Source organism: Dokdonella sp. GW821-FHT11D02 (genome assembly GCF_058808595.1).
The window spans coordinates 1,254,276-1,309,630 of record NZ_CM179520.1; the positions used below are offsets into that span (position 1 = coordinate 1,254,276).

Here is a 55,355-nt window from a genome sequence, read left to right on the forward strand (position 1 = left end):
GATGATCGAAGATCGCATCAGGCGATCTCGCGATCATCGATGCAAGAAAGGAAAACTCAGCCGACTTCGCCGAGCGCCTTGGTGAAGCGGTTCGCGTGCGAGCGCTCGGCCTTGGCCAGGGTTTCGAACCAGTCGGCGATTTCCTCGAAGCCTTCCTCGCGCGCGGCCTTGGCCATGCCCGGATACATGTCGGTGTATTCGTGCGTCTCGCCGGCGATGGCGGTCTTCAAGTTGTTGACCGTGTCGCCGAAGGGCAGGCCGGTGGCGGGATCGCCGACCGCTTCGAGGTATTCCAGATGGCCGTGCGCATGGCCGGTCTCGCCTTCGGCGGTGGAGCGGAACACGGCGGCGACGTCGTTGTGACCTTCGACGTCGGCCTTCTGGGCGAAATACAGATAACGTCGGTTCGCCTGCGACTCGCCGGCGAACGCGGCCTTGAGGTTCTCTTCAGTGCGGCTGCCTTTCAGGTTGCTCATGATGGCCTCGTGGATGACGTGGGTGTGCGGCGCCGCTGCAGCCGGCGCCTCGACCGACCCTAACACCGCGCACTCGCGCCGTGAAATCGACCTGGGCGATGACGCCGATAGGAAGCCCCTATCGCCACGCCGCCGTCAACGATGCAGATGCCCGGCCGCTTCCGGCTGATAGCGGATCGCCGCGATGCGCAGCGCGGCTTCGCGGCCGCCCGGCATCGGCCAGCGGATCGCAGCGCCCACGCGCAAGCCGAGGATCGCACTGCCGACCGGGGCGAGTACCGAAACCTTGCCGGCCTCGCCGTCCGCGTCGCGCGGATAGACCAAGGTCAACTCGCGCTTCTCGTGGCTTGCCTCGTCGATGACCTCGGCGGTGGAGTTCATCGTGACCACGTCGGCCGGCATCTCCTGCGGCTCGACGATGCGCGCGCGCGTGAGTTCGCCGCGCAGCGCCTCGGCACCTGCGGCTTGCCGATGCGCCGGCGTGTCGAGCAGGATTTCGAGGCGCTCGAGATCGAGGCTGGAGACGAGGATCGGCGGCGCGTCGGTGTTCATCGGAACTCCCTGTGATGGATCGCATGACTGCGTAGAAGTGGTGCGAAGACCGTAGCCGATCGCGCCGGCATTCTCAAACCGACCTTCTCGAAAGAGCCAGCGCTCTCAGGCGCGCTTGCGCGGCCGCGCCTTGGGCGCCGCTGGGGTCGTCGCGCCGGCGTCGAGCAGGCCTTGCGGCAATGTGCGAAAGACCTCGGCGAGTTGTTTGAGAACGCGCGCGATGGCCGAACTCTTGCGCCAGACCATGGCGATGCGGCGATGCGGTGCGCGGCCGCGGAATTCGACCAGCTGGATGTTGGCGGACGAGGCCACCGGGGGCTTCACCGCCAGCGTCGGCAGCAAGGTGATGCCGACCCCGGCGGCGACCATCTGGCGCAGCGTTTCCAGACTGGTGGCGCGAAAGCCGCTGCGTTCGCCGGCGCCGGCGAGATGACAGACTTCGAGCGCCTGTTCGCGCAGGCAATGACCTTCTTCGAGCAGGAGCAGGTTCTGCTCGGCCAGGTCGCCGAGCTTGAGCGCAGCATGCGTCGCCAGCGCATGACCTTCCGGCACCGCCAGCACGAAGTCTTCCTCGAACAGGAATTCCTGGTGCAGCTGCTCGTCGTGGATCGGCAGCGCGAGGATGCCGGCGTCGAGACGGCCTTCGCGCAAGAGGCGCAGCAGCGCTTCGGTCTTCTCTTCGGTCAGCAGCAGCTCCAAGCGCGGAAAGCGCGCACGGATCGCCGGCACCACGTGCGGCAATAGATACGGACCCAAGGTCGGAAAGATGCCCAGGCGCACCGCGCCCGATTCCGGATCGGCGGTGCGCCGCGCGACGCTGCGAATCTGATCGATCTCGTGCAGCACCTGGCGCGCGCGTTGCGCGATCTCGCGGCCGGTCTCGGTCAGCAGCACCTTGCGCGGCGTGCGTTCGACCAGGGCGACGCCGAGTTCGTCTTCGAGTTTCTTGATCTGCGTCGACAGCGTCGGCTGACTGACGAAGCTGGCTTCGGCGGCGCGGCCGAAGTGCTTGTGCTCGGCGAGAGCGACCAGGTAGTGGAGATCACGCAGGTTCACGGAGGCTGGCTCCAGGGGTCGTGGAGGCTGGCGTCAAACGATTGAAGCATTCAATCGAAACAATATCAACAATCGATTTGAAATATGGAGGCGAGGTCACTATCTTGTTCGGGTCGGCGCGCTTCAGCGCCACCTCGCAACACTCCCCAAGCCATCCCTCCCAACCCTCCGCAGGAGTTCATCATGCTGACCATTGGCGACAAGTTTCCCGAATTCAATCTGAAGGCCACGGTCTCGACCGAGAGCGTCGAGAAGGCGTTCGCGCAGATCGACAACAAGACCTACAAGGGCAAGTGGCTGCTGGTGTTCTTCTACCCGAAGGACTTCACCTTCGTCTGCCCGACCGAGATCAAGGGCTTCGGCGATCTCAACAAGCAGTTCGCCGATCGCGACTGCCAGGTTCTGGCCGCGAGCACCGACAGCGAGTTCGTGCACCTGGCCTGGCGCAAGGACCACAAGGATCTGAAGGATCTGCCGTTCCCGATGCTGGCCGACACCGCCAAGCGCCTGTCGACCTCGCTCGGCATCCTCGATGCGGAAGAAGGCGTGGCCAAGCGCGCGACCTTCCTGGTCGATCCGGAAGGCGTGATCCGCTTCGCTTACGTCACCGACGGCAGCGTCGGCCGCAACCCGCAGGAAGTACTGCGCGTGCTCGACGCGCTGCAGACGGACGAGCTGTGCCCGTGCAACTGGAAGCAGGGCGAAGAAACGCTGAAAGCGGCCTGATCGTCGCCGTGCGCCGTGCCGTCGCGTCGCAGTAGTTGAGCGACGCGACGCAACGGCCTCGCCGACCGTCCCTCCGTCCGGGGCGGCCTGACCCCGCCCCCAAACGGCCGGCACCGTTCACACTCTCCCGTCGACGATGCCGTCCCGGGCGACGATCTCCCCGTTGATCGTCGCCCACCTCTCACCGCAGCCCGGCCGGTCCGGCCGGGCTGCCTCTCTCCGGAGAAATCTTCATGAGCCTCGATGACATCAAGGGCCAGCTGCCCGACTACGCCAAGGATTTGCGTCTGAACCTCGATTCGGTCTTGAGCGAATCGGGCGCGCCCGGCCTCAACTCGAAGCAGGTCGCGATCATCGCGATCGCCAGCGCGATCGCTTCGCGCTACGCGCCGCTGACGCAGGCCGTCACGCAACGCTTCGCCGACGTGCTGAGCGATGCGGAAGCGAACGCCGCGCGCGCCGCCGCCGCGATCATGGCGATGAACAACGTCTACTACCGCTTCACCCATCTGGTCGGTGACGAGGAATACGCGACCCTGCGCGCCGGTCTGCGCATGAACGTGATGGCCAATCCCGGTGCCGAGAAGATCGACTTCGAACTCGCCTCGCTGGCGGTGTCGGCGATCAACGGCTGCGGCATGTGCATGGAATCGCACGAGAAGACGCTGAAGAAGCACGGCGTCGCGGCGCAGGCGATTCAGAGCGCGGCGCGCATCGCGGCGGTGCTGCACGCAGTGGCGGTCACCGCCGAGCAGGCGCAGCCGGCTCAGCCGGCGCTGGCCGCGGCAGCCTGATCCAAGCCGGCGTCGCGCCGCGTGCGCGGCGCCGGTGTCTTGCGGCTGCGCGCCAGCGCACGCTGCATGCGCTCTACCGCGCGCTCGAGTTCGCCCGCGTCGTGATAGCCGAACGCGAGCCGCAGATAGGGCAGTTCGCGCTGCTGCAGATCGTAAGCGTGCGCGCTGCGGAAACAGACACCCTCGCGCGCGCCCTCGCGCGACCACGCCGCCAGATCGATGCCGTCGTCCGCGCGTGCCCACAGCGCCAGGCCGCCGGCTGCTACTTCGAAATCCAAGGCGTTGCCGAGCCGCTGTCGCAAGGCTGAGACCAGCGCGTCGCGCCGCGCCAGATACGCCAATCGGGTGCGGCGCACGTGGCGCAGCATCTCGCCGTCGTCGAACAATTCCGCCAAGGCGCATTCGAGCGCGGCGTCCGCGTGCGGATCGCTGGCCGCGCGCAGCTGCGCCAGCCGCGCGAACAGCGGCGCCGGCGCGGACACGAAGCCGGTGCAGATACCCGGCGCCAACAGATTGGCGAGCGAACCGACGTAGACGACATTGGCGGCCGCCGCGCCGGCTGCCAGCGGCGTCACCGGTTTGCCGGCGTAGTGGTACTCGTGATCGTAGTCGTCTTCGATGATCGCGAAACGATGCCGCAAGGCCAGCTCACTCAATCGCGCTCGGCGTTCGGCCGAGAGCAGCACCGCGGTCGGGAACTGATGGTGCGGAGTGATGAATACGGCGCGGATCGCGCCGCGCGCGAGCAAGGCTTCGAGCGCGTCGATGCGGATGCCGTCGCGATCGAGCGGCAGCGGTTCGAGCCGCGCGCCGGCCAGCCGCAGCGCGTTCCACGCCGGCGGATAGCCCCAAGCCTCGACCGCGACCACGTCGCCCGGCGCGATGAGCGCGCGCGCGACCAGATCGATGCCTTGCTCGACGCTGCGCGTGACCATCACCGTGTCGGCGCGAGCCGGCACAGCGCGCGCATGCGCCAGCATCGTCGCCAGCGCCGCGCGCAGGCGCGGATGTCCGCAAGCAGCATCGCTGGCGAGCGCGGCGCCGCGGCGTTCCAACGCGCGCCGGAATGCGCGCGCCAGCGCGCGTGCCGGGAACAGCCGCGGATCGGGCGCGCCGTTCGCCAGTTGCAGGATTCCGGCAGCGCCCGCCGGAATCAGCGACGGCGCCAGCGACATCGGCGTCAGCGCATAGGTCGGCGTACGCACGATCGGCTGCACCGCTTTCGACGGAGGGGCCGGCGCTTTCGCGACGAAGGTTCCGCTGCCCTTGCGCGTCTCCACCCAGCCCTGCGCGGCGAGTTCCTCGTAGGCGGCGACGACCGTGTTGCGATTGAGCTCCAGATGCGCCGCCAGCGCGCGCGTGCCCGGCAGGGCATCGCCCGCGCGCAAGCGCCCGGCGCGGACCTCGCGCACGACGGCGTCGGCGAGCCGCACGAACAGCGGCTGTTCGTGCGCAGCATCGAGGTCGAGCCCGAAGGTCCAGTGGCGCATGGGGATCGGACGGCACTGGACTGGCGATCGTCGCAAAAGTGGAACTCCCCGCAAGCTCCGCGCGGCGCGACGCTGCGGCCGTCCAACCACCGGAGACTCGCATGTCGCATCGATCGCTCGTGAAGCTCGTTCCTCTCGCCGCACTGTTGTGCAGCCACGCCGTCGTCGCTGCTGTTCCGGCCCACGGCAGTGGCGTCCGCTATCTGGTCGGTAATCTGCCGGGCCTTGGCGGCAGTGCTGCCGCCGGCACCAGCATCGACGACCTCGGTCTGATCGCCGGCTTCGCCGCGCGCAGCGGCGATCTCGAATGGCATGCCACGGCCTGGTTGTATGGTCTGCGCTTCGATCTCGGCACCTTGGGCGGGCCCAACAGCAGCGTGGTCTGGCCGGTGAAGAACGAGATCGGTCTGATCACCGGCATTGCGCAAACGGCCACGCCCGAACCCAACAACGCACGCTGGAGCTGCCGTTCGTTCTTCCCGCCGCCCGACAACATCGGCTACACCTGCCTCGGCTTCGCCTGGCAAGGCGGCGCGATGCGGCCGCTGCCGACGCTCGGCGGCAACAACGGTTTCGCCGCCGGCGCCAACAACCGCGGCCAGATCGCCGGTTGGGCCGAGAACGCGCTGCGCGATCCGGCCTGCGTCGCGCCGTATCAGGTGTTGCGGTTCCGCCCGGTCGTGTGGGGACCGCGGCGCAGCGACCTGCGCGAACTGCCGCTGATCGCCGGCGACGGTAGCGGAGCAGCGACCGCGTTGAACGATCGCGGCCAGGTGGTCGGCATCTCCGGCATTTGCGACCGAGCGGTCGGCCGTTACACCGCCGCGCACGCGGTGCTGTGGGAAGAAGGCCGCGTCGTCGACCTCGGCAGTCTCGGCGGCGTCGCCTGGAATACGCCGACGGCGATCAACGAACGCGGCGAGGTGGTCGGCTTCGCCAACGTCTCCGCCGAAGCCGGCGCCGCGTTCGCGCCGCATGCGTTCTATTGGAGCCGCAGCGGTGGCATCCGCGATCTCGGCACGCTGCCCGGCGACGCTTACAGTCAGGCGCTAGGCATGAACGATCGCGGCCAGATCGTCGGCCAATCCTGCGATGCGGAATTCTCGGTCTGCCGCGCGGTGCTGTGGCAGGACGGCGTCGCGATCGATCTCAATGCGCGCGTGGCCGGCCGCTACGGCGATGCGCTGATCGCGGCGCAGGATATCGACAACTTCGGCCGCATCACCGGGCAGGCACTCGATCCCGACGACGGCTCGACCGCGGCCTTCCAGGCGCTGCCGGTGCCGTTCTTCGGCAGCGCGGCGGAGAAGACCGGCGCTGCCACGGGCGCGGTTGCGCTGCCGCAGGACGTGCGTCAGGCGTTGCTGCGCCGCTACGGTGTCGAAGAGCTCGATCTGGCGAACTAGCGCGCCGGCATCCGGCGGGAAAGCATGCACGCCGTGCCCGAAGGGGTGCGGCGTGCGTGTGTGCGTGCGTGGTCGCGATACTGTACGCGGGAGCTAAGATGCGCCGCGCCGCTGGGGAGAAGGTGCCGGCTTTGCGACGTTCAACCCCGCGCGCCACGTCGTTCCGTTGCAACCGCCACCGTCCGCACAAGGAGAGTCCATGCGTCCGTTCCTGTTTTGCCTGGCCTTGCTCACGATCGCGACCGTCGCACGCGCCGAAGCCGTGGTGCCGGCCCCGCTCGAAGCCTGGCGCGGCTGGGCGCTCAAGGGCGAAGAGTTCCGCGCCTGTCCGCTGATCGCCGGCAAGGCGGGTGAGGATGCTGAAGACTATCTGTGCGCGTGGCCCGGCGTGTTGAATCTCGGCGTCGACGACGCCGGCGCGAGCCTGACCCAGCACTGGCGCGTCGATGCCGACAGTTGGGTGCCGCTGCCGGGCGACGAGGAACACTGGCCGCAGCAAGTCAGCGTCGACGGCCAAGCCGCGGCGGTGGTCGATCGCGACGGACCGATGTTGCGCCTGACCGCCGGCAGCCACGACGTGCGCGCGCGCATTCCATGGCGCGAACGGCCGCAGAGTCTGCGCGTGCCGCAGCAGATCGGCCTGGTCGCGCTCAGTGTCGACGCCAAGCCGGTGCAGCCGGTGCAGCGCGACGGCGACGAACTCACGCTCGGCCGTGTCGGCGCGAAGGCGCCGGAAGCGGACAGCCTCGATCTGCGCGTGTATCGGCGGCTGGCCGACGGCGTGCCGGCGCAATTGCGCACGGTGATCCAGATCCAGGCCTCCGGTCAGGCACGCGAGGAGACGATAGGGCCGGCCTTGCCGGAGGGTTTCGTGCCGCTGGCGTTGGACGGCAAATGGCCGGCGCGCTTGGACGCTGACGGCCGCTTGCGCGTGCGTGTGCAGCCGGGCAGCGACACGCTGACCTTGGATGCACGCGCGACCGCACCATTGAGCGAGGCGACCGCGCGGATCGCGCCCGCGCCGTGGCCGCAACAAGAGATTTGGAGTTACGCCGCCGCGCCGCGCTTGCGCGTGAGCGTGGCGAGCGGTGCCGTGCAGGTCGATCCACGGCAGGCACAGGTGCCGGCCGAATGGCATCAGTTGCCGGCGTTCGCGCTCGGTGAAGATGGCAAGCTGACGATCGAAGAACGTTCGCGCGGCGTCGCGCCGGACGAGCGCAACCGCCTCGCGCTGTGGCGCGAGATGTGGCTGGATTTCGACGGCGGCGGCTGGTTCGCGCGCGATCTGGTCAAAGGCGAGATGCAACGCGGCTGGCGCCTCGACGCCGCCGCGCCGTTCCTGCTCGAGCGCGCGCAGGCGGGCGACGATAGCGAGGGCAGCGAGCCGCTGCTGGTCACGGTCGGTGCGAACGAGCGGCTCAGCGGCGTCGAGTGGCGCACGCCGAAAGTCGATCTCGCCGCCGGCCTGCGCATCGCGCCGGCGCAAGCCACGCTGCCGATCACCGGCTGGCAGGACAGCTTCGATCAGGTGCGCACGATCCTGCACCTGCCCAACGGCTATCGCCTGTTGGGTGCGCCCGGTGCCGATCGAGCGAGCGGCAGCTGGATTTCCGCCTGGAGTTTGCTCGACGTCTTCATCGCAGCGGTGCTGGCCTTGCTCGCCTGGCGCGTGTTCGGCGCGCTCGGCGGCGTCGCTGCGATCGCGTATCTGGTGCTCGGCTATCAGGAATACGGCGCGCCGCTGTGGAGCCTCTTGGCCGTGCTCGCGCTGGCCCTGATCGTGCGCGCGCTGCCGGCCGGCCGTCTGGTCAATGCGGCCGAATGGCTGCGCCGTGCGGCGCTGCTCTTGCTCGTATTGATGGCACTGCCGTTCGTCGCGACGCAGCTGAGCTATGCGGTGCATCCGCAATTGGAGAGTCGCGGCGGTGCGTGGTTCGGCGGTGTCTTCGAGCGCAACGCGCCGATGTTCCCGCATCGCCTGCCGCCGCAGGAGCCGCAGAGGGAGGTCGTCGAAATGGCGCCCATGCCGGCACCTGCGCCGCCACCGCCGCCGGCCGCGGCGATGCCGTCCGATTCGATGGCGAACCAGGCGCAGGATGCCGCCGCCGGCGGCGAACTCGAAACGATGGTCGTCAGCGGTTCGCGCGTGCGCAAGGCGGGTGTGGAGACGGCGCAGCCTGCGATTCAGCTCAAGCGCAACAGCATCGAACGCTACAGCAGCTCGACTGCGGTACAGACCGGCGGCGGCGAGCCGAACTGGCAACTCGGTCACCGCTACGAACTGGCTTGGAGCGGGCCGGTGCTGCCGAGTCAGGACGTGCGTCTGCTGATCGCGCCGCCGTGGGTAGTGCGTCCGCTGCGGGTGCTGCTGGCGGCGCTGCTGGCCTGGCTGGTCGTGCGCTTGCTCAAGCCCGCGCTGCGCCGGCCGCCGGCGGCCGCGGCGCCGCTCTTGCTCGGGGCACTCGCCATCGGCGCGTTCGCCGCGGGCGCTCCGGCGCGAGCGCAGAGTTTTCCGCCGGAGGCGACGCTGACCGAACTGCGCGCGCGCCTGACCGAAGCGCCGAAGTGCGCGCCGGCCTGCGCGACGCTGGCCAAGGCCGAGATCGGCGCGCGCGGCGAGGCGATCGAGATCGCGCTCGAAGCGCACGCGGCCGAACGCATCGCGCTGCCGCTGCCGTTCGACGAAAAGACCTTGAGCCTGCGTTCGCTGCGCGTCGACGGCGTTGCGCAAGATGCGATCGCGCGCGACGGCGCCGCGTTGTGGATCGCGCTGCCGCGCGGTGTGCATCGGGTCGAGCTTGCGTTCGTCGCGGTGGCGGACAAGATCGCGCTCGCGTTTCCGCTCAAGCCGATGCGCGCGCAGTTCGCCGGCGAGGGCTGGGAAACGAGCGGCCTCAGCGACGAGCGCCTGTTGACCGAAACCCTGACCTTGGCGCGCACGCGCGCCGGCGGCGAGACGCCGGTGAACGTCGGCGCGCAGCAGTTCGCGCCGTTCGTGCGCGTGCGCCGCATCGTCACGCTCGGCTTGGACTGGTCGGTGCAGACCCAGGTCGAACGCATGGCGCCGAAGGAGGGCGGCTTCACCGTCGGCGTGCCGGTGCTCGCGGGCGAACACGTCAGCAGCGCCGGCCTCAAGGTCGAAGGCGGCCGCGTCAATGCGGCGATCGCGAACGGCGAAGACGATACGAGCTGGGAATCGACCTTGGACAAGGGCGATGCGCTGAGCCTGACTGCGCCGCCGCTCGGCGATCGCGCCGAGGTCTGGCAGATCGTGGTCGGTCCGACCTTGCACGTCGAGTTCTCCGGCATCGCCGAGTCGGTCGCGGCGAACGGCGGTGCCGGCGCGGATCACAGTTTCGAGTTCCATCCGCTGCCGGGCGAAGTGCTGAACTTGAAGATCACCCGTCCCGCCGCGGCGCAGGGCTCGACGCGCGCGATAGACTCGGTGCAGCTCTCGCACCAGGTCGGTCAACGCGCGGCCAACTCGACCTTGGCGCTGACGATCCGCGCGAGCCAGGGTGGCGAGCATTCGATCGTGTTGCCGGCCGGCGCCGAACTGGTCGAAGTGAGCCGCAACAGCGAGCCGTTGAATCTGCGTATGCAGGACGGACGCTTGAGCCTGCCCTTGGTGCCGGGTGCGCAGACCTTCGTGATCCGCTTCCGCGACGACGCGCCGATCGCGCTGCGCGTCGCCACGCCGGCGGTCGCGCTGGGGCTGCCGGCGGCGAACATCGCGCTCGGCCTGCAGCTGCCGAGCGATCGCTGGCTGCTCGCCACCAGCGGTCCGGCGGCCGGCCCCGCAGTGTTGTATTGGAGCGAGCTGGTGGCGATGCTGCTGGTCGCGTTCGCGCTGTCGCGTCTGCCGCGTTCGCCGCTGAAGCTGTATCAGTGGATCTTGCTCGGGCTCGGCTTCTCGACCTTTTCCTGGATCGCTTTGCTGCTCGTCGTCGGTTGGCTGTTCGCTCTGGAGTGGCGCGCACGCAGCGAACTGTCGACGACGCCGCGTCGTTTCAATCTGATCCAAGTCGGCCTGGCTGCGCTGACGGTGGTGGCGCTGCTGTGCCTGCTCGGCTCGATCCAGCAGGGGCTGCTCGGTTCGCCCGATATGCACGTCGCCGGTCAGGGTTCGAGCGCGCAGGGGCTGAACTGGTTCGCCGACCGCAGCGCCGATGCGTTGCCGATCGCGCGTGCGATCAGCCTGCCGCTGTGGACTTATCAGCTGGCGATGCTGGCTTGGGCCTTGTGGCTGGCCAGCGCCTTGGTCGGCTGGCTGCGGCAGGGTTTCGCGGCGTGGACGCGCGGCGGCTACTGGCGCAGTTCGCCCAAGCGTGCCGCCGCTGTGGTCGAGACGGAGACACCGCCCGCGTGAACGCAGTGAAGCAACTGCTCGCCGAAGGCGCCGCGGCTTTGCCCGGCGCCGAGGCGCGTCGGGAAGCCGAGCTCTTGCTCGCGCAGGCGCTCGGCCGTTCGCGCGCATGGCTGTTCGCCTGGCCCGAGTTCGAGCCGGACGCGGCGCAGCGCGCGGCGTATGCACAGTCGCTGCAGGCGCGACTGCGCGGCGAGCCGATCGCGTACCTGACCGGGCGGCGCGAGTTCTGGTCACTCGATCTCGCGGTGACGCCGGCGGTGCTGATTCCGCGCGCCGAAACCGAATTGCTGGTCGAGTCGGCGCTGGCGCGAATGCCGCGCGAACGTGAAGTCGTAGTAGCCGATCTCGGCACCGGCTCGGGCGCGATCGCCCTCGCGCTCGCGCACGAACGGCCGCGTGCGCGCGTGCTGGCGACCGACGCAAGTGCTGATGCACTGCAGGTAGCACGCGGCAATGCGCAGCGTCTCGCGCTCGGCAACGTCGACTTCGCGCAAGGCGACTGGTGCGCGGCGCTGGGCGAGCGGCGCTTCGATCTGATCGTGTCCAATCCGCCCTACATCGAAGTGGCCGATCCGCATTTGGCGCAGGGCGATCTGCGTTTCGAACCGGCCGCTGCGCTCGCTTCCGGCCGCGACGGGCTCGACGCGATTCGTACGATCGCGAGCGACGCACGCGCTCATCTGCACGCCGGCGGCTGGCTGCTGCTCGAACACGGCTACGACCAGGGCGAACGCGTACGCGCGCTGCTGCTCGAGCGCGGTTACGTCGAGGTCGCCAGCCTGCGCGACCTCGAAGATCGCGAGCGCGTGACCGTGGCGGCCGTGCCGGCCTGACCTCGCCGGCCCTGGCGCCGGCACAGCGAAACGAACTCGGCTACGATCGCGCGGGGAGATTCGCGCATGTCCGATCCAAGTCGTCGGCAACGGGGATTCGTGGCGATCGTCGCGGCGCGCGCAGTGCCGCGCTTGGCGCTCGCACTCGTTTTCGGCCTCGTTTTCGCAGCGCTGAGTTTGGACTGGAGCTACGTCGCCGGCACCGGCGCGTATTGGCAGAGCCTGACCGGCGACGCCGCCAAGGGCGAGATCGGCTGGTACTACTACGCGCGCGACGTCTGGCGCTTTCCGCTGCTGGCGATCGGCAACTACCACGCGCCGGAAGGCGCCAGCATCGTGCTGTCGGACAGCCTGCCGCTGTTCGCCTTGCCGGCCAAGCTTTTGTATCGAAGCGTCTGGCCGCACGGCGCCGCGCCGCCGATCTACACCGGTTTTTGGGTGGCGTTGTGTCTAGTGCTGCAGGCGCTCGCGGCTTCGCGTCTGCTGCGCACGCTCGGCGTCGTCGGCACGCTGCCGCATCTGGCCGGTCTGGTCTTGTTCTGCTACTCGCCGATCCTGTTCCTGCGCTTCGGTCACGCCGCGTTGATGGCGCAGTTTCTGATCTTGCTGTCGCTGGAAGGCTATCTGCGCGCGAAGCGGGAATCGCTGAGCCGGGGCCAATGGTTTGCGCTGTGCGCGTTACCGCTGCTCGGCCTTTGGATCACGCCTTATCTCGCAGCGATGGTCGGCGCCGTGGTCGCGGCGACCGTACTCGACCAATGGCGCGAGCGGCGTCTGAGCCTGCACGGCGTGCTGCTGCGCTTCGGGGCGATCGCCGCATGCGCCGTCGCGCTGATGGCACTCGGCGGATTCTTCGGTGCAGCAAGCAAGAACTTTGGCGACTACGGTTTGTACTCGACCAATCTGCTCTCGCCATGGATTCCGTTCCCGACCACGGCGAGTGGTCAGTGGCTGGGTACGCAGATTCCGTCCACGCCCGACACCAATCAATGGGAAGGCGGCGCATATCTCGGCGCCGGCGTATTCCTGCTCGGCCTGTTCGCGCTGCCGGCGCTGCGCGACTGGCGCACGAACCTGCGCCGGCACGCGGTGCTGTTCGTGGTTCTTGTGGTCTTGCTCGCCTTCGCGATTTCGCATCGGATTGGTTTGGGCGCGCGCGAATTGCTGCACTTGCCGCTGCCGGACGCGTTGCTGCAAACGTTCTCGCAGTTGCGCGGCTCGGGTCGCTTCGTGTGGGTGCCGGTTTACGCCCTGCTCGCGGGACTGATCGCGGCGGTGCTGCATCGCTACGGCGCGCAGCGCGCCACACTACTGCTGATGTTCGCCGCGATCCTGCAGTTCGTCGACGTGCGGCCGATGCAGAGCGGCGTGCGCGCGGCCAGCGCGAGCACACCGTCGGCGTCGATCGATCGCGCCGCGTGGCAGCGCCTGATCTCCGCGCATCGCCGCGTGTTCCAGTTCCCTTCGTTCGAATGCGGTGGCCTGTACGGCAGCGAGGTGCCGGGCAGCAAGTTTCGCGAGATCGAGTTCGACTGGATCGCGGCGCAGCTGGACAAGCCGACCAACAGCGCCTACCTCGCCCGTTTCACCAAGGACTGCGAGCGCGAACGCCGCGACGCAGCCGCGCAGCACGGCGAGCCCGGCGTGCTGTATCTGTATCGCAGCACCGACGACGTCGGCGCCTACCTGGCCGCACACGGCGTCGATACCGCGCGCTGCGGCTATCTCGACGACGTCGTCGTCTGTTCCGGCGAGCGCGACTTGAGTTCTCTGCGCTGACTCAGATTGCGCTGCGTAGCGATGGCGTCAGCAGCAGGTGGCCGAAGCGGCCGCGCACGGCCGCTTCGATGCCGGCGGCATCGAGGCCGTCGCTGGCGAGCAGTTCTTCGCGGCTGGCGTGTTCGAGGAAACGGTCGGACAGACCCAGATGCAGGATCGGCGTGTGCACGCCGTTCGCGGCCAGCAGCTCGGCGACGCCGCTGCCGGCGCCGCCGGCGATCGCGTTGTCTTCGATCGTGACCAGCGCCGCATGCGACTGCGCCAGCTCGAGGATCAAGGCCTGATCGAGCGGTTTGACGAAGCGCATGTTGACCAGGGTCGCATCGAGCGTCTCGGCGACTTTCGCGGCGGGCGCGACCATCGCACCGAACGCGAGCAGGGCGACGCCGCGGCCGTGCCGGCGCAATTCGGCTTTGCCGATCGGCAAAGCCGTCAATTCGGCGGCGACCTGCGCGCCGTTACCGCCGCCGCGCGGATAGCGCACCGCGGCCGGGCCGTGGTGCTGGAAGCCGGTGGTCAGCATCTTGCGGCACTCGTCCTCGTCGGCCGGCGCCATCACCAGCATATTCGGGATGCAGCGCAGGTAGCTGAGATCGAAGCTGCCGGCATGGGTGGCGCCGTCGGGCCCGACCACGCCGGCGCGATCGATCGCGAACAGCACGTCGAGTTCTTGCAGGGCGACGTCGTGGACGAGCTGGTCGTAGGCGCGTTGCAGGAAGGTCGAGTAGATCGCGACCACCGGCTTGGCGCCTTCGCAGGCCATGCCGGCGGCGAGCGTGACGGCGTGCTGCTCGGCGATGCTGACGTCGAAATAGCGCTGCGGATATTCCTTGGAGAAGCGCACCAGGCCGGAGCCTTCGCGCATCGCCGGCGTGATGCCGTACAGGCGCGGATCGGCGGCGGCCATGTCGCACAGCCAGTCGCTGAAGATTTCGGTATAGGTCGGTTTCGCGGCGCCGGCTTTCTTGGCCACGCCGGCGGCCGGATCGAACGGACCGACCGCGTGGTATTCGATCTGCTCGCGTTCGGCCGGCGCGTAGCCCTTGCCCTTGGTCGTGATCACGTGCAGCAGCTGCGGACCTTTCAGCTCCTTCAGCATGCGCATGGTCGACAGCAGCAGCGGCAGGTCGTGGCCGTCGATCGGGCCGGTGTAGTGGAAGCCGAGTTCCTCGAACAGGGTCGAGGGTACGAACATGCCCTTGGCGTGTTCTTCCCAGCGCTTGACGAAGCGCCACCAGAAGCCGTCGCGCTTGAGCATCTTCTTGGTGCTTTCGCGGATGCGGTTGAGCGTGCGGCTGGCCATCAGGCGCGCCAGCATCTGGGTCAGAGCGCCGACGTTCTCGCTGATCGACATCTGGTTGTCGTTGAGAACCACCAGCATGTCCGGATCGACCGCGCCTCCGTGGTTGAGCGCTTCGAATGCCATGCCGGCGGTCATCGCGCCGTCGCCGATCACCGCGACGACCTTGCGCGTGTCGCCCTTGCGCTGCGCCGCCAGGGCCATGCCGAGCGCGGCCGAGATCGAGGTGGAGGAGTGGCCGACGCCGAAGGTGTCGTACTCGCTCTCGTCGCGCTTGGGGAACGGCGCGACGCCGTCCTTCTTCTTCACCGTGGTGATGCGGTCGCGCCGGCCGGTCAGGATCTTGTGCGGATAGCACTGGTGGCCGACGTCCCAGACCAGGCGGTCGACCGGCGTGTCGTACAGCCAGTGCAGGGCCACGGTCAGCTCGATCACGCCGAGATTGGCGCCGAAATGGCCGCCCGAGGTGGCGACCGATTCGATCAAATAGGCGCGCAGTTCGCGCGCGACCTCGGCCAGCTCGGATTCGGCGAAGCGGCGCAGGTCCGCCGGGGACTCGATGCGGGAGAGGCGAGGATAGCGTTGGCTGTCGATCATCCGGCTATTTTCGGACCGCCGGGCCGCCGGAGCAAGGAAACGACGGTAACCGGGCCGGTTTTGCCCGGGCCGGGGTGCCGCGGCGTTTCAGCGCGCCGCGGTTTCCGCCAGGTAGCGCTGCAGGTAGTCGTCGAAGCGCTTGTCGTTCAGATGCCCGCCGAGGCGATAGGGCGGGTCGTAGGAGAAATCGAAGCGGTACGTGCCGTCGCGTTCGATCGTGAGGTCGCAGACGGTCCAGTACTGGCCCTTCTGCGCGTGCATCACGTCGGCGATGCGCTTGAAGCCGTTCTTGGCCGCGCGCGAGATGCGGAAATCGACGATCTCCGGCTCGCCGCCGGGCTTGTTCGCAACCGCGAACGCGATCGTGCTCGCCTCCGGCTCCTTGGTGTGCAGGAGCGATTCGTGGTTGACGACGATGCGGCGCCAGTCGCGCTCGCCCCATTCGCCGTCCATCACGTCGGTCACGCTGCCGGCTACGGCCTGCACGGTTTCGGTGTAGGCCTGATTCAAGTCGTCCATCGAGGTCGCGCTACTTGTTGGGGAACTCGTGCTCGATCCAGCGACCGCCTTCGGTGCGGTACTCGGCCACGAAGCTATCCGGCCGGTTGCTGAGGTTGCCCGGATTGTACTCGGGGCTCACGCGTATCTCCACGTTGCCTTGTGCGCGCAGATTGGCGATCGCGTTCTCGAAGCGCTTGTAGGCGCCGTTGTTGAGGTTGGCGAGGCCGTCGCCGATCGGCTTGCCGTTGCCGGGAACGACGTTGAGGCGGTTGGTCTGGCCGCCGAAGCGATCGGCGATCAGATGGAAGCCGACGTCGGTGTCGCGGCCCTCGTTGCCGATCGCGGTCTGCAGTTTGGGATCGTTGCGGCCGGCCGGCGCGAGTTCGATCTTGCCTTCGGCGCGTACGACGCGGCCTTGGCCGTCGGTGGTCCAGCGGAAGTCGCCGAACTGGTAGACGCTGTTGGGCTGCGCCGCATTCGCGGCCAGATTGAAGTCGTCCGCCGAATTGAAGTTGAGCAGCTTCTTGCCGCCGATCGTGGTGCCGGTATCGGCACGGCGCACGATCTCGGCGAGTTCGTCGCCGCGCGCGGCGGTGCTGGCGGCAGCGGCTTCGTCGGTGCTGCGCGCGGCATTCGCCGCGTCGGCGGTGCGAGTAGCCCTGCCGGCATCGCCGGCGGCGTCCAGCGCGCGCGTCGCGTCGGCGGCCTTGTCCAGCGCGTTGGCGCCTTCGCCGATGCGGCTGACCGCGTTCGCGCCCTCACCCAAGTGCGCTACCGCATTCGCGCCCTCGGCGCCCTTCAGCGCGGCATTCGCCTCGCCCACACCGATGAACAGGCTGCCGACGTCGACCACGCCGCGGCCGATGAACTTCGACCAGTCGCCCTGCTTGGCCGCGTCCTGGTAACCCGCCGTCACGCCGTTCCACAGCGCCTTGGCCGTGTTCACGTTGCCGTCGGTATTGGTGATCCACGCGGTCGGGCTGGTCAGGTTGCCGATCGCCTCGGCCGCCTTGCCCACGTTCTCCAGCCGCTGCAGGTTCTCGCCGCCGTGGGTCGCCCACTCCAGCGGATTGACCAGCTTGCTGGCGCCGTCGGCCAATTGCACCACGCCCTTGCCCATGTCGTACACGGCAAGTCCCGCGCCTTCGACCACGCCGATCGTGCTGGAGACGTTCTCGGCCACCGTCTTGCCGACGATGCCGCCGTGTTCCTCGCCGAACTCGACCAGGTCCTTGCGGAAGCCGTCGACCGCGTGCTCGGCGCCCTTGACCGCGCCATCGATCTTCTCGCCCACCCATTCCTTGGCGTGGTCGATGTCGTCGAGACGGTCGCCGACGAAGTCCTGCGCGCCCTTGAGCGCGTCCGCACCGGCATCGGCCACATCTTCGGCCGTGTTCTTGACCCATGACGCCGCGCCGCCGATCACACTGCCGATGCCCATGTCGCTGTCCTCGCGCAGATCGCGTCGGCCCCGCGCCGACGATCGAATTAGCACGCAGTGTGCGCGCGCGGTCCAAGCCGGACCATTCGGGCAAACCCTAGATTCGGCGGCTAAGTCCGCAATGTTTCTGCAACATTTTCGCCGCTGAGGCGTCAGTCGCCGCGCCGCAGCACGGTCAGTCCGATCAAGCGCGACACCACCAAGGCGAGGTACATCACGCCGGTGAAGATCTCCAGGCTCGCCAGCGCGCGCGCCGGCCCGCTGAGCGGGATCACATCGCCGATGCCGGTGCTCGACAGCAGCACGAAGCTGAGGAACAAGAGCTCGGTCCAGCTGCGCGGCGCGCCGGGATCGACGGCGCCGCCGAACGCGCCCGGCTGCAGCAGCTGGCACATCACGAACAGGTAAGTGAAGGCCCATGCGATCAGGGTGAAGGTGGCGCCGGCCGCGAATAGCTCGTCGCTGGTGGCGCGGCGGTCGGCCAGCATGTAGCGGATCAGGCAGCCGGCCGCGTAAAAGTAGAACAGCGCTTCGAGCGCGGCCGACCATACGCGCAAGGCCGGTAGATCGAATGCGGTTTCGAGCAGGTCAATCACCAGCACCGGCGCGGCGATACCGGCACTGATCCAGGCGCGGCCGGAACTCTTGCGCACCATCCAGATCGCAAGCCCGAGCACGATCACGCCGAAGCCGCGCAGCAGGGCGCTGCCGCTCGGCGTCTGTTCGAGGAAGGGATAGATCATCAGCCCGGCCAGCTGCACCAGGAGCAGGATGGCTGAGGGATGCCGATTCAGCCGGACCAGCCAGCGCAGGCGCGTGAAGTTGGGCGGGGGCGGCGCGATGCCGTCGTTGGCGGGCGAGGTCATGGAGACGAGTGTGTGTCGACCCGCCGGGCGTGCGGTGTCGGTACCGCGTTCTGCAGCACCTGTCGGCGCGGGCAGCACAGGCCATCGGGGACGGCGAGACAGGCACGGTGCAACTGACGATCGGAATCCATCATGAGCGTTGGTGCTGTGGGCCGTGGTATTGTCCGGCCGCGGGGATACAGGGGCAACAACGGTTTACGGCAGGAACGCATCAGCCGACGCGCCAAGGCGCCGCGGAGCCGCAGCATTGCGCTCCCTGAACCGCTTCACATCGGCGTTACTCGCCGAGTGCGACGATTTTCAACGAGGATCGCGCCAGGGGGAGTGTCATGCTGAGATCGAATCCGTTCGTCCGTATTGCCGTGCTTTTCATTTTCGCGCTGGTGCCGTCGTTGGCTTCCGCTCAGGCCACGCGCACCTGGGTTTCGGGTGTCGGCGACGACGCCAATCCGTGCAGCCGCACCGCACCGTGTAAGACCTTCGCAGGAGCGATCTCGAAGACCGCTCCAGCCGGCGTCATCAATGCGCTCGATCCGGGCGGCTTCGGCGCCGTCACCATCACCAAATCGATCGAGATCGAAGCGGTCGGGGTCGTCGCCGGCGTTCTCGCGGCGGGCACCAATGGGATCATCGTCAACGCGGCACCGACCGATACCGTGATACTGCGCGGCATCTCGCTCGACGGTGCCGGCACCGGCATCAACGCGATCCGCCTCCTGAATGCCGGCAAGCTGATCGTGGAAAACACCAGCATCGACAATTTCACGCAGAACGGAGTGAGCATCGAGGCAGCTGCCGCCACGCAGGTTCTATTGCGCAACGTGACGGTGAGCAAGGCCGGCAATGCGGGCGTGTACGTGTCGCCGGCTTCGGGTATTGCCGCCACGGTCGCGATGGATACGGTGAATCTGTCCAATAGCACTCACGGTCTATACATCGTTTCCGGCAAAGCCTCGCTTCGAAATTCGGTGCTCAACGCGAACACCAACAGCGGCATCAACTCGGTCGGCAGCACCGCGGCAGTGCGCATCAACGTCGACAATTCGCTGGTCAGCAACAACACGTCCTTCGGTATCCGTTCGACCGGCGCCCAATCGTCCATCTACGTGTCCAATTCCAGCATCACCGGCAACGGCGTCGGGCTTTCGTTGTTCGCTTCCGGTTTGCTGATCTCTTATGGCAACAACCGGGTGTTCGAGAACAGCACCAACGGACTGTTCACCTCGACGATCAGCCAGCAGTAGGGCGGCTTAGGCGAGGTGACGCTTCTTCGGCAGGTGGCTGACCAGAAACTCCATCTGGTCAGCCAGGATGTTGCGGTTGGACAGGATCAGGTGTTCGACCCAGCTCGGCCGATACGGCACCGCGAGCAGCGGCATGCCGGCTTGCTGCGGCGTGCGATTGCCCTTCTTGACGTTGCACGACCAGCACGCGGTGACGACATTGGTCCAGATGTCACGGCCGCCCTTCGATACCGGCACGACGTGATCGCGGGTCAATTCGCCGCGATGGAAATGTTCGCCGCAGTACAGGCACAGCATGCGATCACGCGCGAACAGCGCGACATTGGTCAGTGCCGGCGCCGGATCGATCGCGGCCGGTCGCGCGTGGCCGGTGCTGGCGACGATCGGATGCAGCTCGAGGCAGCTTTGTTCGCCGGAGATCCGGTTGATGCCGCCGTGGATGGTCAGGCAGGCCTCGCCGAGGGTCCAGGCGACTGCGCCGCGCACGTACAGGCAAACCGCGTCCTGCCAGCTCATCCAGTCGAGGATGCGGCCGGTCGAGTCCAGCGACAGCACGCGGGTGCTGTGGATGTCGCCCAAGCTACGCACTTCAGCAAGCATCGCGCCTCCGTTGCGGGCGGCGGAGGGTCCGCCGCGCCGTCGAACACGTACTTGGCGCCGGAGCATAGAACAACTAGTTGACACTTGGTCAACATTTCGTTGAAAAGTGGGTTGGTGGAGAAAGTCGTCGGCACTTCAATGGAAGAAGACGAGACTTCGTAGTTACCTCCACTGCAAGCGCGAGAGGAATAGCAACCGGACTTCGCGACGAGCAGGCGCCCTTACTCACCGAAAGCCAACGAAGTCCGTTGTCGATCGGCGAAAACTAGATGCGCTTCGCCATGCGCAACAGATCGAGACCGTAGCCGTGGCGCTCGTACAGCGCGCGTGCGCGCTCGTTGCCCGGAAAAACCGCCAAGGTGAGATGCCGGCAGCGATGTCGGCGCGCCCAATCTTCGGCGAAGCGCAACAGCGCACCGCCGATGCCACGCCCTTCGCGATCGGGCGCGACGGCGAGATCGGCGATGTGGCAGTTCTGCGCTGCGGTGAAATAGTCGGTTGCCGTCTGCAGGTGCAGGAAGCCGGCGCGTTCGCCGTCCTCATCCTCGGCGACGAAGATGTGCGAGCCGGGCGGCTGCTCGCGCAGGTGGCGAGCGAGATCGGCGCGAATGCCGGCGGCGCATTCGCCGCGTCGGCGCCAGGCCGGCAGCTCGAATTCGACGAAGCGGCCGACTAGACCGAGGACGAATTCGTCGTCGTCGGCCTGGGCCAAGCGGATGCGTATCGCAGCGATGGAGTCCATGACGAGATTGCGAAGACCGGCACGTCCGTGTGCCGCGTTTGCGTAGTCCTGGTTCGGGTCGTTACTTGGCAGCGGCCTTGTTCTTGATCAGGCCGATGATCGCCGTGACGATCGCGCCAGCCGCACCGCCGCCGACGAGATTGCCGGCGATCGCGCCGACGTCGAGATTGCCGCCCGCCCCTTGCAGCAAAGGCAGGGCGATCTGCAGCAGCTGACCGAGCACGCCGCCGCCGATCGCTCCGACGATGGTGTTGCCGGCTCCGCCGAGGCTTACGTTCTTCGCAGCCGCACCGGCCGCATTGCCGCCGATCGCACCGGCGATGATCTGGATGATCAACGGAAGATACTGTTCCATGCCTGGCCCCTTGTAGTGGTCGGTTGGATGCGCGGACACCGAACCTGCGGCTCGCTCCCTCGAACAGATTTTCCTTCGACGCTGCGGCCGTGGCCGATCCCCGGCGGCATCCTAGCACCGTCAATTCTCGGCGGTGGTGTTCGCAGGATCTGACGATGATTTTGCGATCCTGCGACTTAGAAGGCCGCCGAATGTGCGCTCCGCTTCCAGCGATGCCGGACCACCGCACCCCCGGCACCGCCGAGGGCGCGCTCCGAATCGAGGTGTTACTTGATCGGGATCGGGATGGTCAGAGGCATTGAGTGCTGCCAGGCTGGCCGGACCACGGCACGCCGCGCAGCTCGAGTTCCCAGCTCCTCACGATTCCGGTGCCGATGTTCTGGCCGTCATCGTACAGACGGAATGACCACGATCCCGCCGCATTCTTGTTGCCGAACACGGAGAGGCTGCCCGCGCCGATTGGAGGCGTGTGCTGACCCTGGTCGAGGATCAGGGTTTGGGTGTAGACCCCTTCGACCGGATCGTAGGAAGAGGGGACATCCCAGCCGGGCGGCAGCGGATTGTGATTCCACAGCTGGCTCGATGTCTGATTCAAGTCCAGATAGATGCGAAGACTGGGCACCCACTGCGCGAGCGGGATGCCGACGGTAGTCCCCACGTTCCACGTATTGAAGCGGACTTTGGCGTCGGTGACGCAGAACGCGGAGGCGACCGCAAAGGTGTCGGTCACCGGAGCATTGGCGGGGGTCGGCGGGAACACGAGCGCATCGATCGTCTTCTTGAGGAGCAATCGGCCCTTGTGGAAGGTGCCCGCCTTCTGCACCGGCTCGTTGAGCGCGCAGCTCCCCAGTCCTTGAAAGGAGACGGTGAACGGATAATCGCCGGTCGCGAGCGCGAAAGCGGCAGCGTTGACCTTGACCGTGACGGTCTTGGTCGCGCCGGTCTGTCCGGCCGGTGCAAGGCTGACGAGGTTGGAGCTTCCCGTTTCAAAGGAGAGCCATGGCTGCCCCAAGGTCACGTTGACGTTCACGGCGCTGGGGCGCGTATTGGTCATCGTATAGGTGACGTTGGCAGGCGCGGATGGGGCGGTAATCCCGTAGATGTCGGAGGCGTCGTCGGGTGTGACCGAGAAGTCGGTCATGCCGATCTCGAAGCGATGCAGCATGCGATCCCGGAATCCCATGTGAGTCTGGTCGACGATCGCGACGTAGTGGTCGTACACGCCGCAGGGCGTGCCGGTCGGAACCGTCGCCGTGGCAGTGACCGTGGTGGATGCACCCGGCGCCAGCGAGGTCGCATAGCTGCTGAGCGTGAGGCTGGGCTGATTCGCGATCGGACCGGGCACCGATATGGCGGATACGGCCGTGTTGGCGGTTTCGCTCGGCGAGGCGGTCACGGTATAGGCCGTTTGCGCGGGCGAGGGCGTGCCGTTGATCGGCAGCACGTAGGTGACGTCGCTCAGCGGGTTGACGCGGAGGTAAGGGGTCGGCACCAACGCCGCCAGAGTCGAAATCGGACCTTGGTTGATGTCGTGAAACGGCGTGAACGCGAATTGCGCCGGCTCGGGAACGTCGTCGCACAAGTCGTACATGTAGTAGCTCAGGTTCGGCTGGATGCCGGTGTAGTAGTAACCGAGGCATCCCGAACCGGTCGGCGACCCCACCACCGTTTCGACGTAGTTGCGATCGAGGTTCAGAACGGGGCCGCCGGACATTCCCTTGAGCAGGTAGAAATCGTTGAACGTCGGGTAGACGAAGCTCGGGAACGAGCTGTTCGTCGTTTCTCCGGCGTAACCGATGCCGTACTGCAGCTTGGTGCGCATGCCGAACGGATGCCCCAACAACGCCAGCGTATCCGTGGTCGAGATACCGCCGGTCTTGCGGATGCGTAGGTACTGATGGTCGGTCGCGACTCGGTCGAGATAGAAGGCGGCGTAGTCGACCCCGGTCCAACTGCCGTACATGTTGAAGTAATAGAGAATGGTGTTCGCGATGAGCGGATTGGCTGCTCTCGGTCGATAGACGTCGCTTGCCGGAATGTGTTCTGGATCGAATGGCAGGCATGCTTGCGTGGTGGGATCCTTCTTCGCCGCCACATTGAAGACAACCACGAAATCGCTCGGGTTGAAGTCGTTGGTATGCGGCGCGGTGGCGATGATGTTCGGTGCGATCAGGAATCCCGAGCGAACATTCGGAGCGAGACGAGTCTCGCCCGGGAAAACCAGCTGCCCTTGAATTGGCGTCGTGGTTCCCGGCTCGTTGACGTTCGCTTCGGTTTGAGTGAAGCGCCAGAAGTTCGGATCGTCCGTCCTCGGCACGATCTGACCGACACGCACGAGCATCGCCTCGGCGCTGAGACCTCTCCAGAGAGAGCCGCCGGCGATCTCGTAGATGTTCGGGATGACCTCGCCGGCGTAGGCGCAGTAGTCCTTCCAGTACTCGTACGGTGTGGCGGGATGGATCTCGGGCGATGGTTCGTCGGCCGATACGTTCACGCATACGGCACACAGAGCCGCAGCGACTAGAGCGTTGAGCGTCGATCTCAAGGACATGGTGCTCCCCAAAGCGTTCGTCAGAGACGTGGTGCGGAGGAGCGTACGATGCTCCTCGTGGCGAAGAATGTGAGATCGCACACGCACCGAGCGAAAAACCCCCGGCCGCAACGTCAGCCGACGCGTCGCCTCCGGCGAAGACGAAACGTCGGCTCGCCCTGAACAGAATTCCATTTTTTTGTAACGACACGGACGAGCGTCGGCCGTATCCTAGCCTCGGGGTCGTGGTTAGTGCTGCGTTGCGGAGAAACAACCCAGTGCCTCGTCGCGCATCGGCCTCGACGGAGCGGCGATGGGACTGACGCGCCAGTTTTCAGGGGGAATGCATGCAAAAGAATGTTCTTGGTGTCTTGATGTCGACCTGCCTTGTGGCTGCTGTGGGCGATTTGGCGGCGCAAAGCTGCGCCTCTCCCGCCGCCCTATACAGCAACAGCATTCAGTACGGAGATACCTGCACATCGGCCAATTCCTTTCCTTCCTACCCCGGAGGGATTCCCAGTCCGCAAAACGACTTCGTCTACAGCTTCAAGTGGGCCCAGGAAAGAGGTGTGGTGACGATTGTCGTTTCCGGCAGGGGATCGTTGGCCGCTCCCGGTTGGGTGATTCTCGACGCCTGCGATCCGGTACAGGGACGCATCGTCGCCAGTGGTTCGAACCAGAGCGGCAGCGCGGCGGGAAAGGTTCCGAGTTTGATCGAAGGCGCGACCTACTACGTGGCGGTGACAACGGATCCCGGTGCAGGCCAGCCCAACAGCAATTGCGGCCCGTTCGAGATGACCATCGTCGGCTATTTGCCGGTCGAGCTCCAAAGTTTCACCGTTCAATAAAAAAGTTCATTTGTATTCACGGTGAGTGCCTTGGGATTGTTCTGCTCCCTACGGCGCGAGAGCAGAATGCTCTTTAATTTCTATATCGACGAGGAAATAAAAAATGAAAGCAGCCATTATTACTCTCGGCGCCTTGATGATCGCAGCGAATGCATTTGCGCAAACTTGCAGTTCGCCGCTACCGATTCCACGTTTCGGCAGCACTAGTGGCGATACCTGCACTTCCGGCAATCCGTTTCCCTCCTATCCGGGAGGAATTCCGAGTCCTCACAACGACGTTGTCTACAGCTTTCGCTTGCAACAAGATAACATCGGGGTGATTACCGTGCGAGGCTCGGCCTCTCTCCCTGCTCCGGGATGGGTGGTACTCGATGCCTGCGATCCCGTCCATGCGAACATTATTGCGTCGGGTTCCAACAACAACGGCACGGCGACAGCGGCACCGTTCAACCTGGACCCGGGAGTCATCTACTATTTGGTCATCACAACAGACCCGGGTGCGGGACAACCCAACAACACCTGCGGTCCATACACTGCAACCATAGATGTTCCGGTCGAGCTGCAGAGCTTTATCATTGAATAGGCTTCGGTGCGATCAATGAAAAGTATTCTACATTTTCTCTAGGTGGGGGAATTTCTGACTGCTTTTATGAGGTTTGAATATTTTTCTACTTTAATTTATAAAGAGATTTAAAATGAATGCTTTTCCTATAGCTCTTAGCGTGCTGTTGATCACAACGAACGCCGCTGCGCAAACTTGCGGTTCGCCGCTTCCGCTTAGGGCATTTACCGTCAATATGGGTGATACGTGCACGGCCGGCAATTCATTTCCATCCTTTCCCGGAGGAATTTCGAGCCCTCAGAACGACGTCGTATATCGTTTTACGATGACTGGAGACGACATGCTCGTCGAAGTTCGCGGAAAGGGTTCGCTTGCTGCACCCGGGTGGGTGGTAATGGATGCCTGCGATCCGGTTCACGCTAAGATTTTAGCGAGCGGGTCCAACTCGGGCGGAACGGCAACAAGTCCACATTTTACTTTGACAGCCGGAGAGGTCTACTACCTAGTCGTAACGACAGACCCGGGTGCGGGTCAGCCCAATACAAACTGCGGCCCATATTCTCTGACTGCGATTTGGGTGCCGGTCGAGCTGCAAAGTTTCACCGTTGAATGAAGAAGTTCATCTGATTCACGGTCAGCGCCTTAGTGGTTGTGCGGGTACCTGCAGCGCGGAGCAGGCAGCTCTATAAATTTCTTATCGACGAGACAACCGAAAGTGAAAGCCTTGCCTATCGTTCTTGGTATCCTGGTGGTCGCAACGAATGCGTCTGCACAAACTTGCGGCTCGCCGCTGCCGCTTAGCCCAAATTATGTTGATGTGCGTGATACCTGCGCGGCCGGCAATTCGTTTCCATCCTTTCCGGGGGGAATTCCTAGCCCTCAGAACGACGTCGTTTACAGCTTCGTGGCAGTAGAGTCCCCCATAGCCGTAGAGGTTAGGAGAACGGGGCCCCCCCCGCTTGATGCGCCCGGCTGGGTCGTGATGGATGCCTGCGATCCGGTGCACGCTACGATTGCGGCGAGTGGATCCAACTCAGGTGGAATGGCCACGAGTCCACCCTTTAGTTTGACGGCCGGGGCGACCTATTATCTGGTCGTGACGACGGACCCAGGGGCGGGTCAGCCCAACACGAGTTGTGGTTCTTATTCTTTGAGCGTGAGGGGTTTTCCGGTCGAGTTACAGAGCTTTATCGTGGAGTGAGGCGGCTCCGCTATCCGGCTCGCCGCGAGCATGGCTCACGGCATGATCTGGAAATCGTCTTTTTCATCGCCTACTTAGATGACCGCGCGTAGCCCAATTGGACGCGCGTGGAGCGAGCTCCGCGCCGAGCTCAACCGAACTGCGCGTCCGTCATCTCGAGCAGGTTCGCCGCGCCGCTGCGCATTGCCGCTGCATGCGTATGGATGCGCGGCAGGATGCGCGCGAAGTAGAAGCGCGCGGTGAGGCGCTTTGCCTCGCGGAACTCCGGCGATTGTTTGGAGGCGTCGGCCGCGACCACGCTGCGCGCCCACAGGTAGGCGAGCGCGATGTAGCCGGAGTAGAAGAGATAGTCGTAGGCGGCGCCGCCGATTTCTTCGGCGTTGGTGCTGGCGCGTTTGCCGAGTTCGAGCGTGAGTTCGCCCCATTCCTTCGCCGCGGCGGCGAGCGGACCGACGAATTCGGCCAGCTTCGTATCGCTCGCGTGCTTGGCGCAGAACGCACCGATCTCGGCCAGGAAATGTTTCAAGCCGGCGCCCTGCAGCTGCATGATCTTGCGGCCGAGCAAGTCGTTTGCCTGGATCTGGGTGGTGCCTTCGTACAGCGTGGTGATGCGCGCGTCGCGCGCGAACTGCTCCATGCCGTTCTCGACGATGAAGCCGTGGCCGCCGAAGATCTGCAGGCCGTGATAGGTGCATTCGATGCCGGCCTCGGTCAGAAGGCCCTTGACGATCGGCGTCAGGAACGAGACCAGGGCTTCGGCGCGTTCGCGTTCGGCGGCGTCCTCGCTGTGCTTGCGGATGTCTTCGTGCAGGTACGCGTACAGGCCGAGCAGGCGGCCGCCTTCGGCGAACGCCTTCTGCGTCAGCAGCATGCGGCGCACGTCCGGATGCACGATCAAAGGATCGGCCGGCTTGTCGGGAAACTTCGCGCCCGAAAGCGAGCGCATCTGCAGGCGCTCGCGCGCGTAGGCGAGCGAGTTCTGATAGGCGCGTTCGGTCAATCCCAAACCTTGCAGGCCGACCGCGAGGCGCGCGGTATTCATCATGGTGAACATTGCGGCCAGGCCCTTGTTCGGCTGGCCGACCAGCCAGCCTTCGGCACCGTCGAAGTTCATCACGCAGGTGACCGAGCCGTGGATGCCCATCTTGTGTTCGATCGAACCGCACACGGCCGCATTGCGCTCGCCGACTTTGCCGTCCTTGCCGACTTTGAATTTCGGAACCAGGAACAGCGAGATGCCCTTCACTCCGGCCGGCGCGTCCGGCAGGCGCGCGAGCACCAGATGCAGGATGTTGTCGACGAAATCGTGCTCGCCGGCGGTGATGAAGATCTTGGTGCCGCTGATGCGATAGCTGCCGTCCGCGTTCGGCTCGGCCTTGGTCTTGAGCAAGCCGAGGTCGGTGCCGCAATGCGGCTCGGTCAGGCACATGGTGCCGGTCCATTGGCCGCTCACGAGCGGCTTCAGGAACACCTCGCGCTGCCAGTCCTCGCCGTGATGCTCCAGCGCCGAGGCGGCGCCGTGCGAGAGCATCGGGTAGTTGCCCCAGGACATGTTCGCCGCGTCGATCATTTCCTTCAGCGACGCGCCGAGCGTTTCCGGCAGGCCCTGGCCGCCGAAGCGTTCGTCGGCGACGAGGCCGATCCAGCCGCCGTCGACGTACTGCAAGAACGCTTCCTTGAAGCCTTTCGGCGTGCGCACGCTGTGCGTTGCTTTGTCGAAGCTGCAGCCTTCCTGGTCGCCGCTGTGGTTCAACGGCGCCAACACTTGTTCGGTGAAGCGCGCTGCTTCGTCGAGTACGGCGTCGACGACGTCGCGCGTCGCGTTGGCGCAGCCGGGCAGGCGGGCGTAGGTCGATTCCACGTCGAGCACGTCGTACAGCGCGAAACGCAGATCGGCGAGCGGGGCGGCATAGCGGCTCATCAGAACACTCCGAGATCAGGGGACGCCGGCTCGCGCCGGACAGACGTGCGAATGCGCTCAGCGATAGGTGTCGGGCACGCCCGGCACCGGCGACAGCCGGCTCGAACGCTCGAACGGAAAACTTTCCTTCGGCTCGCTGGTGTCGATGCGGCCTTTGAGCGTGTAGGCGAAATCGCCGCTGGTCGGCAGCTTGCTCGATGCCTTCAGGGTCGCCACCACGACGTCGCCGGCGTTGCCGACGATGTCGATGTTCGGTGCGATCGTGACTTCGCCGACGTCGGTGCCGGCGATCGTCACCGTCGCGCTCAAGGCGCTGTAACGCATCGGCATGGTGCTGAAGTTCTGGATGCGCAGTTCGAGCTTCCAGCTGCCGTCGGGCTGCACGCTCAGCTGCTGGATGCTCGCCGTCGAGGGATGCACGCGCCGGGCCGGGCCGCTGCTGCATGCGGTCAGGACGCAGGTCAGGGCGAGTGCGGCGAACAGAAAGCGCAGCGACATGATGGCCTCAAACGGTCGTTCGAATCGGACCTCTAGCCTATCCAAGTTCGCGGCGCGCCGCAAAGCGCGAATCGGCCTCAATCGGCGCGCGCCGCATCCTTCACTGCGAACGCCGCGCGGCGCGCGGCGAACTCGGCGATCGGCACTTGGCGCAGCACGCGTCCGGCGCTGAGGCGCACCACTTCGTCGGCGAGTGCGCCGACCTCGTCGGCATGGTGGGTGACCAGCACGGTGAACACGCGCAGCTCACGTTTCAGCCGGCGCAGATGATCGAGTACCTGCACGCGTGCTTCGGCGTGCAGGCCGGTCAACGGTTCGTCCAGCAGCAGTGCGCGCGGCCCGCGCAACAGCGCGCGGCCGATCGCGACGCGCTGCCGCTCGCCGCCGGAAAGATTGTGCGGCCGGCGTTCGAGCAAGGGGGCGAGTTCGAGCAGCTCGACGGCGGCGGCGAAGTCGGCGCCGTGCTCGGCTTCGCGCGAGGGAGCGCCGTAGAGCAGGTTGTGGCGCACGCTCAGATGCGGGAACAGGCGGCCGTCCTGGAAAACGTAGCCGAGGCGCCGTCGCGCCGGCGGCACACAGATATCGGCGGCGCTGTCGAACAGCACTTCGCCGTCGAGCACGATGCGCCCCGATTGCGGCGAGAGCAGGCCGGCGATCGCGTTCAGCACGCTGGTCTTGCCGGCACCGGAATGACCGAACAAGGCCAGAGTGCGCGCCTCGGAGCGGAACGCGAGGTCGAGCTCGAGTTCGCCGAGCGGATGGCGCAGCTGCAGCTCAAGCATCCTCGCGCCTCCGCCACGGTGCGCCGCCGGCGACCAGGGTCGCGCTCGCGCTTGCGATCAGCGCGACCAGCAAGGAGACCACGGCGAGCCGCTGCACGCCCGGCATGCCGCCGGGCACGTTTAGCAGTTCATAGATCGCGATCGGCAAGGTGCGCGTCTCGCCGGGAATGTTGGAAACGAAGCTGATGGTCGCCCCGAATTCGCCGAACGCACGCGCGAACGCGAGCACGCAGCCGGCCGCGATGCCGCGCAATGACAAGGGCAGGGTGATCGTCGCGAAACGCCGCCAAGGTCCGGCACCGAGCGTTTCCGCAGCCGCTTCGAGACGACGGTCGACGCTGTCGAACGCGGCGCGGATCGACAGCACCAAGAGCGGAAAACCCATCACGGCGGCGGCGATCACCGCGCCCGTCCAGCGGAACGCGACGACGATGCCGAACGCGCCGAGCAGCTTGCCGAGCGGGCCATGCACGCCGAACAGCGCGAGCAGTGCGTAGCCGGTGACCACCGGCGGCAGAATCAAGGGCAGGAACAAGAAGGATTCGAGCAAGGTGCGCCCGGCGAAGCGCTTGCGCGACAGCAGCCAAGCCAGACCGAGCGCGAACGGCAGCGCACCGAGCACCGCGAGCAGACCGACGCGCAGGCTGAGCCAGAGCGCCTCCCACTCGTCCGGCGCGAGCGGGCTCATGCGCGGGCCGGCCGCGCCGAGCGCGGGCGCTCAGCGTTGCGGCGGCGCGTCGAATCCATAGCTGCGGAAGATCGCTTGTTGCGCCGGTGCGCGCAAGGCATCGAGCAGCTTGCGCGCGGCCGGCGTGTCGTGCGCGGCGATCAGCGCGGCCGGATAGACGATCGGCGCGTGGCTGTCGCCGGGGAAGGTAGCGACCACGCGCACGGCCGGCTCGGACGTCGCGTCGGAGCGATAGACGACGCCGAGCGGCGCCTCGCGCTTGGCGACGAAGTTCAATGCGGCACGCACGTTGTCGGCCGCGACGATGCGCGCGGAGACGCTGTCCCACACGCCGAGTTGAGTCAGCGCCGCCTTGGCGTACTTGCCGGCCGGCACGCTGTTCGGCTCGCCGAGGGCGAGCTTGCCGTCGGCGCCGAGCGCGCCGGCGAGGTCGAAGCCGCGTGCGATCGCCAGCTGGGTGCTGCTGTCCTTCGGTGCGACGAGCACCAACGCGTTGCCGAGCAGATCGCCGCGCGAGTCGGTCACGATCAGCTTGCGCTCGGCGACGTAGTTCATCCAATCCTGATCGGCTGAAATGAAGATCGCCGCCGGTGCGCCGGCCTCGATCTGTTTGGCCAGTTGCGAACTCGCCGCGTAGCTCGCCTTGACCTCGCCGAGCGCGGCGACTTCAGGCGTGGCGAGAATGCGATCGAGCGACGGTTTCAGGCTGGCGGCCGCGAACACCAGCACGCCTTCGGCGCGCGCGGCGAACGGCGTCGCGAACACGACCAGGCAGAGCAGACGAAAAGCGGCGAGCAGCGTGCGCGAAACGGAAAGACGCGTGCGATTCATCGGAAGACGCCCCTGGCAGCGATGGATACGGCGGAACATATCGCGTTCCCGGTCCGCTGCAAACGGCGCTCTGGTCGATGCGCCTGCGTCGCCGGCATCGAGTCGGTGGTGAGGCCATGCTATATAGTCATTTGACTATATCGATACCGCGACACGCGGACTGGGGTCGGTAAGCCTATGTCGAAGGGGAGGGCGGTCGCGCTGGCGATCGCGTGCGCGCTGGTGAGCGCTGCCGCGAACGCGGAGGAGGCGGCGAAAACAGTGGAAGCGGCGGTGCCGCTCGGTGTGGTCGAAGTGATCGGCAGCAGCGGCGATGTGTCGCCGTTGGGCGCCGACGTGCTCGACATCGAGGACATCCGCACGCAGGCGCGCCGCAACGTGGCCGAAGCGCTCGATCTTCTGCCCGGCGTCACGCGGCAGAACTTCGGCCAGCGGCGCGATTCGCTGGTGAACGTGCGCGGCTTCGACAGCCGCCAGGTCACCTTGTACGTCGACGGCGTGCCGGTGTACGTGCCCTACGACGGCAATCTCGATCTCGCGCGTCTCGGCGTGGACGGGCTGTCGCGCATCGTCGTGACCAAGGGGTTGACCTCGGTGCTGTACGGACCGAACGCGCTCGGCGGCAGCATCAACCTGGTCAGCCGGCGGCCGCAGGAACGCTTCGAAGGCCGCGCCTACGCCGGCTTCGATCTCGATCGTTCCGGCGACCTGCCGGCCTATCGCGCCGGCGGCCGCTTCGGCACCAACCAAGGCTCGTGGTACGCGCAGGCGAGCGCGTCATGGCAGGACGCCGATTACTACACGCTGCCGTCGGGCTATCCGCGTTCGGCCAATCAGCCGGGCAGCCGGCGCGCGAATTCCGGCGCGCGCGATCTCGATCTCTCCTTCAAGCTCGGCTGGACGCCGAACGCGACCGACGAGTACGCGTTGAATCTCTACCGCGTCGACGACGACAAAGAGACGCCGCCCTACGCCGGTCGCGCCGCCGGCGTCAGCGCGCGTTACTGGCGCTGGCCGAAGTGGGACAAGGACGGTGTCTATTTCCTCTCGCGCACACGCGTGCTCGATTCGGCCGATCTCAGCTTGCGGCTCTACTACGACAGCTTCCAGAACGAACTGCGTTCCTACGACGACGCCAGCTACACCACCCAGCGCCGTCCGTACGCATTCACCAGTCTGTACGACGATCACACCTACGGCTTCAGCGTCGCCTTCGAGCAGCGCTGGTCGGAAAGCCAGATCACGCGCATGGCGCTGCACGGCAAGCAGGATTTCCATCGCGAGAGCGACGCGGTTGGCGCGCCGTGGGAACGCTTCAAGGACCGCACCTGGTCGGCCGCGCTCGAACACGAATGGCGACCGAACGCCGCTTGGACGATCACGCCGGGCGTGTCGTGGAACCTGTTGCAGGCGCAGCGCGCCGACAACCTCGGCGCCGGCAACCGCATCGTGCCGTTCGCGGTCGGCAGCGACGTCGCCTTCAACGGCCAGCTGGTCGCGGCCTGGCAGGCCACCGACGAGCTGCAGCTGTACGCCGGCAAGAGCCGCAAGACGCGCTTTCCGACCTTGAAGGACCGCTATTCGTATCGGCTCGGCTCGGCCATTCCCAATCCCGGGCTGAAGCCGGAAGACAGCGACACGATCGAGGTCGGCGCACGCGGCTCGCGCGGTGCGTTCGGCTACAAGGTCGCCTTGTTCGACAGCCGCCTGCGCGATGCGATCCAGAGCGTCACGCTCGAACCCGCCGCGTGCACCTCGCCGCCGTGCTCGCAATTGCGCAACGTCGGTCGCGCGCGGCATCGCGGTGTCGAGCTGTCCGGCGATCTGGGGTTGTCTGATGCCTGGTCGCTGCGCGCGAACTACAGCTACGTGCAGCGGCGCAATCTGGCGCAGCCGTCGGTACTCCCAACCGATACGCCGCGACAGAAACTGTTCGCCGCGCTCGACTACCGTTTCGCGTCGCGCTGGCAGGCGACCTTGTCGGCCGATGCGGAAAGCAAGCGCTATTCCGCCAGCAACGGTGCGCGCGTCGCCGGCGGGTTCACGGTCATCGACGCCGGTGTGCGTGGACCGCTCGCTTCGTTCGAGCTCGGCTTCGGCGTGCGCAACGCACTCGATCGCCGCTACAGCTATCAAGAAGGCTTCCCGGAAGCCGGGCGGACCTTTTTCGCTGAACTCGGCAAGACGTTTTGATGCGCAAGGAGAACGGCATGACGATTTTTAAGCGGCACGGCCTGGCCTGGGCCTTCGCACTCGCGGCGTGGCTGACGGTCGGACCGGCGCAAGCCGAACGCGCGCCGGCGACCACGGCGGCCGCGGCGCCAGCGGTGGTCACGATCGGCGGCGAAGTGAGCAAGCCCTTGCGGCTCGACGCGGCCGCGTTGGCGAAGCTGCCGCGGCAGACGATCGCGGCGAACGATCACGGCACGCCCGGTCGCTGGGAAGGCGTGCGTCTTATCGATCTTTTGCGCGAGGCCGGCGTGCCGACCGGCGAGACCTTGCGTGGCAAGGCGCTCGCGCTGTACCTGCGCATCGACGCGGCCGACGGCTATCGCGCGGTGTATGCATTGGCCGAGCTCGATCCCGGTTTTCGCGATGCCGAAGTCATCCTGGCCGACCGCCGCGACGGCAAGCCGCTGGACGCGAAAGAGGGACCGTTCCGCATCGTCGCGGCCGGCGAAAAGCGCCCGGCGCGCTGGGTGCGCCAGGTCGTCGCGATCGACGTACTGCGTGCGCCGGAGAAATAGCTCTACCATCGATCCGCCGCCGAGTGCGATCGAGACCGCCGCCATGACCGCGAAGAACAAGCCCGCCGACGCGCTGCATCTGCGCGTCACGCTCGCACCGGGAATCGCGCTCGGTCCGGGCAAGGCCGATCTGCTCGCCGGCATCCGCCAGACCGGTTCGATCGCCGCTGCAGGCCGTGCGATGCGCATGAGCTACAAGCGTGCCTGGCAGCTGGTCGAGGAGCTCAACGGCAGTTTCCGCGAGCCCTTGGTCGAGGCGAGTAAGGGCGGCTCGGGCGGCGGCGGTGCGCGGCTGACGCGGATCGGCGAGGACGTGCTCGCGCGCTACTCGCGCCTGCGCGAGGCGGCGGCGAAGACGATCGCCGTGGACGTCGCCGCGCTGCGCCGGCATTTGAAGTAAGCCGCGCGCCGAGTCGCGCGGCAGGCATATGTTTACAACCATGTGTCAGTTCCGCGGCGCAGCAAGCGCAGCGGAAGATCGGCCGACCATTCGGGGAGCGAAACCGCACGCCATGAACCGCCATGCACTCTTGCTCGCGTCCGTCGCACTGTCCGCGTTCACCGCGCCGGCGCTCGCCTACGATCTGAACGACTGGCCGGTGCACTACACCTTCGGCGACGGCACCGACATCGGGCTGACCGGCGTCTATCGCTACGACATCAACGAATTCAGCGACGACACCCTGCCCAACGGCAGCTCGCGCTTCGAGGATTCCCATACCAACCGGCGCAAGGAACTCGGCCTGACCTTGAAGAAGAAGGGCGTCTACGAAGCCACCATCGCCTACGAATATCAAGCCAAGAGCTGGCAGGACGTCAACCTTCGTCTGCAGTCGAAAGCGTTTTTCGGCCAGGACTACGGCGCGTTTCGCTTCGGCTATTCGAAGACGCCGGTCGCGTTCGAAGGCGTCACTTCGTCGAAGGCGACTTCCTTCCTCGAACTCTCGCTGCCGGCACAGGCGATCTTCGAAGGCCGCCGCACCGGCATCGACTGGGCGTTCGAGCGGCCGCAGTACCTGGTCAATCTCGGCTACTACTGGGGCCAGGACCTGCAAGGCGACAACGACGGCACCACCATCGGCGGCCGCGTCGCGTGGACGCCGCGCAAGGGCGAGGGCGACGTCGTCCATCTCGGCGTATCGGCGTCGGAGGAAAGCCCGGACGCGACCACCAACGGTCGCGGCGTGCGCAGTTCACCGAGCGCGCGCATTCGCTCGGTGCCGGAAGCCGGCCTGACCACCGTGCGCCTGATCGACAGCGGCGCGCTCGGTGACGTCGACGACATCCGCCGCTACGGCCTGGAAGGCTTGTGGATCGCCGGCCCGTGGTCGGTGCAGGGCGAGTGGCTCAATGTCGACGTTGCGCGCAAGGCCGGCAAGCCCGACTACTCCGCCGACGGCTTCTACGTGTTCGGCAGCTGGGTCGTCACCGGCGAAGCGCGCCCTTACAGCGGCGGCAACACCAGCAACCTCAAGCCGAAGGGCCCGTGGGGAGCGTGGGAGCTGCTGCTGCGCTACAGCCAGCTCGACCTCAACGACACCCTCGTCAAAGGCGGCAAGCAGCACGATTGGACACTCGGCGCGAACTGGTATCTGACCCAGCACTTCAAGTTCCAGGCGAACTACATCTGGGCGAACAGCGACCGCGCCGGGCTTGCGCTCGATCCGCGGATTTTCGAGTTGCGCGCGCAGATCTATTTCTGATCGCTGCACACTCATCTCACAGCTGCGCGTCCGGTGTGAAACGGACGCGGAAACTCATCGCCGGCGCATCTTCGTCTTGGCCAACCGGGCTTCCAGATTCTTCAGCACGATTGCCGAGGAGACGTAGTCGCCAAGGCGTTTCGCGCTTTTGCGCGTGGACAGTCCACGCGCGATGAATTCTTCCTGCGCGGGGGGTTTGTCGATTTGTGCGCGCACCGACTTCCCGGCCACGTTTGATGGCGTCTCGCCTTCTTGCGAGACGGCTTCGGTGGCTTCGCGCAAAGCGCGATCGACGCTCGGCGAGGGAAAGCTCGAAGTCTTCATGGCAGAGGTTGCGTTGAAATTGCTACGCATGATCCCACGCGCGAGATCGGTGATGCGATCTGCGCCGCATCGGCGGGTTGTCTCACCAAACTTCTCCTGGTCGCCAATCGGTCGACAACCGACTGCGCAGATCCAGCGCGGCCGGCGTGCGCGGCAGCCGGTGAATCATGACCTGCTCGTCGGGTGTTTCGATTTCCGCGCCGGAAGGATCGCGGTACGACAACGAACCCAGCCACAGCTCCCAGCCGAGGCCGCGGTAATAGCCGTGCTCGGATGGCGACAGCGCGGCGAGCGCGAAATCGCCGAGCAGGGGCGGGATGCGAGCGAGCAGCGCGCTCGCATAGCCCTTGCCCTGATGCGTCGGCGCGGTCGCCACGGCTTCGAGGTAGGCGCAGCGCATGGGCGGCAATCCGTCAGCGCGCAGCTCGCGTTCGATCCAGGCGGCATGGCTGACCAACTCGCCGTCGAGCCGCGCCAGCACATGCGTCGCCGGCGACAGCAGCTCGAGGAATGGCGAAAAATCTTCTTCGTACGCACGCGAGCACAGCTCGAGCAGCTCTTCGCGCAAAGCGCCGTGCATCGCCTTGCTCGGCACAAGGCTGAAGTCGAGACGCGAGCCGCTGTTCGTCGTAGCGGAGGAAAGGTGAGAGTGCATCGGTAGGAGATCAGGGTGACAGCTGCTGTCGCAAGCCTACGAAGCTTGATGTCGAACTCCTACAGACATCGGCTTCGTAGCGGCGATGATTCCAGGGAACGACCGCTCACCGAGAGCATACGCAATGCAACTCTCGATGGTCGCTTTGCTAGCATCACACCATGTCATCCTCTTCTTCCCGCGCCGAACACATCCTGCATTCGGTCTTCGGCTATCCCTCGTTCCGTGGCGAGCAGCAGGCGATCGTCGAACACGTCGCCGGCGGCGGCGACGCTCTGGTCCTGATGCCGACCGGCGGCGGCAAATCGCTGTGCTATCAAATCCCGGCGCTGCTGCGCGAGGGTTGCGCCGTGGTGGTGTCGCCGCTGATCGCGTTGATGCAGGACCAGGTCGACGCGCTGCGCCAGCTCGGCGTCGAGGCGGCATTCCTCAATTCCAGCCTCGATGCGCAGGCGCAGTTCGAGGTCGAACGGCGCTTCGCGCGCGGCGAACTCAAACTTCTGTACGTTGCGCCGGAGCGGCTGCTCAGCGAGCGCTGCTTGGATCTGATCGCGCGCACGCCGGTTTCGCTGTTCGCCATCGATGAGGCGCATTGCGTCTCGCAATGGGGTCACGACTTCCGCCGCGAGTACCGCGAGCTGACTCTGCTGCACGAGCGCTTCCCGCAGATTCCGCGCATCGCGCTGACCGCCACCGCCGACGCGCCGACGCGTTACGAGATCGTCGAACGGCTCGCGCTCGAATCGGCGCACCAGTTCGTCGCCAGCTTCGACCGTCCCAACATCCGCTATCACGTGGTCGAAAAGGACGATGCGCGCAGCCAGCTGAAGGATTTCCTGACCGCGCACCGCGGCGAATCGGGCATCGTCTATTGCCTGTCGCGGCGCAAGGTCGAGGACACCGCCGAGTGGCTGGCCGGCGAGGGCGTCGCCGCGCTGCCGTATCACGCCGGCATGGAGGCCAGCTTGCGCGCACGCAATCAGCAGCGCTTCCTGCGCGAGGACGGTCTGGTGATGGTGGCGACGATCGCGTTCGGCATGGGCATCGACAAGCCGGACGTGCGCTACGTGGCACATCTGGATCTGCCCAAGAGCATGGAAGGCTACTACCAGGAAACCGGGCGCGCCGGACGCGACGGTCTGCCGGCCGACGTCTGGCTCTGTTACGGCCTCGGCGACGTCGTCACGCTGGCGCAGTTCATCGCGCAGTCGGAGGCCGGCGAAGAGCGCAAGCGCTTGGAGCGGCGCAAGCTCGACGAACTGCTCGGCTACGCCGAAACGACCGCATGCCGGCGCCAGCGCCTGCTCGCCTATTTCGGCGAAACCCTGGCCGAGCCTTGCGGCAATTGCGACAACTGCCTCGATCCGCCGCAGACCTGGGACGCGAGCGTGACCGCGCAGAAGGCCTTGTCGTGCGTCTATCGCACCGGCCAACGCTTCGGCGTCGCGCACTTGACCAGCGTGTTGCGCGGCGAGGAGGACGACCGCGTGCGCTCGCTCGGCCACGACCAGCTCAGCACCTTCGGTATCGGCGCTGAGCTGGACAAGCAGCAGTGGCGCGGGGTGTTCCGCCAGCTCGTCGCGATCGGCCTGTTGGCGCCGGACGAGGAAGGCTACGGCACGCTGCGGCTGACCGCGGCCAGCCGCGAGGTGCTGCGCGGCGAGCGTCCGGTGCGCCTGCGCCGCCAGGCCGATCGCGCCGGCCGCCGCGCGCGGCGCCAGTCTGCGCGCGGCGAGCGCGCGCGTGCGTTGCTGGAGATCGCTCCGCACGAAACCGATCGTTGGAATGCGTTACGGGAATTGCGCGCTCGCCTGGCCAAGGAACAGGGCGTGCCGGCCTACGTGATCTTCCACGACGCGACCCTGTTGGCGATGCTGCGCGAGCGGCCGCAGAGCCTGCCGGCGCTCGGCGCGATCAGCGGCGTCGGCGAACGCAAGCTGGAACGCTACGGCGAAGCCTTCCTGGCGCAGCTGGCGTCATGAAGAAAGAAGGGCCTATTCACGCGGCGGTAAGACGCAGCGGCCGGTGAACCGGCTAGACTTGGCGGGCGCCCGCTCCCGTGCGCTCCACGTTTCCCTCTTTCGATACAACGCATGGGTCGACGCCCCCTCCATCCGCATTCGCTGCAGGGCGACGCCCAGTCGAAGACGTTCGTAGCCAGCGGCGGCCGCACGGTCGGTCGCGGCGGCGCCGGTTTGCTGGTTGGTCTGTGCGTCATCGTCGCGGCGCTGGCCGGCTGCGCGACGCCGCGCCTGCCGCAGCTGCCCAACGAGACGCCGGAAAACTGGCGGCACGCGCCGGCGAACGACGCGGCGCTCGGCGCGGCGCCCGATCTGCGCGGCTGGTGGAAGGCGTTCGACGACGCCGAACTCGACCGCCTGATCGAACGCGCGCTGGCCGACAACCTGAGCATCCAGCAAGCGGCTTTGCGCATCGGCGCCGCGCGTTCGCTCGACGGTCACACCTACGCGGCCTATCTGCCGCAGGCCGGCGTACGCACCTTCGCGGAACCTGTGCCCGACAACAGCGCCAGCTACTTCCAGGCCGGTTTCGACGCGAAATGGGAGCTGGGCCTGTTCGGTCGCGCCAAGAGCCACGCGCGCGTCACCGCCGGCGACCTCGGCATCGCCGAGGCCGAGGCGCAGGCGGCGCGCGTCAGCGTGGTCGCCGAAGTCGCGCGTACCTACGTCGTCCTGCGCGGCGCCGAGCAGCGCCTGCGTCTGCTCGAACAGACCCTCGAACTCGCGCGCGGCAAGGTCGAGCTGACCGCGACGCGGCAGCGCCTGCGTCTCGCCGCGGCCAACGATCTCAGCCGCGCCAAGGCCGAGCAGGTCGCGGCGGAAGCCAGTTTGTACGAACCGCGTCTGACCATCGAGCGCTGCCGGCAGCAGCTCGCCGCTCTGCTCGGACGCAATCAGCTCGACGCCGCTCTGCTCGCCGACGGCGCTCCGCCGCGGCTCGGCGCGCTGCGCATCGCCAGCGCGCCGGCCGATTTGTTGCGCACGCGCCCGGAAATCCGCCGCGCCGAAAGCGAAGTGCTGAAAGCGGCCGGCGAACTCGGCCTCGCCCACGCCGATCTGTATCCGCGGCTCGGCATCGGCGGTTCGCTCACCTATGCGGCGCGCGTGATCGGCCACACGCGCCTGTCCGACGCCGACGGCATCGTCACGGTCGGTCCGGCGATCGACATACCGCTGCTCGATTGGGGCGCCCGCCAGGCGGCGGTCGACGCGCGCGACGCGGCCTTGTCGGCCAGCGTGCTGGCCTACCGCCAAGCCGTGCTCGACGGCGTCGCCGAGGCCGAGATCGCGCTGGCCACCCTGCAGCAGCAGAGCGAGCGCGTCGACACGCTGGCACGCGGCGTCGACGGCTTGGAAAGCGGCGCCGCGGCGACTGCCACGCTGGGCCGGCTCGGCCTCGCCGACAACTTCGATCGCAACGCTGCGGACGTCGCTTTGTTGCAGGCGCGGCTGGAGGCGGCGCAAGCGGAGCAGGAACGCAGCATCGCCTTTATTTCTTTGTATAAAAGCTTGGGCGGCGCGCCGCTGCCGCCGGCGGCAGCGAGCGCAGCGGGGAATGGTGCGTCGAGCAAGGGCACGTCGAGCAAAGGAATGCCCTGATGGTGCCTTTAGCACGCAAGACCCTCGTGTACGAGTGGCGGCGCTTCCTGCCGTCCGCGCTCGCCGTCGCGTTCTCCGGACTGCTGCTGCTGGTGCAGGCGGCGCTGGTGCTCGGCATCTTCAACAGCGCCGCGGTGTACATCAAGAAATCCGACGGTGATCTCTGGGTCGGTTATCCCGGGACGCAAAGCATCGAACTCGGCCGGCCGATTCCGCAGGACGCCGAGATCAAATTGCTGATGGATCCGGAAGTCGCACGGGTCGAGCCGTTCCGCTGGATCGACGGCGACTGGCGCGGTCCGCGCGACAAAGGCGGCGTGTCGGTGTTCGTCTCCGGCATCGACACGCGGCCCGACGCGATGATGTTCGCCGACGTGCTGCAACCGGCGCTGCGCGCCAAGCTCGACGAACCCGACAGCGTCATCATCGACCGCGCCGACCTGGCCAAGCTCGGCCTCGACGTCGGCGCGCAGGCGGTGATCAACGGCAAGCGCGTGCGCGTGGTCGGCGTCGGCAACGGTCTGCGCGCGCTCGGCGGGGTCAACATTCTGACCTCGCTGGCGACTGCGCGGCGGCTCGAAGCGGACAATCCGAGCGGCGACGTCGCCTACTACGTGGTCAAGCTGCGCGACCCGCAGCGCGCCGAGGAAGTGCGCAAGCGCCTGCAGCCGAGCGGCACGCGTCGCTACGAGATCTGGACCCAACGCGCATTCGCACATCGCGCGGTGACGTACTGGATGTTCGAGACCGGCGCCGGCCTGGGCGTGATCTTCCTCGCCGGTGTGGTGTTCTTGGTCGGCGCGGTGATCACCAGCCAGACCTTGATGGGCGCCGTCGCCGGCTCGATTCGCGAATACGCGACCCTGCATGCGCTCGGCATCGGCTTCTCCGCCCTACGCGGCGTGGTGGTGAAGCAGTCGGCCTGGGTCGGCGCGTTCGGTCTGGTCGTCGGCGGATTCGTCACCGCGCTGATCGTCTGGCTCGCCTACCGGCGCGACGTGCCGGTACAGCTCGATCCGCTCACCGTCGCAATCTGCGCGCTGGCGGTGATGGGCATCGCGCTGGTTTCCGGCTTGATGGCGGTGCGCGCGCTGCGCCACGCCGATCCCGCCCTGTTGCTGCGGTGAGCCGGTGAGCGCAGCGCTGATCGCCGACAACGTGAGCAAGGCCTTCGTCAGCGGCGCGGTACGCACCGAGGTGCTGCGCGGACTGTCGGTCGAAGTGCAGTCGGGCGAGCTGACCCTGGTGTCGGGACCGTCCGGTTGCGGCAAGAGCACCTTGCTCGCGATCCTGAGCGCGCTGCTGCGACCCGACGGCGGTCGCGCGTTCGCGCTCGGTCAGGAGCTGGCGCGGCTGTCGGCGCGTGAGCGCGAGCGTTTCCGTTTGCGCCATACCGGCTTCGTGTTCCAAGGCTTCAATCTGTTTCCGGCGCTCAACGCGATCGAGCAGGTCGCGTTGCCGCTCGGCTATCTCGGCTTCGACGACGGCAGCGCGCGCCGGCGCGCCGAGGCGGCCTTGGAAGAGGTCGGCCTCGCCAGCCGCATGTATCTGAAACCGGCCGAACTGTCCGGCGGCGAGAAGCAGCGCGTCGCCATCGCCCGCGCGCTGGCGAAGGAGCCGCAGCTGTTGTTCGCCGACGAGCCGACCAGCGCGCTCGATGCGGCCAACGGTCAGATCGTGATCGACACCTTGCACCGCATCGCGCGCACGCACGGCGCGACCGTGCTCTGCGTCAGCCACGATCCGCGCCTGATTTCACACGCCGACCGCGTGCTCGCGATGGAAGACGGGCGCATCTTGTCCGACCGCCGCGTCACGGCCGAGGAGCGCGCGTGAACCGCGTTCGACCGCGCATCGACGCGGAGCAGCGCTTGATACGTGGCGTGCCGGCCGGTTTGCTACGCTGCCCCATCTGAGGAGGGAACCTGTGTCGGCAGTCTCCATAAAAGCGTTTTCGATTCGCCCGCTCGGCAGCGGTCGCCGTTTCGTCGCGGGCGTGATCGCCTTGCTGCTGGCCGGGTGTTCAGAAGGCGCGCACGAAAAAACCGCGGCGCCGATCGCGGCGGGCCCGTATCTGGCGATGGCGCGCGGCCAGGTCGACGTCGAGGGCGGCCTGATCCGCATCGTCGCTGCGCGCGACGGGCGTTTGGATGAAGTGCGCGTCGAGGACGGCGATGCGGTCAAGGCGGGGCAGGTGCTGGCACTGATCGATCCGCGCCAGGCCAAGATCGCGGTCGGCGCGGCTGATGCGCGCCTGGCACAGGCCGAAGCACAAGTGGGCGTGTTGAAAGCGAAGCTGCCGCAGGCGCAACAGCAGGCGCAGCGCATCGGCGAAGCCGCCGGGGCGGGCGCGGCGACCGGCCAATCGGCCGACGACGCGGCGACGGCGCTGGCGGTGCTGAAGGCCGAAGTCACGGCCGCGGAAGCGGCGATCAAGCTGGCGCGCCAGCAAGTGGAAGAGGCGCATGCCGAACTCGATGCGCGCACGCTGAAGGCGCCGGTCGCCGGACGTATCGTGCGCCGCACCGCGCACGTCGGCGATGCGGTGTCGGCCCAGCTCGGGACCGAATTGTTCCAGTTGCTGCCCGACCGCCCGCGTATCGTGCGCGCGGAACTCAACGAGGCCTACGTCGACCTGGTCAAACCGGGCATGCAGGCCGAGGTCGTGCGCGATTCCGATCAAGGTCAAGCGGTGCCCGCGCGCGTGCTGCGCGTCGGCGAGGTGTTTGGCACCAGCCGGCTCGCCGACGATCCGGTCGAACGCGCCGGCGCACACGACGTCGAGTGCGTGCTGCAACTCGACGGCGGCGAGTTCCGTATCGGTCAGCGCGTGCTGGTGCGCTTCAAACGCTGACGCGCCTGTCCGGCTCGCGCTGACATCGCGAGTCGAGCGCTTCTCGCGCGCGCCGGTTCGCGCGCTTTTTATCTCACGCTTTCCGTTATGGAAAAACGGCCGCCACGTTTTCGTGGCGAGCATCGGCTGGCCGCAACGGCCACGCCGACGGCCTTTGCGCCCCCCCAGATTCCTTGAATCCCATCCCAGAGGCGCGGCGCCGTCTCCGTCACAATACGATAGTTTCAAACGGTAAATTAAATTTAAGAAAGCCGTCGCTCGTACGTCCATCGTCCATCTTGGGAGGAGTCGCCATGATGAAAGACAGGTGCAAGCGTTTCTGTGCGGTGATGTTGTTCGGTCTGGCCGCGCCGCTCGCGGTCCACGCGGAAGAAGGGGATTACAGCGCGTGGCAGACCGGGCTCAATCTGCTGTTTCCGCCGCGTGCGGACAATCCGGTCACGGCAGCGCAGCGCAACGCGCCGCAGTATCCGCTGATCGACAACCCCGCCGGTTTCAACGACGGCTTCGTGCCGGGCAAGTTCGGCGTGTGGCAGACGGTGCAGGTCGATCCGAGCACCGGCGCCGCCTGCGCCGACGGTTCGCCCTACAAGTTCTTCATCAATCGCGCTCCCAACACCAGCAACATGCTGCTGTACATGGAGCCGGGTGGCGCTTGCTGGGATTACGCCTCGTGCGTGATCGGCGGCGACGGCGTGCGCAGCGCGATCAACATGCACGGCATCCCGGACTACTACATGAGTCTGGCTTACGCCGACGTCGACCTCTCCAGCCTCGGCAACGCGCTCGTCACCGCCCTTACGCACAACCTGATCACGCCGCTGGTCGAGCGCGTGCCGCCGTTCCTCGACTTCGTCAAAACGCAGTCGTGGACCTTGGTCTATGTGCCGTACTGCACCGGCGACGTCAGCGGCGGCGACAAGGTCGCGGTCTACACCGATGCCGACGGCGCCAATCCGACCGTGATCCACCACAACGGCGTACGCAACACGCGCGCGCTGGTCGCGTGGTTGAAGAACCATCTGCAACGCCCTGCGCAGCTGGTGCTGTCGGGCAGCAGCGCCGGCGGCGTCGGCAGCCTGATCAGCTACTACCCGCTGCGGCGTGACATCGCGCCCAACCGCGGTTTCCTCCTGTCCGACTCGGGGCCGTTGATGGGCGCACCCGTCGGCGCCGATCCGGCGCAGTATCCGTCGGTGCTGCTGCACGAAGAAATCCGTGAAACCTGGAATACGACCGCGTTCTTCAGCTATCTCTCCGCGGAAGTCGCCGGTCTCGACGCGAACGACTACGGCTCGGCCTACGCAGCGTTGTCGAACAAGCTGCCCAACGATCGTATGGGCGCCTCGCATTTCTGGCACGACCGGGATTTCTCCGACTACTCTTACGGCCGCTTCTACGCAGACAGCGCCGGCTCCAGCGGTGCCGCACGCGACGCATTGAATCTCGCGCGCTGGCGCATCGACACGGCGCGCCTGCGCGATACCTTGAGCGGGCTGCCGAATTTCGGCGGCTATTTCCCGCAGTACCGCGCGCTCAACGAGAGCCACTGCAACCTGATCGTGGATCTGAAGAACTCCGACATCCAGGATCAGAACCTCGAGCTGAAGAACTTCATCGACAGCGTGCTCGACGGCCAAGGGCCGGTGCTGCATGCGGCCGAGAGCAGCGACGCGGCCGATCTCGCCAAGCCGTCCAACCTGCTGTACCAGCTGGTCAACTTGGTTCTCGGTACCAGCGGCTGAGAACCCGTTCCGAGCCGGCGGCGAGGTGAGAATTCGCCTCGCCGCCGGTGACGAACGTGCGAATCGATGCGATGACTCCGAACCGTCCACCTTCTCCGCGCCGCGCGTGGGTCTATCTAGGCCTCGCCGCGCTGGCGCTTGCGATCGGCTACTACGCGACTCTGCCGCAGCCTTTGCCTCCGTCTGCGACGCCGTCGGCCGCAGCGAGCGGCGTCGCGGCCGCGCCGGCGCCCGCCGTCAAACTCGCGAAGCCTGCTGCGACCACCGCAGTGGCAGCGGCGCCGCCCGACGATCCGACCGCCGATTGGCAGGCCTTCACGCGTTTCAAGGAGCGCACGCAGAGCTTTCTGCGCGACGGCAGCCGCCTCGCGCCGGAGCAGCGGCGCGATGAAGCCGCTGCCTTGAGCGAACAGGTCCGGCGCTACGGCGAAGACCGCCATTTGGCCGGCGGCGAGGCGATGATGCTCGAGGTCGCGCTGGCGCGAATAGCGGTCGACGACCCGGCCGAGCTGAAGAGCGCGGTCGACGCCATCGCCGCGCGCTACAAGCTCGCCGCCGAGCAGGCGGCGCAGGCCGCGGCGGAACCCGATCCGCGCTTTCTCGACTACAAAGCGCGTGAAAAGGAAATCGTCGCGCGCGTGATGGCGATGAACGAGATTCCCGGCGGCCTCGATCGCAACGAGTATCTGCGCCAGGAGCTGCAGACCGCGCGCGAGGAAGCCTACCGGCGTTAACGCCGCCCGACTGCGCCGCAGAGGGCGAAAGCCGGCTGAAAGACACCCGCCGCTACCCTGTCGCCAGCGAAGAATCCCGCCGGGATTCGCGGATGGAAGATTCATGTCCCACTGGACGATCCTGTGCGACTTCGACGGTACCGTCTCGGTCGAGGACATCACCGATTCCCTGCTCGAACGCTTCGGCCGCCCCGGCTGGCAGGCGATCGAGCAAGCCTGGAAGCGCGGCGAGATCGGCTCGCGCGAATGCATGGAGCGGCAGATCGCCCTGGTCGACGCGAGCCGCGAAGAGCTCGACGCGCATCTGGACGAGATGGCGATCGATCGCGCCTTCCCCGCGTTCGCCGCGGCCGCGCGCGAGGCCGGCATGCCGCTGGCGGTGGTCAGCGACGGCCTCGATTACGCCATCCGGCGCATCCTCGGCGCTTACGGCCTGTCCGATCTGCCGGTGATCGCCAATCGCCTCGAAACGGTCGGTGCGCGCGGCTGGCGCCTCGATTTCCCCTACGGCAGCGCGAACTGCCGCAGCGGCAACTGCAAATGCTCTTGCGCCGGACAAGCACATGCCGAACGCCGGCGCGTGCTGCTGATCGGTGACGGCGCTTCCGATTTCTGCGTCGCCGGCGAAGCCGACCTCGTGTTCGCCAAGCACCGCCTGATCGAGCACTGCCGCGCGGCCGGCATCCCGTACGTGCCGATCGCCAGCTTCGCCGACGCGCTCGATCTGCTGCCGACCTTGATCGCCGGCGAGCTCGCCGCGCACGGCAGCGAACAGCCGCTGGCACCGTCTCTGCAGCCGGCCTGAGGCTGCATCCAATAGAACAGCCGGCGTCGTGTACGCCGGCTTTCGGCCGAAAGTTTCCCGATCCCGTGCCGCGCACGGCGGGTCCGTCCTCGTGGAGTTTTCATCCTTGAATACCGATAGCTCGAAAAACCGCCTCGTCGCCGGTCTCGATACGGCCGCAAGCGCCGACTTGTTCGACGCCGCCTGCAAGCTGATCCCGGGCGGCGTCAACAGCACCGCGCGCGCGACCTGGGCTGGCTGGTCGCCCTATCCGCTGTTCGTCGAGAGCGGGCAGGGCTCGCGCCTGCGCGACGTGGACGGCAACGAATACATCGACTACCTGCTCGGTCTCGGACCGATGATCTTCGGCCATCGGCCGGCGCGCGTGACGCAAGCGGTGGTCGACTTCATCCAGACGCGCGGCACCGTATTCGCGCTGCCGACCGCCGACGAAGCGCGCCTCGCCGAGAAAATCATCGCGGCGGTGCCCAGCGTCGAGCAGGTGCGTTTGTGTAATACCGGCACCGAAGCGGTGCTCTACGCCACGCGCCTCGCGCGCGCCTACACCGGCCGGCGCAAGATCATCCGCTTCGAAGGCATGTACCACGGCTTCTCCGACGGTGTGTACTGGAGCAAGCATCCGGCGATCGACAAGGCCGGCCCCGACGAGCGCCCGCTGCCGGTCGCGCAGGGCCCGGGCATGCCCAAGGGCGTGGAAGAGAATCTGATCATCCTGCCGTGGAACGACGCGCAGGTGCTCGCCGACACGATCGCGCGCGAGGGCGACAACATCGCCGCCGTGCTGACTGAGCCGGTGATGTGCAACACCGGCTGCATCCTGCCCAAGCCCGGCTATCTCGAAGCGATGCGCGAGCTCACCCAGCGCCACGGCATCGTGCTGATCTTCGACGAAGTGATCACCGGTTTCCGTCTCGGCCTGGCCGGCGCGCAAGGGCGCCTGGGCATCAAGCCGGATCTGTCGGTGTTCGCCAAAGGCATCGGCGGCGGTTTCCCGGTCGCCGCGATGGGCGGACGCGCGGACATCATGGCCCTGGTCGCCAACGGCACGGTGTCGATGGCGGGCACCTACAGCGCCAACGGCATCGCGATCTCGGCCGCGAACGCCGCGCTCGACGAGCTGGCGACGCCGGGTCTGTATCAGCAGCTCGACGCGGTTTCCGACCAGTTGCGCTTGGGCCTGGGCAAGGTTCTGAGCGACGCCGGACTGCCGGCTTATGTCGTCGGCATCGGTCCGCTGATGCAAGTCTGGTTCGCGAAAGAGGAAATCCACAACTATCGCGATGCCGAGCGCCGTGCCGACCAGGAGATTTTCCGCCGCTGGTGGCAAGGCATGCTCGAACGCCGCGTGCTGTTCCATCCGGGCGCTTACGAAAATCTGTTCGTGTCGACGGCGCACACGCCGGCCGACGTGGACGCCACGCTCGAAGCGGCGAAGCAAGTAGCGGCGGATCTCGCCTGCGCCGTGTAGGCGCGCGATCAACCAGAACCCCGCTCGAACGTTGACGGTCGCGCCGCCCGCTCTACCGGATTGGAGAGAGCGGGCGTGCTGTCGGCGCGGTGATCAATCCGCCAGTTCGTAGTCGAATTCGTAGAAGTGCTGGCCGCCCTCGGCGATGACGATCTTCATCGTGCCGCCGAGTCCCGTGAGTTCGCCGCTGCCCGAGCCGGGCACGACGATGATGTTGAGGTAGGTTTCGGCGGGCGTCCTGGTCGCGTTGTGCTGCAGCGAGAAGGCGCCGCGCTTGCCTTGCAGCGTGCCGGTCACGCGTTCGACTGCGACGTAGCCGCCGCTATCCTTGCTGTTGCCCGCGTACAGCATTTCGCCCTGGCTGCTCGCGTCGAGATCGCCGCGGAACTGCTTGTCGATCGACATGCGGCCGAGGCCGGCGCCCTCGCTCTTGTTGTAGGCTTCGAGCGGTTGCACTTTCACGTCGAATGCGCCTTTCACGTGGTGTTTCATCGTGACTCCTCGGTCGGTGCGGGAAACGTTCGCTGCGGGTCCGCCGATGGCGGACTGTACCGGTCCTGCGAGCAAGGCCAGCGCGATCAGTGAAACCGCGAACGTCTGCATGATGGCTCCTGCGCAGTAGGGCGGAGCGCCGCTGCGAAGAAAAGCTTAGCGAGCAGTGCGCTAGCCGGATTGAAGAAACGCGACATGGCGAAGAGCAAACCCATCCAACAGCGCGGCGTTCTGCACGCGCAACTCGACGCCAAAGGCTTTCGCCACGAACGCTACTGGCCCTCGTCCGATCTCGCGCCGTTCGTCGAACACTACTGGGCGGTCGACTGGGACCTCGACGAGGCCTGCGTGCGCGAGACCTTGCCGCACCCGGTCGTGCACCTCGTCGCCGAAAACGACGAGGCGATCCTCGGCGGCCCGGCAACGCGCCGCTGGACGGGCCGATTCGCGCCCAGCAAGGGACGCGTGTTCTCGATCAAGTTTCGCGTCGGCGGCTTCCGGCCTTTCGTCGCAGATCCGGTCAGTCGCTACGCCGATCGTCAATATTCCGCGCACGAAGTGTTCGGTGAACGCGCACGCTTCCTCGGACGCGATGTGCTCGCCGCCGCAGACCACCACGCCGCCGTCGAAGTCTACGAATCGTTCCTGCGCGCTTGCGATGCTCGCGAGGATCCGATCGTGGATCTCGTCGCCGGCATCGCCGCGCGCATTGCGGACGATCACGCCATCACGCGCATCGAACAGGTGGCAAAAGAGTTCGAGCTGACACCGCGCAGCTTGCAGCGGATGTTTCGCGACTACGTCGGCGCGAGTCCGAAGTGGCTGATCCAGCGCTATCGCCTGCACGAAGTGCTGGCGCGCATCGACGCGGGCGGCGCGATCGATTGGATCGCGCTCGCGCTCGATCTCGGCTACGCCGATCAAGCGCATCTGATACGCGACTTCAAAAAAATCGTCGGACGCACGCCCACGAGTTACGTTCGCGCGAAGGAATGAACGTGAGCTAAAGCATCGCGACCGAAAAAGATTGCACCTCGCGCGCGACTTTGGTTTCTTTGCAAAACATTGTTGCGGCTCTTGCTCGCAACGTTTCGTTCCATCTCTTTGAGGAAGGCCATGAATCTCAACATCAGGACCAAGCCGCTCCACGCGCTCTGCGCGCTGGGGCTGCTCGCCGCCAGTCCCGCCGCATTCGCAGATCCTTCGCCGGCGCTCGATCGCGTCAGCATCTGGCTCGGCGGTTCCTACCTGAACACCGATGTGCAACTGGAAGCGCGCAATCGCAGCGGCGACCTTTCCACCGGCAAACTCGATCTCGGGGGCGGTCACGAATCGGTCGCGCGCGCGCGACTGGACCTGCTGCTGTTCGACACGCAGGGCTTCACTTTCGACTTCTACTCGCTCAGCCATTCGGAAAGCACGACGCTGAACCGGCAGTTCGCGTTCCAAGACGTGCCGTTCGACATCAACGCGAGGCTGCGCGGCAAGTTCGATTTCGACATCGGCAGCGCGTCCTATCACTGGTGGTTCGGCAGCGGCAGCGACGTGTTCGGTCTCGGCGTCGGTGCGGCCTACTACCGCGCCAAGCTCGGCTTGCGCGGCGATGCCACCGTCGACGGACAGACCACCAGCGCACGCGCGAGCTGGGACGAAGACGCGGTCGCGCCGATGGTCACCCTGGCCTACAAGCACGCGTTCTCCGATTCCTTCCGCTTCTACGTCGACGCCTCCGGCGTGAAGAAGAGCGGCGGCAAGCTGTCGGGCCACATCTACGACGCCCGCGTCGGTGTGGAGTGGTTCCCGTGGCACAACCTCGGCATCGGCGCCGAGTACGGCAAGACCGAGATCAGCCTCGATCACAAGCGCAGCAGCTACAAAGCGAATCTCGACGTCGATCTCGACGGTCCGTCCGTGTTCGCTCGCCTGCGTTTCTAAGCGGATCGGCCGCAAGCGCGAACAAGAAAAAAAGCCCGCATCATGCGGGCTTTTTTTGTGGGCTGTTTTTGCGATCGATCCGTGATCGCTACCGTTTGACAGGTTTCGGCCGCAGAAGGAATTCGTCTTGGTACGGCCTAACCGCGGCCATCCATGGCTGTGGTCTTTTGCGATCATCCATGATCGCCGTTATCTGAAGTGCTCGAGTAGCGCGAAGAGTCTTGTCTTCGGACCGTCTACCTGCGGCCGTCCATGGCCGCACTTTTTTGACTTACTGCGATCATCCGTGATCGCTGTCATCTGACAGTCTTCGGCCACGGAAGGACTTCGTCTTCGTACAGTCCAACCGCGGCCGTCCATGGCCGCACTTTTCAACTAAGAACTTTTTTGCCGTGCATCTTGGGGTCAGCGGTGCCAGCGGCCGCCGCTGCGATACCAGCCGCGGTGGCCGTGTTCCCAGCGCACCGGCTCGTAGCGGTAGCCGCGGCGAGCGTGCGACCAGTAGCCCGGCGCCCACACGTAGTGGCCGCGCGACCAGCCCCAGTTGCCGTTGACCCAGACGTAACCCGCACGCGGCGGCGGAATTCTTTCGACGCGCAGCGGCGGTGGCGCCGACGTCGCGTAGACGACCACGCCTCCGCGCGCTTGTGCCGGGGTAGCGCTCAGGGCGCCGCCGGCGACCAGGGCGGCGGCAAGAATCAGCGACGACAGAATCGGGCGATACATGATTTCCTCCTCGTTCGATGCGCTCGACGGAGCGCGCGACTCGGGATCGGAAATTACGCTGGGGGCCCTGAATCGAGCCCATGCAAACCCGCGTAAAGAACGCTTACGGGGCGCGCCGCAGTGCGACGACCGCGTTGAGACCGCCGAAGGCGAACGAGTTGCTGAGTACGGCGCGCACCCACAGCTCGCGTGCGACGTTCGGCACGTAGTCGAGATCGCACTCGGGGTCGGCTTCGGTGAAATTCGCCGTCGGCGGCACCACACCGTCGCGCAAGGCGCCGATCGCCGCGACCAGTTCGACCGCGCCGGCCGCACCGAGCGCGTGCCCGTGCATCGATTTGGTGGAGGAGACGGCGAGGCGGTCGGCATGTGCGCCGAACGCGCGCCGGATCGCCTTGCTCTCGGTCGGATCGTTCGCCGGCGTGGCGGTGCCGTGCGCGTTGATGTAGTCGATGTCTTCGGGCGCGAGTCCGCCGTCCTTCAGCGCGCGCTCGATCGCTTTCGCCGCACCGGCTTCGGACGGGAACACGACGTCGCCGGCGTCGGCCGACATGCCGGCTCCGGCGAACTCGGCCAGGATCGTCGCGCCGCGGCGCTGCGCGCGCTCGAGTGTTTCCAGTACGAAGATGCCGGCACCCTCGCCGAGCACCATGCCGCGGCGCTGCTTGGAGAACGGCCGGCAGGTGTCGTCGGCCATCACGCGCATCGCTTCCCAGGCTTTGACCGTGCCGAGCGTGATGCAGGCTTCGGTGCCGCCGGCGACGGCCGCGTCGGCCACGCCGCTGCGTACCATGTGGAAGGCTTGCGCCAACGCATGGTTCGCCGACGAGCACGCGCTGACGGTGGCGAAGGCGGGGCCGCGCAGCCCGAATTCGATCGCCACGTGCGAAGCCGGCGCGTTCGCCATCAGGCGCACGATCGTCAGCGGATGCAAGCGTGGGTTGTTGTCGCCGTAGAGGCGCTTGAAGGCGGCGTCGTGGGTCTGCTCGCCGCCGACGCCGCTGCCGATCACGACCGCCGTGTTCTCGCCCAGGTCGTCCGCGGCGAAATCGATGCCCGACTGCGCGATCGCTTCGCGCGCGGCGACCAGCGCGAACTGCGAGACGCGGTCGAGCAGCGGCAGACGCTTGTCGTCGAAATGCGCGGCGGGATCGAAGCCCTGCACCTCGGCGGCGATGCCGAAACGCAAAGCCTCGCGCGGCAGGCAGGTGATCGGGCCGATCGCCGAGCGTCCTTCGCGCATCGCGGTCCAGGAATCGGTGGCGTTGTTTCCGAGCGGCGTAACGGCGCCGATGCCGGTGATGACGACGCGATGCATGCAGGAGCGAGTAGTTGAGGGGTCAGGATTGCTGCGCGGATTGCTCGGCGACGAGCTTGTCGACCGCATCGACCAGGCCCTGCACCGATTCGGTGTCGAAGTTCGGATCGCGGTCGGGCATGGTGATCTTGAAGTGGTCTTCGATCTCGAAAATGATCTGCACGGCGTCGAGCGACTGGATCTCCAGATCCTTCAGCGTCGCTTCCGGCGTGATGCGTGCGCGATCGATGCCCGACTCCTTTGCGATAATGTCGAACACGGTGTCCTGCACGCTGCTCATGGCGTTCTCCTCGATGATCGTTGCGGATCGGCGACGCGATGCGTCCGCGGCATCATCGCCGGGCGCCCGGCGATCTTCAAGGACACCGATGGCGGTCGACGCTGTCGCACGCTGCGGGCATACTGCGCCGCCCTCAACCCTAGCGGCCGCCGTATCGACGGCCCGTGAAGAACGCCGATGCCCACGACCGTAGTCACGTTGTGGCTGCTCAATGTACTGCTCGATACTTTCGGGCAGCTTTCGTTCAAGGCCGCCGCGGCCGCGCCCGGGCTCGGCGACGGCCTCGCGCGCTGGCGCGCCATGGCGCGGCGGCCGTGGATCTGGATCGGCATCGGCTGTTACGTCGGCGAGTTCCTGGTCTGGCTCGCCTTCTTGTCCTTGGTGCCGCTGTCGGAAGGCGTGCTGCTCGGTTCGATCAACATCGTCGCGGTGATGATCGCCGGACGCTTTTTGTTCAACGAGAAGTTCTCGCCGTTGCGGACCGCGGGCATCCTCCTGGTCGCAGCCGGCGTCGCCGTCGTGGGGCTTGCCTGATGCGTCGCTTCTATCTGATCGGATTCTTGGTGCTGGTCTGCTTCGATACGTTCGCACAGGTCTGCTTCAAGCTGACCGCCAACCATGCGATGCCGCCGGAGGCGAATCTGGACTGGGTCTTGCGCCTGCTGTCGACGCCGTGGGTGTACTGCGCGATCGCCTGTTACATCGGCGCGTTCCTGAGCTGGATGACCTTGCTGCAGCACGCGCCGATCGGTCCGGCGTTCGCCGCATCGCATCTGGAAGTCATCAGCGTGATGGCGCTGTCGGTGGTGCTGTTCGGCGAGAAGATCGGCACGCCGCAGTTGGTCGGCAGCGCGCTTATCATCGCCGGCATCGTCTGCCTCGCGCTCAGCGAAACCGATGGCGAAAAGCCGCCCGCCACGTAGCGAAATTCCCCCGACCGCGGGCTTGCCGCCGCGCTGGCGGGATTTGTCGCCGTTCGCCGCCGGCGCGCCGCAGCGCGGCGACCTCGGCCGCGCTGCCGCCGATTTTCTCGGCATCGACGACGTGCAGGTCGAATGCTCCGGCACCGCGAGCCTGATCGTCGCGCTGACCGCGCTGCGTCGGCTGAGCGGACGCCGCGCCGTGATCGTGCCGGCTTACACCTGTCCTTTGGTCGCGCTGGCGGTTGCGCATTGCGGTCTGGAGCTGCGTCTGTGCGATCTCGCGCCGGGCTCGATCGATTTCGACACGGCTGAACTCGCGCGCCTGTGCGATCGCGACACGCTCGCCGTGTTGCCGACGCATCTGGGCGGGCGCGTCGCCGACGTCGCCGCCGCGCTCGCGATCGCGCGCGCGGCCGGCGCGTTCGTGATCGAGGACGCCGCGCAGGCGCTCGGTGCGCGTGTGCGCGGCCATCCGGTCGGTCTCGATGGCGATGTCGGCTTTTTCAGTCTCGCCGTCGGCAAGGGACTGACCACCTTCGAAGGCGGCCTGCTGCTCGCACGCGACGCCGCCGTGCGACGCGAATTGGAGCGCACCAGCCGTGACGTCGTGCCATTTAGTTTCGGTTGGGAGCTGAAGCGATCGCTGCAGCTGCTCGGCTACCACGCCGCGTATCGACCGTCGCTGCTCGGAGTCGCCTACGGCGCGCCGCTGCGTCGCGCTCTGCGCCGTGGCGATCCGGTCGCCGCAGTCGGCGACGATTTCGACGCCGACATTCCGCTGCACACGCTCGGGCGCTGGCGTCAGTCGGTCGGCGCGCGCGCGTTCGCGCGGCTGCCGGCGTTTCTCGAGACGTGCGCTGCGCAAGCGGCGCGGCGCAAGGCGCGACTCGCGCAGATCGCCGGCGTCGAACTGCTCGACGATCCGGCCGATGCGGCCGGCACCTGGCCGTTCCTGCTGCTGCGCCTGCGCGAGGCGGCGCGCGATGCGGTGCTGCGCGAGCTGTGGGGCGCCGGGCTCGGCGTCAGCCGCCTGTTCATCCACGCGCTGCCCGATTATCGCTACCTGCAGCCCTTCGTCGGCGAGCACGCGGTGCCGAATGCGCGCGCATTCGCGGCGACGACGCTGACGATCTCCAACAGCCCGTGGCTCGACGACGATGCGTTCGAGCAAATCTGCACGGTGCTGCAAGCGGTCGTCACTTCCGCGTAGTCACTTGCGTACCAGGAACGCGTCCTGCAACGCCCACAACAGGCCGACCGGGAACGTTGTGGTATGGAACGAGCCATCGACGACCTTGCCGTGCAGCTTCAAGTTCTTGTACTTGCGCGCAGCCAGACGCTGCAGCATCTCGGCCTGCTGCGCGACCATGTTCGAGCCGTCCGGACATTGCGCCGGCGCGTCGCCGCAGCCGCCCGGATACTCGGTCGAGCCGATCGCCATGTAGAGGTTCGCCTTCAGATCGGTGTGCGTCTTCGCATACGCCGCTTCGGCCGCGAACATCGCCTTCTTGTTGTACCAGAGCGAGGCGCTGGTCAGGATGTAGTTCTGGAAGAGCTCGGGCTGATTGAACATCACCCAGATGCCGAACAAGCCGCCGTAGGACTGACCGGCCAGGCTGCGCCGCGTCGGGTCGGCGCGATACGTTTTTTCGATCAGCGGGATCGCTTCGTTCTTGATGAAGTCGAGATAGCCCGGCGCCTCGCCGGTTGGCGACGGCTTGTTGCGCACGTCGACCAGCGGCGTCAGGTCACGCTCGCGGCTGACCACCGGATCGTCGCCTCGCGCATACGAGAGCCCGACCAGGATGAAATCCTCGAAGGTGCCGTGATTGAACGGCACGCGCGTGACGCCGGAAGCGACTTGGAACGTGTACGGCCCATCGGTCAGGTACAGCACCGGGTACTTGCGCTGCGCGTTCTCGGGCTTGTCGTAGCCGGGTGGTAGTTTTACGTAGAGTTCGTAAGTGCGCTTGAGCTTCGCCGACTCGATCGCGTGGACGGCGCTGCGTTCGATTTGGAAGGGCGGGGGGTTCGGAGT

General features: G+C 66.6%; 51 protein-coding genes (1 of these 51 only partly in view). 27 read left to right on the top strand and 24 right to left on the bottom strand.

The genetic code is table 11. The features are described 5' to 3' along the window. Positions 1-56: 56 nt before the first annotated feature. From AC3QL3_RS05295 to oxyR, 3 genes are all read right to left on the bottom strand, one after another. Complete coding sequence (locus AC3QL3_RS05295; protein ID WP_492897289.1) at positions 57-476, bottom strand: rubrerythrin family protein; 420 nt, start codon at positions 474-476, stop codon at positions 57-59. A gap of 135 nt (positions 477-611) precedes the next feature. Next, positions 612-1,028 (bottom strand): nucleoside diphosphate kinase regulator, encoded by a 417-nt coding sequence (gene rnk / locus AC3QL3_RS05300; RefSeq protein ID WP_492897290.1) that lies wholly within the window; start codon positions 1,026-1,028, stop codon positions 612-614. A 105-nt stretch (positions 1,029-1,133) separates the two neighbouring features. Beyond that, complete coding sequence (gene oxyR, locus AC3QL3_RS05305) at positions 1,134-2,084, bottom strand: DNA-binding transcriptional regulator OxyR (protein WP_492897291.1); 951 nt, start codon at positions 2,082-2,084, stop codon at positions 1,134-1,136. Positions 2,085-2,267: 183 nt separating this feature from the next. Here oxyR and AC3QL3_RS05310 point away from each other — a divergent pair, with 183 nt between their 5' ends. Both AC3QL3_RS05310 and ahpD read left to right on the top strand, forming a co-directional pair. Then, positions 2,268-2,810, top strand: coding sequence for a peroxiredoxin (locus AC3QL3_RS05310; RefSeq protein ID WP_492897292.1), 543 nt, complete (start codon positions 2,268-2,270; stop codon positions 2,808-2,810). A 233-nt stretch (positions 2,811-3,043) separates the two neighbouring features. After that, on the top strand, positions 3,044-3,604 hold the full coding sequence (ahpD, locus tag AC3QL3_RS05315; protein WP_492897293.1) for an alkylhydroperoxidase, AhpD family: 561 nt from the start codon (positions 3,044-3,046) through the stop codon (positions 3,602-3,604). Here the strand turns inward: ahpD and pdxR are convergent. Beyond that, positions 3,577-5,094 carry a MocR-like pyridoxine biosynthesis transcription factor PdxR gene (pdxR, locus tag AC3QL3_RS05320; protein WP_492897294.1) on the bottom strand — a complete coding sequence of 506 codons (1,518 nt, stop codon included), beginning with the start codon at positions 5,092-5,094 and terminating at the stop codon, positions 3,577-3,579. The two genes, ahpD and pdxR, sit on opposite strands and share 28 nt — an antisense overlap. A 101-nt stretch (positions 5,095-5,195) precedes the next feature. Between pdxR and AC3QL3_RS05325 the strand changes: the two genes are divergently transcribed. The 4 genes from AC3QL3_RS05325 (at position 5,196) to AC3QL3_RS05340 (ending at position 13,481) form a co-directional block, all read left to right on the top strand. Next, positions 5,196-6,500, top strand: a complete 1,305-nt coding sequence (locus AC3QL3_RS05325) for a hypothetical protein (RefSeq protein ID WP_492897295.1) — start codon at positions 5,196-5,198, stop codon at positions 6,498-6,500. 199 nt (positions 6,501-6,699) lie between these two features. Next, positions 6,700-10,869, top strand: a complete 4,170-nt coding sequence (locus tag AC3QL3_RS05330) for a hypothetical protein (RefSeq protein WP_492897296.1) — start codon at positions 6,700-6,702, stop codon at positions 10,867-10,869. Continuing rightward, the gene (gene prmC / locus AC3QL3_RS05335; protein ID WP_492897297.1) at positions 10,866-11,702 is read left to right on the top strand and encodes a peptide chain release factor N(5)-glutamine methyltransferase; all 837 of its coding nucleotides are present in this window, start codon (positions 10,866-10,868) and stop codon (positions 11,700-11,702) included. Before AC3QL3_RS05330 ends, prmC begins: the two co-directional genes overlap by 4 nt. A gap of 66 nt (positions 11,703-11,768) precedes the next feature. Beyond that, positions 11,769-13,481 (top strand): DUF6311 domain-containing protein, encoded by a 1,713-nt coding sequence (locus tag AC3QL3_RS05340; RefSeq protein ID WP_492897298.1) that lies wholly within the window; start codon positions 11,769-11,771, stop codon positions 13,479-13,481. Between the two features lies 1 nt (position 13,482). On the opposite strand, the gene dxs is transcribed toward AC3QL3_RS05340, so the two are convergent. From dxs to AC3QL3_RS05360, 4 genes are all read right to left on the bottom strand, one after another. Then, positions 13,483-15,378: a 1-deoxy-D-xylulose-5-phosphate synthase gene (gene dxs, locus AC3QL3_RS05345; protein WP_492897299.1), complete on the bottom strand. Its 1,896-nt coding sequence runs from the start codon at positions 15,376-15,378 to the stop codon at positions 13,483-13,485. Positions 15,379-15,465: 87 nt separating this feature from the next. Continuing rightward, positions 15,466-15,897 carry a hypothetical protein gene (locus tag AC3QL3_RS05350; protein WP_492897300.1) on the bottom strand — a complete coding sequence of 144 codons (432 nt, stop codon included), beginning with the start codon at positions 15,895-15,897 and terminating at the stop codon, positions 15,466-15,468. A gap of 10 nt (positions 15,898-15,907) precedes the next feature. Then, the gene (locus tag AC3QL3_RS05355; RefSeq protein WP_492897301.1) at positions 15,908-17,320 is read right to left on the bottom strand and encodes a DNA/RNA non-specific endonuclease; all 1,413 of its coding nucleotides are present in this window, start codon (positions 17,318-17,320) and stop codon (positions 15,908-15,910) included. A 152-nt stretch (positions 17,321-17,472) separates the two neighbouring features. Beyond that, positions 17,473-18,186, bottom strand: a complete 714-nt coding sequence (locus AC3QL3_RS05360; RefSeq protein WP_492897302.1) for an ion channel — start codon at positions 18,184-18,186, stop codon at positions 17,473-17,475. A gap of 329 nt (positions 18,187-18,515) precedes the next feature. On the opposite strand from AC3QL3_RS05360, the gene AC3QL3_RS05365 reads away from it, so the two are divergent. Next, entirely contained in the window at positions 18,516-19,430 is a 915-nt protein-coding gene (locus AC3QL3_RS05365) for a right-handed parallel beta-helix repeat-containing protein (protein WP_492897303.1), read from the top strand. A gap of 6 nt (positions 19,431-19,436) precedes the next feature. On the opposite strand, the gene AC3QL3_RS05370 is transcribed toward AC3QL3_RS05365, so the two are convergent. The 4 genes from AC3QL3_RS05370 to AC3QL3_RS05385 form a co-directional block, all read right to left on the bottom strand. After that, positions 19,437-20,030 (bottom strand): HNH endonuclease, encoded by a 594-nt coding sequence (locus AC3QL3_RS05370; RefSeq protein ID WP_492897304.1) that lies wholly within the window; start codon positions 20,028-20,030, stop codon positions 19,437-19,439. Between the two features lie 265 nt (positions 20,031-20,295). Next, the gene (locus AC3QL3_RS05375; protein WP_492897305.1) at positions 20,296-20,772 is read right to left on the bottom strand and encodes a GNAT family N-acetyltransferase; all 477 of its coding nucleotides are present in this window, start codon (positions 20,770-20,772) and stop codon (positions 20,296-20,298) included. A gap of 61 nt (positions 20,773-20,833) precedes the next feature. Next, the gene (locus AC3QL3_RS05380; protein WP_492897306.1) at positions 20,834-21,127 is read right to left on the bottom strand and encodes a hypothetical protein; all 294 of its coding nucleotides are present in this window, start codon (positions 21,125-21,127) and stop codon (positions 20,834-20,836) included. Positions 21,128-21,416: 289 nt separating this feature from the next. Then, entirely contained in the window at positions 21,417-23,789 is a 2,373-nt protein-coding gene (locus AC3QL3_RS05385) for a trypsin-like peptidase domain-containing protein (RefSeq protein WP_492897307.1), read from the bottom strand. A gap of 215 nt (positions 23,790-24,004) precedes the next feature. Here AC3QL3_RS05385 and AC3QL3_RS05390 point away from each other — a divergent pair, with 215 nt between their 5' ends. Together AC3QL3_RS05390 and AC3QL3_RS05395 are read left to right on the top strand one after the other, a co-directional pair. After that, on the top strand, positions 24,005-24,505 hold the full coding sequence (locus AC3QL3_RS05390) for a hypothetical protein (RefSeq protein ID WP_492897308.1): 501 nt from the start codon (positions 24,005-24,007) through the stop codon (positions 24,503-24,505). Between the two features lie 103 nt (positions 24,506-24,608). After that, entirely contained in the window at positions 24,609-25,088 is a 480-nt protein-coding gene (locus AC3QL3_RS05395) for a hypothetical protein (RefSeq protein ID WP_492897309.1), read from the top strand. Positions 25,089-26,398: 1,310 nt separating this feature from the next. Here AC3QL3_RS05395 and AC3QL3_RS05400 read toward each other — a convergent pair. The 5 genes from AC3QL3_RS05400 to modA all read right to left on the bottom strand — a co-directional run bounded on the left by AC3QL3_RS05400 (position 26,399) and on the right by modA (position 30,988). After that, the gene (locus AC3QL3_RS05400; RefSeq protein ID WP_492897310.1) at positions 26,399-28,189 is read right to left on the bottom strand and encodes an acyl-CoA dehydrogenase C-terminal domain-containing protein; all 1,791 of its coding nucleotides are present in this window, start codon (positions 28,187-28,189) and stop codon (positions 26,399-26,401) included. Between the two features lie 57 nt (positions 28,190-28,246). Then, complete coding sequence (locus AC3QL3_RS05405; protein WP_492897311.1) at positions 28,247-28,687, bottom strand: hypothetical protein; 441 nt, start codon at positions 28,685-28,687, stop codon at positions 28,247-28,249. A 77-nt stretch (positions 28,688-28,764) separates the two neighbouring features. Next, a complete protein-coding gene (locus AC3QL3_RS05410; RefSeq protein WP_492897312.1) occupies positions 28,765-29,469 on the bottom strand; it encodes an ATP-binding cassette domain-containing protein in 705 nt (234 codons plus the stop codon). Beyond that, positions 29,462-30,157: a molybdate ABC transporter permease subunit gene (gene modB / locus AC3QL3_RS05415; RefSeq protein WP_492897313.1), complete on the bottom strand. Its 696-nt coding sequence runs from the start codon at positions 30,155-30,157 to the stop codon at positions 29,462-29,464. Before modB ends, AC3QL3_RS05410 begins: the two co-directional genes overlap by 8 nt. A 30-nt stretch (positions 30,158-30,187) precedes the next feature. Then, positions 30,188-30,988, bottom strand: coding sequence for a molybdate ABC transporter substrate-binding protein (modA, locus tag AC3QL3_RS05420; RefSeq protein WP_492897314.1), 801 nt, complete (start codon positions 30,986-30,988; stop codon positions 30,188-30,190). Positions 30,989-31,165: 177 nt separating this feature from the next. Here modA and AC3QL3_RS05425 point away from each other — a divergent pair, with 177 nt between their 5' ends. From AC3QL3_RS05425 to AC3QL3_RS05440, 4 genes are all read left to right on the top strand, one after another. Next, positions 31,166-33,181 carry a TonB-dependent receptor plug domain-containing protein gene (locus AC3QL3_RS05425; protein WP_492897315.1) on the top strand — a complete coding sequence of 672 codons (2,016 nt, stop codon included), beginning with the start codon at positions 31,166-31,168 and terminating at the stop codon, positions 33,179-33,181. A 17-nt stretch (positions 33,182-33,198) separates the two neighbouring features. Then, complete coding sequence (locus tag AC3QL3_RS05430) at positions 33,199-33,735, top strand: molybdopterin-dependent oxidoreductase (RefSeq protein WP_492897316.1); 537 nt, start codon at positions 33,199-33,201, stop codon at positions 33,733-33,735. Between the two features lie 43 nt (positions 33,736-33,778). Next, entirely contained in the window at positions 33,779-34,135 is a 357-nt protein-coding gene (locus AC3QL3_RS05435; protein WP_492897317.1) for a winged helix-turn-helix domain-containing protein, read from the top strand. 112 nt (positions 34,136-34,247) lie between these two features. Further along, positions 34,248-35,438, top strand: a complete 1,191-nt coding sequence (locus AC3QL3_RS05440) for an OprO/OprP family phosphate-selective porin (RefSeq protein WP_492897319.1) — start codon at positions 34,248-34,250, stop codon at positions 35,436-35,438. A 54-nt stretch (positions 35,439-35,492) separates the two neighbouring features. Here the strand turns inward: AC3QL3_RS05440 and AC3QL3_RS05445 are convergent, their stop codons facing one another. Both AC3QL3_RS05445 and AC3QL3_RS05450 read right to left on the bottom strand, forming a co-directional pair. Then, on the bottom strand, positions 35,493-35,792 hold the full coding sequence (locus AC3QL3_RS05445) for a YlcI/YnfO family protein (protein ID WP_492897320.1): 300 nt from the start codon (positions 35,790-35,792) through the stop codon (positions 35,493-35,495). Between the two features lie 52 nt (positions 35,793-35,844). Further along, complete coding sequence (locus AC3QL3_RS05450) at positions 35,845-36,417, bottom strand: GNAT family N-acetyltransferase (protein ID WP_492897321.1); 573 nt, start codon at positions 36,415-36,417, stop codon at positions 35,845-35,847. Positions 36,418-36,578: 161 nt separating this feature from the next. Here AC3QL3_RS05450 and recQ point away from each other — a divergent pair, with 161 nt between their 5' ends. The 9 genes from recQ (at position 36,579) to AC3QL3_RS05495 (ending at position 47,643) form a co-directional block, all read left to right on the top strand. Continuing rightward, positions 36,579-38,399: a DNA helicase RecQ gene (gene recQ, locus AC3QL3_RS05455; protein WP_492897322.1), complete on the top strand. Its 1,821-nt coding sequence runs from the start codon at positions 36,579-36,581 to the stop codon at positions 38,397-38,399. Positions 38,400-38,510: 111 nt separating this feature from the next. Next, positions 38,511-40,037 (top strand): TolC family protein, encoded by a 1,527-nt coding sequence (locus tag AC3QL3_RS05460; RefSeq protein WP_492897324.1) that lies wholly within the window; start codon positions 38,511-38,513, stop codon positions 40,035-40,037. Continuing rightward, entirely contained in the window at positions 40,037-41,164 is a 1,128-nt protein-coding gene (locus AC3QL3_RS05465) for an ABC transporter permease (RefSeq protein ID WP_492897325.1), read from the top strand. The genes AC3QL3_RS05460 and AC3QL3_RS05465 overlap by 1 nt, the downstream gene beginning before the upstream one ends. Before the next feature lie 4 nt (positions 41,165-41,168). Next, the gene (locus AC3QL3_RS05470; protein WP_492897327.1) at positions 41,169-41,873 is read left to right on the top strand and encodes an ABC transporter ATP-binding protein; all 705 of its coding nucleotides are present in this window, start codon (positions 41,169-41,171) and stop codon (positions 41,871-41,873) included. Between the two features lie 91 nt (positions 41,874-41,964). Then, positions 41,965-42,891, top strand: coding sequence for an efflux RND transporter periplasmic adaptor subunit (locus AC3QL3_RS05475; RefSeq protein WP_492897328.1), 927 nt, complete (start codon positions 41,965-41,967; stop codon positions 42,889-42,891). A gap of 296 nt (positions 42,892-43,187) precedes the next feature. Continuing rightward, a complete protein-coding gene (locus tag AC3QL3_RS05480; RefSeq protein WP_492897329.1) occupies positions 43,188-44,636 on the top strand; it encodes a pectin acetylesterase-family hydrolase in 1,449 nt (482 codons plus the stop codon). 71 nt (positions 44,637-44,707) lie between these two features. Further along, positions 44,708-45,370 (top strand): hypothetical protein, encoded by a 663-nt coding sequence (locus tag AC3QL3_RS05485; RefSeq protein ID WP_492897330.1) that lies wholly within the window; start codon positions 44,708-44,710, stop codon positions 45,368-45,370. Between the two features lie 103 nt (positions 45,371-45,473). Next, on the top strand, positions 45,474-46,175 hold the full coding sequence (locus tag AC3QL3_RS05490; protein WP_492897331.1) for an MtnX-like HAD-IB family phosphatase: 702 nt from the start codon (positions 45,474-45,476) through the stop codon (positions 46,173-46,175). Positions 46,176-46,281: 106 nt separating this feature from the next. Continuing rightward, positions 46,282-47,643, top strand: coding sequence for an aspartate aminotransferase family protein (locus AC3QL3_RS05495; protein ID WP_492897332.1), 1,362 nt, complete (start codon positions 46,282-46,284; stop codon positions 47,641-47,643). A gap of 93 nt (positions 47,644-47,736) precedes the next feature. Here the strand turns inward: AC3QL3_RS05495 and AC3QL3_RS05500 are convergent, their stop codons facing one another. Then, positions 47,737-48,135, bottom strand: a complete 399-nt coding sequence (locus tag AC3QL3_RS05500) for a DUF3224 domain-containing protein (protein ID WP_492897333.1) — start codon at positions 48,133-48,135, stop codon at positions 47,737-47,739. A 195-nt stretch (positions 48,136-48,330) separates the two neighbouring features. Between AC3QL3_RS05500 and AC3QL3_RS05505 the strand changes: the two genes are divergently transcribed. Together AC3QL3_RS05505 and AC3QL3_RS05510 are read left to right on the top strand one after the other, a co-directional pair. Next, the gene (locus AC3QL3_RS05505) at positions 48,331-49,131 is read left to right on the top strand and encodes a DUF6597 domain-containing transcriptional factor (RefSeq protein WP_492897334.1); all 801 of its coding nucleotides are present in this window, start codon (positions 48,331-48,333) and stop codon (positions 49,129-49,131) included. 120 nt (positions 49,132-49,251) lie between these two features. Continuing rightward, positions 49,252-50,070, top strand: a complete 819-nt coding sequence (locus tag AC3QL3_RS05510; RefSeq protein WP_492897336.1) for a hypothetical protein — start codon at positions 49,252-49,254, stop codon at positions 50,068-50,070. Between the two features lie 405 nt (positions 50,071-50,475). Here the strand turns inward: AC3QL3_RS05510 and AC3QL3_RS05515 are convergent, their stop codons facing one another. The 3 genes from AC3QL3_RS05515 to AC3QL3_RS05525 all read right to left on the bottom strand — a co-directional run bounded on the left by AC3QL3_RS05515 (position 50,476) and on the right by AC3QL3_RS05525 (position 52,394). After that, positions 50,476-50,796, bottom strand: coding sequence for a YXWGXW repeat-containing protein (locus AC3QL3_RS05515; RefSeq protein WP_492897338.1), 321 nt, complete (start codon positions 50,794-50,796; stop codon positions 50,476-50,478). A gap of 103 nt (positions 50,797-50,899) precedes the next feature. After that, positions 50,900-52,114, bottom strand: coding sequence for a beta-ketoacyl-[acyl-carrier-protein] synthase family protein (locus AC3QL3_RS05520; RefSeq protein ID WP_492897339.1), 1,215 nt, complete (start codon positions 52,112-52,114; stop codon positions 50,900-50,902). Positions 52,115-52,136: 22 nt separating this feature from the next. Beyond that, entirely contained in the window at positions 52,137-52,394 is a 258-nt protein-coding gene (locus tag AC3QL3_RS05525; RefSeq protein ID WP_492897340.1) for an acyl carrier protein, read from the bottom strand. Positions 52,395-52,571: 177 nt separating this feature from the next. Here AC3QL3_RS05525 and AC3QL3_RS05530 point away from each other — a divergent pair, with 177 nt between their 5' ends. The 3 genes from AC3QL3_RS05530 to AC3QL3_RS05540 are packed head-to-tail and all read left to right on the top strand — an operon-like array spanning position 52,572 to position 54,527. Next, the gene (locus tag AC3QL3_RS05530) at positions 52,572-52,928 is read left to right on the top strand and encodes a DMT family transporter (RefSeq protein ID WP_492897341.1); all 357 of its coding nucleotides are present in this window, start codon (positions 52,572-52,574) and stop codon (positions 52,926-52,928) included. Beyond that, complete coding sequence (locus AC3QL3_RS05535) at positions 52,928-53,317, top strand: DMT family transporter (protein ID WP_492897342.1); 390 nt, start codon at positions 52,928-52,930, stop codon at positions 53,315-53,317. Before AC3QL3_RS05530 ends, AC3QL3_RS05535 begins: the two co-directional genes overlap by 1 nt. After that, complete coding sequence (locus AC3QL3_RS05540) at positions 53,292-54,527, top strand: DegT/DnrJ/EryC1/StrS family aminotransferase (protein ID WP_492897343.1); 1,236 nt, start codon at positions 53,292-53,294, stop codon at positions 54,525-54,527. Before AC3QL3_RS05535 ends, AC3QL3_RS05540 begins: the two co-directional genes overlap by 26 nt. Here the strand turns inward: AC3QL3_RS05540 and AC3QL3_RS05545 are convergent, their stop codons facing one another. Further along, positions 54,528-55,355: the 3' portion of an alpha/beta hydrolase gene (locus tag AC3QL3_RS05545; protein WP_492897345.1), read on the bottom strand. The gene runs 84 nt beyond the window's last position; only the last 828 of its 912 coding nucleotides appear in the window; its start codon lies beyond the right edge, outside the window — the gene reads right to left on this strand; it ends in the stop codon at positions 54,528-54,530.

What these genes read in the sequence shown, in the direction of transcription:
- AC3QL3_RS05410 (WP_492897312.1), bottom strand. Translation starts at nt 29,469, where the DNA reads ATGCTTGAGCTGCAGCTGCGCCATCCGCTCGGCGAACTCGAGCTCGAC.
- AC3QL3_RS05505 (WP_492897334.1), top strand. Translation starts at nt 48,331, where the DNA reads ATGGCGAAGAGCAAACCCATCCAACAGCGCGGCGTTCTGCACGCGCAA.
- AC3QL3_RS05400 (WP_492897310.1), bottom strand. Translation starts at nt 28,189, where the DNA reads ATGAGCCGCTATGCCGCCCCGCTCGCCGATCTGCGTTTCGCGCTGTAC.
- AC3QL3_RS05490 (WP_492897331.1), top strand. Translation starts at nt 45,474, where the DNA reads ATGTCCCACTGGACGATCCTGTGCGACTTCGACGGTACCGTCTCGGTC.
- AC3QL3_RS05425 (WP_492897315.1), top strand. Translation starts at nt 31,166, where the DNA reads ATGTCGAAGGGGAGGGCGGTCGCGCTGGCGATCGCGTGCGCGCTGGTG.
- AC3QL3_RS05480 (WP_492897329.1), top strand. Translation starts at nt 43,188, where the DNA reads ATGAAAGACAGGTGCAAGCGTTTCTGTGCGGTGATGTTGTTCGGTCTG.
- AC3QL3_RS05310 (WP_492897292.1), top strand. Translation starts at nt 2,268, where the DNA reads ATGCTGACCATTGGCGACAAGTTTCCCGAATTCAATCTGAAGGCCACG.
- AC3QL3_RS05515 (WP_492897338.1), bottom strand. Translation starts at nt 50,796, where the DNA reads ATGTATCGCCCGATTCTGTCGTCGCTGATTCTTGCCGCCGCCCTGGTC.
- AC3QL3_RS05295 (WP_492897289.1), bottom strand. Translation starts at nt 476, where the DNA reads ATGAGCAACCTGAAAGGCAGCCGCACTGAAGAGAACCTCAAGGCCGCG.
- AC3QL3_RS05465 (WP_492897325.1), top strand. Translation starts at nt 40,037, where the DNA reads ATGGTGCCTTTAGCACGCAAGACCCTCGTGTACGAGTGGCGGCGCTTC.
- pdxR (WP_492897294.1), bottom strand. Translation starts at nt 5,094, where the DNA reads ATGCGCCACTGGACCTTCGGGCTCGACCTCGATGCTGCGCACGAACAG.
- rnk (WP_492897290.1), bottom strand. Translation starts at nt 1,028, where the DNA reads ATGAACACCGACGCGCCGCCGATCCTCGTCTCCAGCCTCGATCTCGAG.
- AC3QL3_RS05445 (WP_492897320.1), bottom strand. Translation starts at nt 35,792, where the DNA reads ATGCGTAGCAATTTCAACGCAACCTCTGCCATGAAGACTTCGAGCTTT.
- AC3QL3_RS05370 (WP_492897304.1), bottom strand. Translation starts at nt 20,030, where the DNA reads ATGCTTGCTGAAGTGCGTAGCTTGGGCGACATCCACAGCACCCGCGTG.
- AC3QL3_RS05540 (WP_492897343.1), top strand. Translation starts at nt 53,292, where the DNA reads ATGGCGAAAAGCCGCCCGCCACGTAGCGAAATTCCCCCGACCGCGGGC.
- AC3QL3_RS05380 (WP_492897306.1), bottom strand. Translation starts at nt 21,127, where the DNA reads ATGGAACAGTATCTTCCGTTGATCATCCAGATCATCGCCGGTGCGATC.
- modB (WP_492897313.1), bottom strand. Translation starts at nt 30,157, where the DNA reads ATGAGCCCGCTCGCGCCGGACGAGTGGGAGGCGCTCTGGCTCAGCCTG.
- AC3QL3_RS05500 (WP_492897333.1), bottom strand. Translation starts at nt 48,135, where the DNA reads ATGAAACACCACGTGAAAGGCGCATTCGACGTGAAAGTGCAACCGCTC.
- AC3QL3_RS05325 (WP_492897295.1), top strand. Translation starts at nt 5,196, where the DNA reads ATGTCGCATCGATCGCTCGTGAAGCTCGTTCCTCTCGCCGCACTGTTG.
- AC3QL3_RS05350 (WP_492897300.1), bottom strand. Translation starts at nt 15,897, where the DNA reads ATGGACGACTTGAATCAGGCCTACACCGAAACCGTGCAGGCCGTAGCC.
- recQ (WP_492897322.1), top strand. Translation starts at nt 36,579, where the DNA reads ATGTCATCCTCTTCTTCCCGCGCCGAACACATCCTGCATTCGGTCTTC.
- AC3QL3_RS05390 (WP_492897308.1), top strand. Translation starts at nt 24,005, where the DNA reads ATGCAAAAGAATGTTCTTGGTGTCTTGATGTCGACCTGCCTTGTGGCT.
- AC3QL3_RS05450 (WP_492897321.1), bottom strand. Translation starts at nt 36,417, where the DNA reads ATGCACTCTCACCTTTCCTCCGCTACGACGAACAGCGGCTCGCGTCTC.
- AC3QL3_RS05355 (WP_492897301.1), bottom strand. Translation starts at nt 17,320, where the DNA reads ATGGGCATCGGCAGTGTGATCGGCGGCGCGGCGTCATGGGTCAAGAAC.
- AC3QL3_RS05360 (WP_492897302.1), bottom strand. Translation starts at nt 18,186, where the DNA reads ATGACCTCGCCCGCCAACGACGGCATCGCGCCGCCCCCGCCCAACTTC.
- AC3QL3_RS05440 (WP_492897319.1), top strand. Translation starts at nt 34,248, where the DNA reads ATGAACCGCCATGCACTCTTGCTCGCGTCCGTCGCACTGTCCGCGTTC.
- AC3QL3_RS05485 (WP_492897330.1), top strand. Translation starts at nt 44,708, where the DNA reads ATGACTCCGAACCGTCCACCTTCTCCGCGCCGCGCGTGGGTCTATCTA.
- AC3QL3_RS05460 (WP_492897324.1), top strand. Translation starts at nt 38,511, where the DNA reads ATGGGTCGACGCCCCCTCCATCCGCATTCGCTGCAGGGCGACGCCCAG.
- modA (WP_492897314.1), bottom strand. Translation starts at nt 30,988, where the DNA reads ATGAATCGCACGCGTCTTTCCGTTTCGCGCACGCTGCTCGCCGCTTTT.
- AC3QL3_RS05525 (WP_492897340.1), bottom strand. Translation starts at nt 52,394, where the DNA reads ATGAGCAGCGTGCAGGACACCGTGTTCGACATTATCGCAAAGGAGTCG.
- AC3QL3_RS05520 (WP_492897339.1), bottom strand. Translation starts at nt 52,114, where the DNA reads ATGCATCGCGTCGTCATCACCGGCATCGGCGCCGTTACGCCGCTCGGA.
- AC3QL3_RS05405 (WP_492897311.1), bottom strand. Translation starts at nt 28,687, where the DNA reads ATGTCGCTGCGCTTTCTGTTCGCCGCACTCGCCCTGACCTGCGTCCTG.
- AC3QL3_RS05435 (WP_492897317.1), top strand. Translation starts at nt 33,779, where the DNA reads ATGACCGCGAAGAACAAGCCCGCCGACGCGCTGCATCTGCGCGTCACG.
- AC3QL3_RS05535 (WP_492897342.1), top strand. Translation starts at nt 52,928, where the DNA reads ATGCGTCGCTTCTATCTGATCGGATTCTTGGTGCTGGTCTGCTTCGAT.
- AC3QL3_RS05340 (WP_492897298.1), top strand. Translation starts at nt 11,769, where the DNA reads ATGTCCGATCCAAGTCGTCGGCAACGGGGATTCGTGGCGATCGTCGCG.
- AC3QL3_RS05365 (WP_492897303.1), top strand. Translation starts at nt 18,516, where the DNA reads ATGCTGAGATCGAATCCGTTCGTCCGTATTGCCGTGCTTTTCATTTTC.
- AC3QL3_RS05510 (WP_492897336.1), top strand. Translation starts at nt 49,252, where the DNA reads ATGAATCTCAACATCAGGACCAAGCCGCTCCACGCGCTCTGCGCGCTG.
- AC3QL3_RS05330 (WP_492897296.1), top strand. Translation starts at nt 6,700, where the DNA reads ATGCGTCCGTTCCTGTTTTGCCTGGCCTTGCTCACGATCGCGACCGTC.
- AC3QL3_RS05530 (WP_492897341.1), top strand. Translation starts at nt 52,572, where the DNA reads ATGCCCACGACCGTAGTCACGTTGTGGCTGCTCAATGTACTGCTCGAT.
- dxs (WP_492897299.1), bottom strand. Translation starts at nt 15,378, where the DNA reads ATGATCGACAGCCAACGCTATCCTCGCCTCTCCCGCATCGAGTCCCCG.
- AC3QL3_RS05375 (WP_492897305.1), bottom strand. Translation starts at nt 20,772, where the DNA reads ATGGACTCCATCGCTGCGATACGCATCCGCTTGGCCCAGGCCGACGAC.
- AC3QL3_RS05430 (WP_492897316.1), top strand. Translation starts at nt 33,199, where the DNA reads ATGACGATTTTTAAGCGGCACGGCCTGGCCTGGGCCTTCGCACTCGCG.
- AC3QL3_RS05395 (WP_492897309.1), top strand. Translation starts at nt 24,609, where the DNA reads ATGAAAGCAGCCATTATTACTCTCGGCGCCTTGATGATCGCAGCGAAT.
- ahpD (WP_492897293.1), top strand. Translation starts at nt 3,044, where the DNA reads ATGAGCCTCGATGACATCAAGGGCCAGCTGCCCGACTACGCCAAGGAT.